The organism is Iodobacter sp. (assembly GCF_025352645.1).
Lineage (GTDB): Bacteria > Pseudomonadota > Gammaproteobacteria > Burkholderiales > Chitinibacteraceae > Iodobacter.
Genome location: NZ_JANXSO010000049.1, coordinates 1 through 49904, shown reverse-complemented (window position 1 = coordinate 49904; position 49904 = coordinate 1). Strand labels below are relative to the sequence as shown.

Genomic DNA, 49904 nt, shown 5'->3' with positions numbered 1-49904 from the left:
CGCTTGCAACTGGATTTTGCCTTTGGCAGCGATCAGTTTTAACGCAACTTTATCTTTTACCCCAGCTACAAACAGGCTGATATGTTGGCCTACGTTGTGTATCCAGCGGCGGCCAGAGGTTTGATTGGTATCGCGCTGCGCGACCAGATCAAGGTTGGTACCGGCGGAGATGGTCTGGCTTTGTGGGCTGGTGATAGCCACGCCATCTTCGCCGTGCAGCAATATAATTTTTTGCTGGCCAGCCTGATCTTTGGATTTGCTCTTGCCGTCTTTATCGGTATTGCTGCCCGCTTCAAGGCTTTTGCTGGCGTGTACGTGGTGATACAGATGGCCGGTGCTGGCTTTGCTGCCGGCGCTATTATCGGCCTCAACGGTTTTGCCCTCGTCGCCGGTTTCTACGGTATCGGCAAGCTGGTTGGTAGCGGTTTCGCCTAGGCTTTGGGCGAGTGAAAATGCAGATTCAAGCTGGCTTTGGGCTGGACTGCGGTCTAGCTGTTTGCCGCTTGCACCGCTTTTGGCTTCGGTGCTAATGAGTAAACCATTGGCGCGAATTGCACCTTGCATATCGGTGCGCAGCTCAAAGCCTTCGCCGCGGGGATCGCCTTTGCCATCAGTCCTTGGCTGGATTAAGTAGCCAAGATTAAGCTGGGTTTTGCCATGCTCACTAGATAGTTTGGTGCGAACTTCACCCTTGGTATCATCAAACAGCAGCTCGCCGTATTGGCCACCTTCATGCTCTTTTGTTTTGATACCCGATAGCGTTTTATTGGCGGGCAATGCACCAGCGCCGCTGAAGGTTGGGACTGAATGGCTGCCGTTATACACAGTGCCAGTTACAATCGGGCGATCGATATCACCCTCTATAAAACTCACCGTTACTTCTTGGCCGATACGTGGGATAAATTGATGTCCCCAGCCCGCACCGGCAGATGGCGCGGCGACACGAATCCAGCAGGATGATTTATCGTCCAGATTTGCGCCAAAATCGGGATGCTCAGCGGCGCGTTGCCAGTGAAATTGCACCTTAATCCGGCCTTGCTCATCGGTATGCACTTCTGAACCGGCAGGGCCAACTACGGTGGCGGTTTGCAAGCCACGGCTTTGAGGTTTGCTCAGCGCTTCATGAGCAAAAGCAGCAGTGAGCGGCTGGCCGCGCCTTTGGGCGGTAAAATCGACTTGATAAGGAGGGGGTGCATCTGCGTCCTTTACGTCTGAAACTGCTAGTAAACTGGGGGCAACCATCAGTAGCTGCTGGCTTAAATCTGCTGGCAGGTTGTTGTTTGCGGTGAACGTAAGCCCCGTAATCGCAAATTCCCTTTGCTCTGCACTGTCCCATTCATGCGCGGGGTGATCTTCTAGCTGGAACCACTGTCCGGCTTGTAAAGAGCGCAGCGTGCCAGACCCTGTAAAGGATTTCTTTTTAGCGTCTGAGGCTTGTTGGCGCAGCTGAGCATAGCGGCTTAAGCCTTCTGAATCTGAGGCGTAATACAAGCCCTGTGGGTCGTAATCTTCAAGGCTAGCCTGAATCTGCTGCCCACCATGCCCCTGATCTACGGCGCTATCCTCGGCACTATTTATGGTACTGCTTGCTTTGTAATCGAAACTGGCTAAAGAAACAGAGCTGCTGCCAATCTGGCGCTGAGTTCGCCATGTTGTAAGCGAATCTGATTCTTCCGTGGCGGAGGCTCTATGGAAGCGCACCTGTCGCTCTGTCGCTTCTGGTAAGGCGTAAGCGTCGTCAAATACAGTTAGCTGCACCTGTGGCGAATCGCCTGGCAAATGCTCAAAGCGGAATGAAAGTCCTTCCTCAAACATTAATCGCACTAAGAAATCAAAGTCCGATTCTCGGTACTGCAGGCAGTAGGAGCGTGGTAAATGATCGCCCGATAGCTTGAACTCTAGAGCTTGCACAGAGGCAAACACGGGGTTTTGATCTTGGTGCTCGGCTAAAACTTGTTTGACGATATCAGGCACGCTGATGTCTTGAAACACGCGAGAAGTACGGCGATATCTAAGCAGAGCAAATGGCGATTCTATTGTGAGCGCATATTTAGCGAAGCCCCCATCAGAGCCCAATAATTGCACTTTGCTAATCACCCCGCAGCGCTCAATCTTGTCGCCAAGAGCATTTGCAATCGCCAATACTACCGGCAAGCCCAATAGCGATTTGAGTTCTAAAGCGCCATCAGGCGATAGGCAATCTATCTGGTAGTGATAAGCTTGGTTGATCCCCTCGTTGCCCATTACTCGCTGCGGCAGAAGCTGCTCGACCCACGCGGCACCATCACCCAGTTGAAGAGAAATAAGGCGCTGATCTTGATTGAAAGCGGCGGCGAAAGAGGCAAGTAGATCAAAGGCCATAATAAACCAAGGGCTTACAGTAATTTTTGCATATTACATGAAGCTTTGCTTTTTCTGGTCAAATATTTCATAAATTATACGGTGTAATTATGAACAAAATTAGATGTTGTAAGGTGTAGCGCGTATGCGAACTCGGGGGCTAGCGATAACTTAATTGGAAAACACCAACCAGCTTCACCGCCACCTACCAGAATCATTTGGAATATTAAATTTTTATATATAAATGTTATTTGATTTTTACTGGCTGGGCTTTGCAAGAGGGTGTGCATATACTGAAGCAGGAGAGAGCCTATGTCTTATTTACATATTCGCCGTTATCGGCCCGAAGATGCGGCTGAGCTTCATGATTTGTATTACACCAGTATTCATCAGGCTTGCCAGAATGATTACACAGCCAGCCAGCTTGATGGCTGGGCTCCCCAAAGGTTTGATCGGGGGCGTTGGCTCAAGCTACTGGAACTATTAAACCCCCGCATTGTGGAATGCAAAGGCCAACTGGTGGCTTATGCAGATTTACAACAAAGTGGCCTAATGAACCATTTCTTTGTGCATGGTGAGTGGCAAGGCAAAGGGGTGGGTAAGGTCTTGCTAAGGCATTTGGAAGATCTAGCGTTTGAGCTAAAGTTGCCTGAAATATCTTGTTTTATTAGTATCAGCGGCCAACCGTTTTTTAAATCTCACGGCTTTAAGGTGGATTACAGCTTATCCAGCGAAGTGCACGGGCAGTGGATAGAAAACGCAAGGATGTATAAGCAAATTGCTCTGTCTTAGCCACCTAGGGTGAATCCTATCAACTTAAGCCAAGCTTGTAGGGCGGGAGCAACCTTTGATCGATGCTAAAAAACGCGGGTTGCACCCCAGGAGAAGATCCGTGCATTTTGTTATCTACAACGCGTTAATTGGGTGCGTACTCATTGCACCACTTTAATGGGCATATCCAGCCGATAAAATAGCCCCATTTCCTGTGCGATTTTGAACTGCCCCTTAATGTGCATACGCTCGGTGCTGACTTTAATCGGCTGCGGGCTATTCACCAATACCATGGCTTCGCTGCCGCCCGGCATGCAGGTGGAGCAGGTGGGCGGCTTGGCCGATAAAATAAAGCGCCGCACGCTGCTACCTGCCTGCAGCGGGAACATATACCCCGCCATGCTCATTTCTTTTTGATCCAGCGCTTTAATGCCAGGGTCAAATGTCGTTTCAGCATCTCCAAATAAGCCTGGGCTGACTTTAACCTTAGCCAGCAATTGCCAGCTGGTAAGTGGCTCATCAGCGTTATAGGCTAAAGAGCCAATCAGCCCAGCAATAGCGAGTAAGGCGGCAAGGGGGGGGATAGCTTTGCGGATTTGCATAGAGTGGCCAGCCGCTTACTTTAAAGCATCCAAAATAGCCTGCGTATTATGGCTAAACATGGCCAGCCAGCTGGGCGCTTTTTTTGATAAAGCATCGGTATAGAGAGGCGGGCCAACTTTGGCTTGGGTTTCGCTGGCAATTTGCATAATTAGCTTTGGGTTACTGATGTTTTCTGCAAACACTGCACGGATATTGTTTTTGCGAATCTCGCGGATCAGTGCGGCCATCTGGCGGGCGCTTGGCTCGGCTTCAGTAGAAATACTTTGTAGTGGCAGTAATTGCAGCTGATAACGTGCACCTAGATAACCCAGCGCATCGTGCGAAGTCACCAGTTTTCTGTTGGCGGCTGGAATAGCAGCAAAAGCGGCGCTGGTTTTTTGATCTAACTCTGCAATCTGTCCTTTAAAGCGGGTAGCGTTTTGTGCGTACTGATCTGCACCTGCTGGGTCGGCTTTTGTTAACGCTAGCTTGATTTCTTCTACCATCAGCAGCACGGCCTGTGGGTCATGCCAGGCATGTGGGTCGGTGTGGCCGTGGTTATGGCTTTCGTGGCCTGCTTCTGCCATTTGCCTTGGCTTGATGTTTTTGCTGACGGTAATTACTTGGCCTTTATAGGCAGAGGCTTGCTCTACACGTTTTAACCAACCTTCAAAACCCAGCCCATTTACAAAAAATAAGGAGGTAGCGGATAATTTTTTTAGGTCTGCAGGCCTTGCTTGCCAGATGTGGGCGTCTTCATCCATGCCAACTAAGCTGCTGACTTCAACTCGGCTACCGCCGATTTCCTGTACTAAATTAGCCAGCACACTAAAGCTAGCGGCCACTTTAAGTGGCGCGGCTTGGGCGACGCTGCTGACGACCAGCAGCAGGGCGAGTAAATGTTTGCGCATAATTAAATCCTGAAAAGTAAGTGGGGGTTTAAGGTTTAAATCGCGTGGTGGCGCGATTTGCGCCGCACAAATAAGCCAAAAGGCGCAAGCAGCAGCGATAAGCAGTACAGCCCGCCTGCCATCAGCACAATGGCAGGGCCGGATGGCAGATCCCACTGGTAAGAGGCAATCAACCCTGCCACACAGGCAAACAAGGCAATCGCCCAAGACAGCACAAACAGCATGGAAAGCCTTTCTACCCATAGCCGAGCGGTGGCGGCAGGTAACATCATGAGCCCCACGGCCATCAGCGTTCCCATGGCCTGAAAAGCCGCCACAAAATTAAGCACGGCAATCACCATAAAGCCAATATGAAAACGCATGCCATTACCGCTGGTGGCGGCAATAAAGCCTGAATCGGCGCATTCCAGCACAATGCCGCGGTATTCAATCGCCAGCCATAGCAGGGTGATGGTGGCTACGCTACTTACAATCAGTAAGGATGGATCATCAATGGCCAGTACCGAGCCAAATAAAAGATGAATCAAATCAACGCTACTGCCCCATTTAGAAACAATCAGCACGCCAATGGCTAGCGCCAGTAAATAAAACCCAGCAAAGCTAGCGTCTTCATTTAAACGGGTTTTTCTGGCGGCCACGCTGGCGGCTAAAGCCACTAGCAAACCTGCCACTAATCCGCCACCCGCCAGCCAAGGCAGGGTTAAGCCGCCAAGCAAAAAGCCGATGGCTGCCCCTGGCAATACGGCGTGCGATAGGGCATCGCCAAATAAAGACATCCGTCGCAAGAGCAGCAAAATGCCAACCGGTGCGCAGCCTATCGCTAGCGCCATGCTGCCGACCAGTGCGCGGCGCATAAAAGCAAACTCTGTCAGCGCGCTAACAATTTCATATTGAGCCATTATTCGCATACCTCACACCATGCAGCATCATTGCGCCAGTGTTGGGCACGGCGGTTTGCCTCGGCAAGTAATTCATTCGTGAGTACGTCTGTGGTATTACCCCAGGCAATCGCCGATTGCGCCAACAGCAGGGTTTGCGGATAGTGAGCGCGCACTTGCGAGATATCATGCAAGACGGTGATTTGGGTTTTTCCTTGCCGATGCCAATCGTCTTGTACTTCTAAAAGCTTATCCACCGTGGTGCTATCCACATTGGCAAAAGGCTCGTCCAGCAATAGCACATCAGCATCTTCAACAATCAGCCGTGCAAAGCGGGCGCGTTGTAGCTGGCCACCGGATAAATTACTAATCGGGGCATTAGCAAAATCGCTTAAGCCCACGCGATCTAGAGCGGCATCGGCCTGCAAGCGGTCTTGCTTCGAGAGGCCACGCCACGCGCCACGCCTAGACCAAGCGCCCGCTAAAGCCAGCTCTCTCACCATTAATGGAAATTGCTTGTCTAGGGTGGAAAGCTGGGCTAAAAAAGCCAGCTTACCATGGGTATGTACATGGCCTTGATCGGCCGATTTAATCCCTGCCAAAGCGGCTAATAAGGTGGATTTTCCAGCACCATTTGGGCCAACCACGGCAGTGTGGCTGCCGGTTTCAAACCGGCCAGATAATGCATGCACCGCGGTTCTATCGCGGTAGCAGAGGGTGAGGTGATGTACTTCAATCATGCTTGCATGGCCCAATCGGTCAGTGCCCATAGCAGCAGTAATAAAGGCAGCACACACAGTACGCGCTGCCATGCGGCCATTTCAAATAAACCTTTCACGCCCATCTCCGATTTTTATTGTGCATCATTGCAGCATCAAGGCGAACAATAGCAATTTATTGCCCTCTTGTGCAAGTCAGTTGCATTTGGTGTGAATATTGGCATGACATGGGAAAGAGGAGCAACTGCTGCTGATACATACTGATCTAGGTGTTCATCATCATGGCTTGCGTTTTTTAAGGCGGAGTGCAGCCGCTCTAAAAAGTCTCCTGAGTATGCCTCTTGCTCATTGCCCTACATGTAATATATGGCTTTATTTGAGTAAGAGACATAATCAGGGAAAGTCTTACTTAGCTGAGCTGGTAACGATTTACTTCGCTCTGCATTGCATCGGCTAGCTGACGTAATTGCTTGGCCGAATCTGCTTCATGCCTTGCGGCGGCGTGGGCTTCTTCGGCCATGCTAGCGGTGCGCTCAACCTGCATGGCCATGGCGTGGCTGGCAGTGCTTTGCTCACGAATAGCTAAAGAAATATCACTGACTTGCGCCGCTACATTTTGCGATGCCTTGCGGATTTCGCGCATAGATTTGCCCGCTTCCCCAACCATAGAAACACCTTGATCCACACGGCCAACCACATCCAACATACGCTCCGCTGCACGGTTTGCTCCCTGATGAATACGGTCCACCGAGGCTACAATTTGCTGGGTAGAGCGGGTGGTTCGCTCGGCAAGCTTACGCACCTCATCGGCCACCACGGCAAAGCCACGGCCTTCTTCGCCTGCGCGGGCGGCTTCAATGGCGGCGTTCAGCGCCAGTAAGCTGGTTTGATCGGCAATTTCCTTAATGATTTGCACCATACTTTGGATTTCTTTATTGCGCTCTTGTAGCTCACCCAGCTCACGGGAGGCTTCATCAACCTGAGCAGCAATGCCGTAAATTTGCTCTACGGTGTTGTCAATTACGGCGATGCCTTGTTCGGCTTGGCTAAATGCGGCTTGGCTAAGTTGATGCGTTTCTTGGCTGCGCTCGGCGATTAAGTGAATGCTGCTGCTGACTTCTTCAACGGTTGCTGCCATAGAAGAAGCGGTTTCGCTGGCGGCCTCTGCATTGCCTGCCTGCTGCTCCGCCATTTGCGCCAAGCCTCCTGCCGCTTGGTTTACATCTAAGCTACTTTGCTTAATTTGCTGAAACGAGCTTTGTATCTGGGCCAAGACTTGATTAATGGTTTGCACCATTTGGCCAATTTCATCGCGGCTGGTTTGCGGAATACGCAGCGATAAATTCATATGGTCGGCAATGCTTTGCATCGTGCTTACTGTGCTTTGTAAAGGCTTACGGATTTGGGTGTAAATATACGTGCCTAAGCTCAGCAGCATTAAGCAGCTCATGAGCACAATGCTAAGAAACACCCACTTAGCCTGCTGCTGCTCAGCATTAAACTGCTCACGCTCTTGATTAATGGCGCGAGTATTGGCGTCAGCAAGGTTTTTTAAGGCGGCATTTACCCGCATTCCTACGGTTGTGCCAAAGGCTTGAACATAGGCTTGAGCCTCATCTTCATTATTTTCTTGCGAGAGCTTGAGTACTTCCGTAAATACAGGTGTGTAAGCTGCAAGCGCTGCACTCAGCTCGCCGGTGCTGCTGCTGAGCTGGCTAGTATTAAGCAGACGAGCTGCGTCTTCAATATCTTGGTTTAAAGCCATAATCTTTGGCTCATGTGTTTTTTTGCTTGCAAGATCCTTTGCCATAATGTGCTGGTACAGCTGCACACGGCGCTCTTTAAATGCCAGACTAATTTTATTTAAGGTATGGATGGCAGGGATATTTTGCTCAGCCATTCTTTGTAGCGATTCATTCGCATAATTTAATTGCTGCCAAGCAATGGTGGCAATTAGTAAAGAAGATGTAAGCGCTAGCGTGATCAGTAAAATCAGTCGTTTGGAAATCGTCATGGGGGTTTTAAAACGCGAGGAGCAAAACGGGGGGCGATGATAGCGGCTTATCTATAAAATTGTCATAAATATAGTAATGATAATTGTTATCGTGTTGATTTTTATCGGCATTTAAAATACGGAGTAAGTAAAACAATGTAGGTTAAGTGACTTACATAAAGCTAACGCTACGATTTGCCAATCACGAAAACAAAGGCGTGGTAGGAGTGCTGCTTGCTGCATCCGATATTGAGCAGCGCCCCTAAGGCTTTTATCATTAGGTGTTTTAAGTTGTTTTCGCCGCGTAATAGCATTTGGCGCACATGGCTAGGTAGCGAGAATTGCCGCCGATCACAATTTGCTCACCGGATACTTCACGCAAGCCTGCAGCATTGAATCTGGCATTCATAGTGGCTTTTTTGCCGCACAAGCAAATTGTTTTCATCTCTTCTAAATCATCAGCCAGTGCTAGCAAATAGGCGGAGCCGGGGAAGGGCATACCTAAGAAATCAGCGCGTAGGCCATAGCAAATCACGGGTAAATTCTTTTGGTGAGCCAAGATATGTAGCTGCTTAACCTGCTCTGGGCTTAAAAACTGCGCCTCATCAATCAAAATGCAGGCCACTGATCTATCGGCAAACAGCTGGCTAAAGTCTGTATCCACGCTAAAAATCTCAGCAGAGCGCGTCACCCCCAGCCGCGATGCCACGGTGCCCACGCTGTGTCTATCATCAATGGCTGCGGTAAAGAGGGCAATTTGCATATTGCGCTCTTCATAATTATGCGCAACTTGCAGCATGGCGGTAGATTTTCCCGCATTCATGGCGGAGTAGCGAAAGTAAAGTTTGGCCATAGGAATCTCAAAAATGCGCAAAAAACAGCACATTCTACGCCGCAATGGCGAGGCTTGCGATCTACGAGTAGGTGATCGCTTGAGAATAGCAGCTTACTTTAGGGGAGATTTCCACAACTTAAGCGGCACTACTGTTATCACTAGGCAAGATGGCTTCCAATAACAATGTAGCCCTCACCTCAGCAAACGGGTAATCCGCTAATTTGCCAAAATAAGTCATTTTGCTGGCGCGATATTTGGTGAGGTGGGGTAGGGTAATGCCGCATAAAAAACAGCTGAGTAGATGTGCGCTCAGTGGCTTGCCTGCTTTATTTACCAGGTCTTGGCACATGGCGTTTAAATCTAAGCGCTCAAGCTCAACCAACTCAGGAGCAAGGGGTAGGGTGGCGGGCTTGCCGTGGCATACGCTGCAATGGCCGCATTGAGCTGGGGCGGCGTTATCGCCAAAGTATTTGGCCAGCGTATGGCTTAGGCATTCGGGGCTTTCAAATAAGTCCAGCATTTGGCTGAGCCGATTAAGCTCGTTATGCTCTTTTTGGCTAAATTGCTGATATAGGCTTAAGGATAATTGTGCCGGATCAATGGGATTTAATACCTGAAAAACATCGGTCATTTGTTTGGTTTCTAAGCGCAAAAAACCCGCTTCGTCTAGATATTCTAGCGCGGCTACGGCGCGTTGGCGCTGCTCGGGAAACTCATTTAAAAAAGATATAAAATCAAAGCTATACCATGTTCTAGCTAATTTAGAATGCTTGAGCAAGGTGGCAATAAACTCGCGCCGATCGCTATTAAAATGACCCAGTAAATCGGCTTCGCTCATTTGCAAGACAAAGCGGTATTCGCTGTAATAGCTATAGAGCGGCTTAATCTTGCCTTGCATATTTAAATACACCAGCAAGGTTTTTAAAGGCAATTGGCGGATATTGCTTTGGGATGACAAATTAAACAATGTCATTTCCCATTGGCCATTGGCCGTTTCATCCACAATATTTTGTAATACTTTGGCAATGGATGCTTGCTCTGGCGTATCACCATAAACAAAGTTTTGCAGCAGATTAAGCCCATCTTGGCTGCCTAATAATGTGCAGAGCGATTTTTCGCCATCACGCCCAGCGCGGCCAATTTCTTGGCTATAGTTTTCTACTGATTTGGGTAAATCGTAATGGATCACTTGGCGAATATCGCTTTTATCAATCCCCATTCCAAAGGCAATCGTTGCCACAATCACTTGTGATTTGCCTTGCATAAAATCATCTTGAATCTGCTGGCGCACTAGGTTATCTAAGCCCGCGTGATAAGCCGTAGCGTGAATGCCGGCTACCTGCAATTTATTCGCCACGGTTTCAGCGGTTTGCTGCTGCGTTACATACACCACACAGGGGGCGTTAGGCGTTTTGCCGAGTAGATGGATCAGGGTTGAATCTTTTTGGGTGCTGTCTACGGGGCGGATATGTAAGTGCAAATTGCTGCGGTAAAAGCCCGTTACCGTAATGTGCTCGGCGCTAATAGCAAATTTGCTGGCCATGTCTTGGATAACCGCTGGGGTGGCGGTGGCGGTGAGCAGCAGGGCTTGCGGGATATTGAGTTCTTTTTTGTAATCAGGCAGCTTTAGGTAATCAGGGCGGAAATTATGCCCCCATTCCGAAATGCAGTGGGCTTCGTCAATCACCAGTAATGAAACAGATACTTGGCTGATAAAGCGGCGAAAACGCTCATTTTTTAAACGCTCGACCGAAACCATTAAAATTTTTAGCTCGCCCTGCTGTACATCTTGCATCACTTGCTGGGTTTCTTCGCGGCTTTGGCTGGAATCAATGGCAGCGGCACGAATACCCTTACTGTGTAAAAACGCCAGTTGATCGCGCATTAAGGCCAAAAGAGGAGAAATCACCAAAGTAAGATGCGGCATTTGTAAAGCCGCCAGTTGATAACACAGTGATTTTCCTGATCCTGTCGGAAAAATGGCCATCGCCGAATGCCCATTAACCAATGCTTCAACAACTTCACGCTGTCCATGACGAAATTGGCTAAAACCGAAGTATTGCTGCAGTTGTTCAGAAAGCGGTACGGCGTTAAACATAAGACGTTGATTCCAGAGTGCAGGGTAATAAGGTAAAACAAGTGACGTAATATGGGGGCAAATATTAACAGAGCTGTAAGATTTTTGCCGGAGTATTGCTGCGTAGTCCTGCGTTTGTTTAGCTTAAGCAAATATGCTGCTTAAATTGGGTAGAACGCCTGTTTTAAAGCGTGAACCATCTAGATGTATTTAAGATTAAATCTTACTCGAACGGTAGATCCAGCGAAAGCGAAATTAAGTTACTTTCGATGAGTTCATCAAGCAAAAAAGTAAAGTCAGCTGCAGCACCAGAGCTTGGGGCAAAATCAAAAATATTTGATCCGCTACCCACGGCCGCCGATAGCGCTTCTTGCTCCCGAATCCGCGTTTTAAGCACTTCACCAGGAAAATGCTTAGTCAGCTGACCCGCTACGGTTTCGGCGGTAATTTGCCCTGGGGTGTAGCGGTTAATTAAATAGCGCCGGGGTTTACGGGCTTGGAATTTTTCTAATCCCTTTAAGGTCTGTGCCAGTTGCATTGCTCCGTTCAGGGCTAGGTATTCCGCCGCTACGGGAGCCAGAATAATATCTGCAGCAAACATTGCCGAAAACGACAACACGCCAAGGGTAGGGGTGCAATCAATAATAATGGGCAGGCCAAAGCCTGAGAGCATCTCGGCGGTCAGCGCTAGCTTTAGCCGCCAAACGTGATCTTTGTGCCGTGTAAGCTGCGCATCTACTTTACCTAGCTCTAGGTGCGATGGCACAAAGTTAATGCCATCGTCTCTGGGGATGATTAAATCTGAAAGGGTGCTTGCGCCCTGAAAAAACCGGTAAATACTCTGGCTACTCTTAGGCTTAATGCCATAGAGCGAGGTGAGGTGAGCTTGTGGGTCTAAATCAATAACGAGTGGTTCCACACCATTTTTTGCGATAGCTGCCGCTAAATTGGCCGTCACCGTGGTTTTGCCTACGCCACCTTTTTGATTAAAAACGACAATAACCGTCATAAAACTCACCTAAGGTGATGGATGGAAAACGTTTGACTGCTGCGGCTGCATGGCAGCAAGGTGATTCTAAACGATTCTTTGATATAAAGCAGGGCGACAGCCCTACTTAAGCAATCGTCAGGGGCTATTGCTTTGTTTCGTTTCAAAACCGCAGCCAGTGCCGCCGCGAACTAATTGTCAACGGCTCCTAAAACAGGTAGGGAATTGATCTCAGTTATTTTGGCCTTGGGTTGGGTCGTTTTGGGCTATGTTTTTATAAGTTTTGCACGCGCTCTCCTTTATCTCTTGCATTTGCCCCTGCGCTGAAAAGTCCATACTGTGCTTTGTAAACTACGCTATAGAATTGGTATTTAGTGAGTATTTACGTCTAGAGCGGCTAATGATCGTGTTTTTTTATGACTTGGAACAAAGTTGCTGCGCGAGGTGTGAAAGTTGCCGACCTAAAAGCGGCACTTTGTTCTACATTGACGGCCTTTACAGGCGCTTTGCCTGTTTGTCATACAAACTACTGTTTTTTAGCCGTAACCCAGCTTGCGGCGAGCTTAGGATTAAATTATGCAAACCTTTTTTGTGGCACCTACAAGGCAAAATGTTGGCCTTACTTCGGTCTCTTTAGGCGTAGTTCGCGCCTTACAACATCAAGGCTTAAAAGTAGGCTTTGTTAAACCGGTGTCACAAGAACACCACGGCATTGAGCGCTCCACTCATTTTGCCGCGCAAATTTGTCAAATTGAATGCCCGCACTCGCTCTCCATTGCTCAAGTGATTGCGCGTGTTTCGGCGGGGCAAAATGATGAATTACTCGAAGATATTGTTAGCCTTTGCATGGGGGCGGCCCACGATGTGGATGTACTGGTGGTTGAAGGCATGCACTTAGATCCAAGCAATGCATTTACTGCCCGCCTAAATAATGAAGTTGCCCGTAGCTTACAAGCCGAAGTCATCTTAGTCGCCAATGCCCGTGCCGTTGGCGCGGTGGCAGAATCTCGCCTTGCGGCTAGCCAGCTCAAAAACGAAGGTTGCAAAGTGGCGGGGGTAATCTTTAATAAAGCCGCTGAAAACTTTGATGCGGCCTCTGTTCAATATGAGCTAGATGGGATTGCGCTATGGGGCGTCATTAAGTACGACGCAGTATTAATGGCTCCGCGCACCTTAGATATTGCTCGGCATTTAAATGCGGAAATCTTGATTGAAGGCGATATTGCAAACCGCCGTGTATTAGAAACGGTGATTGCTGCACGTTCAGTCCCCGAAGTGATCGAGCGCCTAAAAGCGGGTGCGCTAGTGATTAGCGCAGGGGATAGGGACGACGTGATGCTGGCAACCGCACTGGCCGCCAGTAAAGGTGTGCAGTTGGCGGGCTTACTGCTAACGCATTCCAGTAAGCCAGACGAGCGCATCTTGGAATTAGCCCGTCAGGCTTTAAATAGCGGGATTCCTGTCTTGCGTACCGATAGCGACAGCTTTAATACCGCGATTCGCATCACGCAATTGCCTCCTGCCGTAGCAGAAGATGATAGCGAGCGCATGAATTTGGTGCTGGATGCCGTAGCCGAGCAAATTGATATGGCCATGTTAATGAATGCGGTGAAAGTGCCGCCATCAACACGTATGTCGCCACCGGCTTTCCGCTATCAGCTGATTCAAAAAGCGCGTTCTTCACGTAAAACCGTAGTCTTACCCGAGGGCGAAGAGCCACGCACCATTCGCGCCGCGATTATTTGTGAAGAAAAAGGCATTGCCCACTGCGTATTGCTAGGCAAGCGTGCCACGATCGAAGCCATTGCTGCGGCACAAGGTGTTTCATTGCCTGCTAGCTTAGAAATTCTTGATCCAGATGTTGTTCGGGCTGAGTATGTAGCACCGATGGTAGAGCTGCGTAAGAGTAAGGGCTTAACCGAAGGACAAGCCTTGCAACAACTTGAAGACACCGTGGTATTGGGAACCATGATGTTGGCGGTAAATAAGGTAGATGGTTTGGTGTCTGGGGCGATCCACACCACAGCCAGCACCGTGCGCCCAGCCTTGCAGCTGATTAAAACGGCACCAGGCTCGTCTATTGTGTCGTCAGTGTTCTTTATGCTGATGCCAGAGCAGGTTTTGGTTTATGGCGATTGCGCGATTAACCCAAATCCAAATGCAACTCAGCTGGCAGAAATCGCTAAGCAAAGCGCCGATAGCGCCCGTGCTTTTGGCGTAGATCCTAAGGTGGCAATGATTAGCTACAGCACGGGGATCTCCGGTGCCGGTGCTGATGTGGATAAAGTACGCGAAGCCACCGCGCTTGCGCATAGTCTGTACCCAGATCTAGTTCTGGATGGCCCTTTGCAATACGACGCCGCTTCGGTTGCTGAAGTTGCCGCACAAAAAGCACCTAGCAGTGCAGTCGCGGGTAAGGCTACCGTGTTTGTCTTCCCTGATCTAAACACCGGCAATACCACGTATAAAGCCGTGCAGCGCAGCGCCCATGTAGTGAGCGTTGGCCCAATGCTGCAAGGCTTGCGTAAACCGGTGAATGATCTATCACGCGGCGCATTGGTGGATGATATTGTGTTTACCATTGCATTAACTGCCATCCAAGCGCAGGACTTGGCCGCTTAATTGCCTTCTTTTGCCAAAAAAACCGGGCCATTGTCCGGTTTTTTTATGGGCGAAAGCTTTACTTTGCATCACGGATGTTACGCAGCAAGATTAAAAAATACGCCGCCCACTAAAAATACAAAAAGCACGAATAGATGGCGCATAACAGCTAGGGTGCAGCAAGCAGCTGCCCCTACGATTGTTTACAGTTTAGTAAAATAAGATAACCGTAATCTATTTAAAAGTAGAATAGACCTGCTAGAAAGTTTTCCTTCTATTTGTATTCCAATGAAAAAAAGCTGGAGACGCCCCAATGAGCCGTCGACGTATGCCTTATCTGCCTGAATTTATTGCCCCAACTCGCCACACTGATCCCGCGCAAGCCTTAGCCCAAGTTCGCTTGATTTATGATCGCAGCGTGGCGCATTTGCGCGATGCCATGCAGCGTTTTGTTGCTGGGGAAACTTTACCTGGCCATGTGCGCGCTTATTACCCTTTTGTCCGAATTCAAACCGATACAGCTACACGCTTAAATGGCAGCGAAGCGCACCTGAGCTATGGCTTTGTGGCGGGGCCAGGTAGCTTTGAAACCACGCTGACTCGCCCAGATTTATACGAAAAATATTATTTAGAGCAGTTTACTTTGTTGCTGCAAAGCCATCGTGATGAGCTAGAAGTGGGTATCAGTACCCAGCCCATCCCCGTGCATTTTTCTTTTGCCGAACATGACCATATTGAAGGTACGCTCAGTATTGAACGCCGCCAATTAATGCGCGATATGTTTGATCTTCCTGACTTATCCGCGATGGATGACGGTATTGCCAATGGCACCTATGAGCCCAAGCCCGGAGAGCCAGAGCCGCTTTCGCTATTTACCGCAGCAAGGGTGGATTACTCCTTGCACCGTTTGCGTCATTACACTGGCACCGTGCCAGAGCATTTTCAAAACTTCGTGCTGTTTACCAATTACCAGTTTTATATCGACGAATTTGTGCGGCTTGGGCGTGAAAGCATGCAAGACCCAGCGAGTGAATACCTCGCTTTTGTAGAGCCGGGTAATGTGGTGACTCGCCGTGTGGGGGAGTTAGCCCAAGCCGCTGATGCCCTAGGGGCAGAGCCACCACGCCTACCGCAAATGCCTGGTTACCATTTGATCCGTGCAGATAACGCGGGGATCAGCATGGTGAATATCGGCGTAGGGCCAGCGAATGCCAAAACCATTACCGACCATATCGCCGTCTTGCGCCCTCATGCGTGGATTATGCTGGGCCATTGCGCGGGCCTGCGTAATTCGCAGCAAATGGGCGATTACGTTTTGGCGCACGGCTATGTTCGTGAAGATCATGTGCTCGACGAAGATTTACCACTTTGGGTGCCGGTGCCTGCCTTGGCAGAAATCCAGCTCGCACTGGAGGCCGCCGTATCGCAAATCACCGAAATGAAAGGAGCCGAACTCAAACGCATTATGCGCACCGGTACCGTGGCAAGTACCGATAACCGCAACTGGGAGCTACTTCCTGACAATCGCCCGCAAAGACGCTTTAGCCAAAGCCGTGCCATTGCGCTAGATATGGAAAGCGCCACCATCGCCGCCAACGGCTTCAGATTCCGCGTGCCTTATGGCACTTTGCTGTGCGTGAGCGATAAACCGCTGCATGGCGAAATCAAACTTCCCGGTATGGCCAATCACTTCTACCGCGAACGAGTCGATCAGCATTTACGAATTGGTATTCGGGCGATGGAGTTGCTGCGCGATCAGGGCGAAGGGCAGCTGCATAGCCGTAAACTGCGCAGCTTTGCAGAAGTAGCATTTCAGTAAGATTATGCAGCTTACTTAGCTGTTTTAATGCGGCCCAATCCTTCCAAAAAAGGATATTGGGCTGCATAAGCGCAGCAGCAAGCTAAGCATGTATATCTATATTTAATAATCTGATTATGCCCTCTACTCAATAGCGCTTATGTAAATAAATTTTTTACAGCCGCACTCTGTTTTTGTAGGGCGAGTAAAACCCAATCCTATTAACTTAAGATTTAAGCAATATGTAGGGTGGGCAAGGTGGTTTATCTTGCCCACGCGGATACGCGGCGTGGGCAAAGAACGCGCCCACCCTACGATGTTTTAACATGCTTGCAATAGTGCAATCCAAGTTGAAGCCCGTGTAACAATTAAAACATTGCCCTTAAGTTGATAGGATTGGGCTGCACTCGCCCTGCGATATTTATAATCAATGTGAGCAAGAGACATAATCAGGTTTAATGATTTAATTCTAGGTTTTTTTATTTCTGTTGCATTGCATGCAAAGCAGGCATTAATTCAGTTAATACTTTTTTGACACTATCTCTTTGCATTAATCGCGCGAAATACGCAGTGATATCGGCGTGCTCTGTGAATGGGTGTAATTGCTGTGCGTAAAATAGAGCCCCAAAGAGCGCACAATCTACAATAGAGAAATCATTGCTGGCTGCGTAAGTGAAACTGGCAAAGTCTTTGTCCATAGAGGTAAATAAAATGGACAAAGTATCGTGCGCTTTGGCGACTGCCTGTGGGTTTTGCTGATTTTGTGGCTTGATGGAATCAAAATAAAGAATCAATATTTGATCGGTAACATAAAGATCAATCATCCGCTCCCTAAGATGGGTACGACGCGCTGCAGTTTTTTCTCTAGGAATAAGCTGAGTGCCTTGCCCTGAGAATTCGTTTTCTAGGTATTCAATAATAATGCCGGATTCCGGCACAAATAACTCGTTGTCACCAGTAAGGAGGGGTATTTTTCCAAGCGGATATAGCTTTTTATAGGCTAAATGTTCCTCTTTATTAGATAAGTCTATAATAGTGGGAGTAAATTCGATGCCTTTCTCATAAAAAGCGATTAATACCTTTTGAGAATAAGGTGATGCAATATTGTAATGCAATTTCATGAAAGTCTCCTTGTGGCGATAGCGGGTTTAATGACGATATAAATATAGTAAAAAGGCCAGCAAATGCTGGCCTTTGAGGTTTATAAAGCTTCCGCTGCGTAATCTGCCAATCTGGATCTCTCGCCCCGTGTCAGGGTGATGTGCCCTGAGTGCTCCCACATCTTAAAGCGATCCACCACATAGGTCAGGCCAGAGCTGCCTTCTGTAAGGTAGGGCGTGTCGATCTGGCTGATATTACCCAAGCACACCACCTTGGTGCCGGGGCCGGCGCGGGTGATGAGGGTTTTCATTTGCTTGGGGGTTAAGTTTTGCGCCTCGTCGATAATTAAGAATTTTTTGAGGAAAGTGCGGCCACGCATAAAGTTGAGTGATTTCACCTTAATGCGTGAGCGAATCAAATCCCGCGTAGCGGCGCGGCCCCAATCGCCTGCTTCGGCATCAGATTGGTTGAGCACATCAAGGTTGTCTTCTAGTGCGCCCATCCACGGCATCATTTTTTCTTCTTCCGTGCCGGGCAGAAAGCCGATGTCCTCCCCAACCGGAACCGTGACGCGGGTCATGATGATTTCGCTGTAGATTTTAGATTCCAGCGTTTGCGCAAGGCTGGCTGCCAAAGTCAGTAGTGTTTTGCCCGTGCCCGCTTGCCCAAGTAAGGAGACAAAATCGACGTCGGGATTCATCAGCAGATTAAGCGCAAAATTTTGCTCGCGGTTTCTAGCCACAATGCCCCAAATGGCGTTTTTGTGGTGGCTATAATCTTTTAAGCTTTCGATCAGCGCCGATTTGCCTTCCACGCTCACCACGCGGGCCGATAGCGGGGTGTCGTCGGCTTGAAAGAGCAGTTGATTAACGTGCAGATCCACACAGTCTGGGCCTTTGATGCGCCAGTAGCTACGTCCACCTTCTTGCCAGCTTTGCAAGTCTTTACCATTACGCTCCCAAAACTTTTGGTTGATTTCGCGCATGCCGGTGTAGAGCAGGTCGGTGTCTTCTAATACTTTATCGTTAAAGTAATCTTCAGCGGCCAATCCCATCGCGCGCGCCTTGATGCGCATATTGATGTCTTTGGAAACCAAAATCACTTGGCGTTGGGTGTGCATTTGTTGCAGGTGATGAACAACACCTAGAATTTGATTGTCGGCTTTGCCCATAGGGAGTTGGGCGGGCAGCACGCTAGTGATGGCTTCGGTTTGCATAAATAGCCGACCGACGGCTTGGCCCTTGCTGGCGGTGTCAAGGGATACGCCGCTGTGTAGATCTAGCTCTTTGCCGGAAATCAGCTCTTCTAAAAAGCGACTGGCTTGGCGAGCGTTGCGGGCAACTTCAGAAGTGCCCTTTTTATTGTTGTCGAGCTCTTCTAGCGTCATCATCGGCAAGAAAAGATCGTGTTCCTCAAAGCGATATAAAGAGGTGGGATCGTGCATTAAAACATTGGTATCCAGAACGAAGAGCTTGGTAATGCTCGGTGCTTTGCGCTTGCGGGTTGCCATGGTGAACTCCATAGATCAAAGGGCTGCGTTTCTGGAAAGGGAATGTTGATTTTTAAGTGGCTGCGTAGGTGCTCCTTGTTGAGGTTTGTAGGGCAGCTTAGGTAAGACATTGCAGATGCTGGTTTAAGCTTTTGTCATAATTGGGTGCCGCTTAGTATGCGTGCTATTTTGGGCTTAACTTGATGTCTGTAGGCTTAGACGAGATGTTGTCTAAGCCGCCATGCGTTGTTTACAGCGTTTTTACAAATGTCAGTACTTCTACAACATGACCTAGCACTTTGACGCCGCGCCATTCTTTTACGATGGCACCTTCTGCGTTAATCACAAAGGTGCTGCGCTCAATTCCCCTTACATCTTTACCATACATCTTCTTTTGCTTCATGACATCAAAAGCAAGGCAAGCTGTCTCTTCTGGGTCAGAAACCAGCTCAAATGGGTAGCTTTGTTTGGCTTTGAAGTTTTCGTGGCTTTTAATGCTGTCGCGCGAGATGCCAAATACTTGGCAGTTTGCGGCTAGGAATTGCTCAAAGTGATCGCGAAAATCTCCGCCTTCGGTGGTGCAGCCAGGGGTGCTGTCCTTGGGGTAGAAATACAGCACAAAGGCTTGGCCTTTGAGTGCTGCGGTATCAAATTTGCTTTCACTGGTGGCGAGTAAGTTTAATTCTGGGCATTGCGATATTTGAGTCTGCATCAAAGAATCTCCATGTTGCAATGATTATAGATGCGTTAATAGGTGCTTGGCAGCTACAATAAGGGCAAATATTGTGATAAGGATGTGACAGCAATGAGTATCAAATCTGACAAGTGGATTCGCCGTATGGCAAGCGAGCACGGCATGATCGAGCCATTTGTGCCTGGGCAAGTAAAAGAAGTGAACGGCGAACGTATTGTTTCTTATGGTACTTCTAGCTATGGCTACGATATTCGCTGCGCCGATGAATTCAAAGTTTTTACCAATATTAACTCGACGATTGTTGATCCAAAAAACTTTGATGAAGGCAGCTTTGTGAATGTTTCTGGTAAGGGATATTGTATTATTCCGCCAAATTCTTTCGCCTTAGCGCGTACCGTGGAATATTTCCGCATTCCGCGTAACGCTTTAACAGTGTGTCTGGGTAAATCCACTTACGCACGTTGCGGCATTATTGTGAATGTCACGCCGTTTGAGCCAGAGTGGGAAGGCTATGTGACGCTGGAGTTTTCTAACACCACGCCGCTCCCTGCCAAAATTTACGCCAACGAAGGCGTAGCGCAGGTCTTGTTCTTTGAGGCCGATGCGGATGATGTCTGCGAAACATCCTACCGTGATCGCGGTGGTAAGTATCAAGGCCAAAGTGGCGTCACACTGCCTAAGACCTAAGTTTTACGTTTCTTCCTTGCAGGCCCGTATCCGTACGGGCCTGTTTTTTGATTAATACCCCAAGGATTGCTGATGTCCCCGCTTATTTCTGCTTCGCAATTACAAGAACAATTGGCCGATGTGCTGCTGATTGATTGTCGCCATGATTTGAGCAATCCGCAGGCGGGGCGCTCGGCCTATGCAGAGGGGCATTTGCCTGGCGCGTATTTCCTGCATATGGATGATGATCTTTCTGGGCATAAAACCGGCAAGAATGGCCGCCACCCTTTGCCTGATCCGCAAGTTCTGGCAGATAAACTGGCAAGCCTTGGTGCGAGTCGTTTCCGTAACATTGTGGCTTACGATGCGCAGGGTGGAATGTATGCCGCTAGATTATGGTGGCTGCTGCGTTGGCTGGGGCACGACCAGGTGCAGGTCTTAGATGGCGGAATGGCGGCATGGCAGGGTGAATGGGACAAATACTTGCCAAAACCAGAGGCTGCCAAATTTGTTGCTGAGCTACGCCCCGAGCTGATGGTGGGTGTGGAAGAGGTGCTGGCAAATATCAAACTGCCGCTATTCACCGTGGTGGACGCTCGTTCTCCTTCTCGTTTTAAAGGGGAGGGCGAAACGCTCGATCCTGTGGGAGGGCATATCCCCGGCGCGATTAATCGTTTTTTTCAAGATAACTTGCAGGAAGACGGCCGCTTTAAATCTGCTGCAGTGCTTAAGACCGAATGGCAGTTGCTACTCGCGGGAGTGGATGCAAGCCATACCGTGCAACAATGCGGCTCAGGCGTAACGGCCTGCCATAATTTACTGGCGCTGGAAGTGGCGGGATTAAGTGGGGCGAGGCTCTATGCCGGTTCTTGGAGCGAGTGGTGTACAGATGCGGCTAGGCCGGTGGCTTATTATAGAGTGACCTAGCTTAGTAGCTTAATGTCAACGCATGCCATTGCGGCGTGTACTTACAGCTTTTGAAGGAACTCTGTAATTTCCTTCTGCCCCATTGTTACTGGGTTGATATAAGGTCTGTTTGATGAACTGTTTGATGAACTGTTTGATGAAACGAGAAATGGGCGATCTAAGCCATAAGACTGTGTATCGCTTATATGTGTATTTTTAATTTGTTCCTTTGTGATTTCAAAATAATTACTTTTTTTAAGCGAATTATACTCGCTGAGTATCTTGTCAGCGTTTTTTGTAAATGTCACGTCATCATCTTCATGTATCGTAAAGTGCAGGCCGAGTTCGTTTTTTGTTTGAGGCGATGTAAGCCAGTTAATAATATCTGAGCCTTCTCCTTGGATGAATCTTGCCTTGATAGCGTTTGCGTCAAGTCTTAAATATTTAATTTTAGTTGTCATGGTATGTAATCCTTCTATGGTTGGGCGGGGCTAGTAGCAATTAGTGTAAGTGGTACCAAATTGCGTGTTACTGGTGCCGAAGGGTTAAGGCAAGGAAAGCTGCTAGTTTTAACATTGTGACTGTCGCCTGCTTGATCGTTATGCTTTGTCAGGGTAGCCACCGATATTTCTTACGAAAATCCGTATTTTACGTAAGCTGATGTGTGGTATTGGGGTGAGTTAATTGATGAGTGAAAAGAATAAAAAACGGCTTTGAACTATCCAAGTTCAAAGCCGTTTTTTATTAAAGCGGTAACTAATAACCAAACTTATTTCGGCGGCTTCAACCAGCGCTCAATCGTGGTGGTGGCGCGCAACCAGCCACGCAAGATATCAACTTCTTCGCGTTCTAGGTTGGCGCGGGTAAACATGCGGCGCATTCTGGGCATCAGGCGCTTAGGTGCGTCTGGCTTTAAAAAGCCGATGGTGGTCAGTGTTTCTTCTAGATGGGTAAAGAAATGCTCAAGCGCATCATGCGTAGCACTGTCTCGCTCTTCAGCGAGGTGGGATACATCGTCGAGCAAGGTGGCGTGTATCTCATAAGCGAACACTTGCACGGCTTGGGCCAAATTCAGGCTGGAGTAATCTGGATTGGTGGGAATCGTTGCCATGCGGTTACACAGCAAGACTTCATCAATGGTTAAGCCCGACATCTCGGTACCAAACACCAGTGCAATATCGTGGCCCGCTTGAATACTCTGGATAATTTCTGGCGCAAGCTGCCTAGGGGTTTGTAATGGATGCGCAAGCTCTCTGCGGCGGGCGGTGAGGGCAATTTGCAAAGTGGTGCCAACCAAGGCTTCTTCCATGCTGCTGACTACAATGGCGGTATTAAGTACATCATCGGCATTGCTGGCTAAGGCGGTGGCGGTTTCTGATGGGAATTCCTTAGGGTTGATCAGGTATAGCTGGCTGATTCCCATGGTTTTCATGGCGCGGGCTGTGGAGCCAATATTGCCTGGGTGTGAGGTATGCGAAAGCACCACTCGGATGCGCGAAAGGCAGCTAAGGGCAGAATTACTTGCAGGAATTGTATTCATTATGTTTATTCATTTTAATAGCACAGGTAGAATAGCGGCCAATCTTATATCGGGTAGCTGCGGGGACTGCAGTGTTGCTTTGGCCGAATTATACCGCGCTTGGGCCTTACGCTTCTTTTTTTGCTGCCACCCTCATTGATCTTTTACTTTTATTCAGGAATAGCCATGCATCCAATGCTCAATACCGCTGTGCGCGCCGCGCGCCGCGCCGCTTCAATTATCCAACGTGCATCTAGTAATTTGGATCACCTTACGGTAGAAAAAAAAGGCCAAAATGATTTTGTGTCTGAAGTAGACCGTGCGGCAGAGCAAGCCATTATCGATACCATTCTCGAAGCGTACCCAACGCACGCCATCTTGGCCGAAGAATCAGGTCGCCGCGGCGAATCAGAATACACATGGATTATTGATCCATTGGATGGTACTACAAACTTCTTGCATGGCGTTCCTCAGTACGCAGTATCCATTGCGCTAGAGCATAAGGGCGTGATCACCCAGGCCGTGGTTTACGATCCTTGCCGCAATGATTTATTCACGGCAACCCGCGGTGTTGGTGCTTATCTGAATGATCGCCGTATCCGCGTATCAAAAGTACGTGAATTATCTGAAGGCTTGATCGCAACGGGTTTTCCATACACCCGCTTTGATAATCTAGAAAACTACATCAATATTTTCCGCGATATGACACAAAAATCCGCTGGCCTACGTCGCCCAGGTGCTGCAGCCTTGGATCTGGCTTATGTAGCATGCGGCCGTTACGATGGCTTCTTTGAATTTGATCTTAAAACCGTTGATATCGCTGCTGGCTCGCTCTTGGTACAAGAAGCGGGTGGTTTAGTGACTGACTTGAATGGCGAAGAAGGCTTCTTGCAATCTGGCGATATCCTTTGCGGTACCCCCCGCGTATTTGGCCAAATGTTGTCGGTGATTCGTCAGCATAACGCTTAAGTTTTGCTTTGAAAGGCATTCAAAAGCCTGTGGGTACAGAGGCAAGCTAAGGACACAAGCGCATAATATTTCTGTGTGGCTCGCCTCTTGAAAAAGCGTCATCTTCGATGGCGCTTTTTTTATATGTTGTAGGGTGGCTTAGGCCAAGCTTGAAGCTGATCTAAAATGTGATCGTTTTCGGCCGTCAGCCACCATGGCGTTATGATGGCTGACGGCCAAGATATAGTCGCACTAATATTGAGTGCCTTGATTGGCCTAACCCCCTCTACAGATTCGCTTTGGTTTTAATAAAAATAAATTAATGGTTAAGGAGTAAAAAATGGCGGAAATTTCTAATAAAAAGAGTGAGGCTAAAAGCGCCAAGCCAACTCACACGCCATTTATGCAGCAATACCTGCGTTTAAAGAGCGATCACCCCGATAAACTGCTGTTTTATCGTATGGGTGATTTCTATGAGTTGTTTTTTGACGATGCAATACGCGCGGCAAAGCTGCTGGATATTACGCTGACCACTCGCGGCTCAACGGGCGGTGAGCCGATTCGGATGGCGGGTGTGCCTTATCATGCTGCCGAGCAATATCTGGCCCGTCTTGTCAAAATGGGCGAATCGGTAGCGATTTGTGAGCAGATTGGTGAGGTAACAGGGAAAGGGCCGGTTGATCGTAAGGTTATGCGCATCGTCACCCCTGGCACGCTGACCGATACGGCCTTAATGGATGTAAAGGTAGAGAATCGCTTGCTGGCGCTGAATTTTGTGCGCGGCAAGATGGGTATGGCTTGGCTGTCGCTGGCGTCCGGTGATTTTGCTCTGATGGATAGCACACCAGAAAAGTTAGCATCAGAGATAGAGCGCTTACGCCCCGCAGAGATTCTGGTTAGTGATGATGCAGGGTTGGCGATGTTTGAGCACTTTCAAAATGGCTCTGCCGTCATCAGAAAACTGCCGCCTTGGCAGTTTGAGGCCGCCAGTGCGCTACGCAATTTAACTCGCCATTTTGAAACCCATGATTTATCTGGCTTTGGTGTGGTAGACGGTATGTTGGCGCTAGGCCCCGCCGGTGCCTTGCTTGAGTACGTGCGTAGTACGCAAGGTGGCGCATTGCCGGTATTGGCTGGGCTGCGTTGTGAATCGCAAAGCCAATATATTGAGCTGGACGCGGCAACGCGGCGTAATTTAGAAATCACCGAAACGATTCGAGGTGAAACCTCTCCAACTCTATTTTCTTTGCTAGATCACTGCGCAACGGGCATGGGATCACGTTTGCTGCGCCACTGGCTGCATCATCCACTGCGCTCACAGGGCAAAATTTTACAGCGCCAAAACGCCATTGCTGCCTTGTTAGCGACGGGGCTGTTTACATCTATCCACGCTGCGCTTGATTGCATCAGCGATGTAGAGCGCATTACCGCGCGCATCGCCTTAGCCAGTGCAAGGCCGCGTGATTTATCTAGCTTGCGAGATAGCTTGGCGGGCTTGCCAGCCTTACTGCAGGTATTACCAGAAGATGATTTTTTTGCGGCACTGGCTAAGGCGCTCACCCCAGACGCTCAGATCCTTGAATTGCTCAGCGCCAGCATCAAGACCGAGCCATCTGTGGTGCTGCGAGAAGGGGGGGTGATTGCCGATGGCTATAGCGCCGAACTCGATGAATTACGCGCCATTCAAACGCATGGCGGGGAATTCTTATTGGCACTAGAGGCGCGTGAGCGTGAGCGCACGGGCATCCCAACGCTAAAGGTAGAGTACAACCGCGTGGCGGGTTACTTTATTGAAATCACTAATTCTTACGCAGGCGCGGTGCCGGATGATTACCGCCGTCGCCAAACCATGAAAAATGCCGAGCGCTATATCACGCCAGAGCTCAAGCTATTTGAAGATAAAGCCCTGAGTGCGCAAGAGCGTTCTTTGGCCTTAGAAAAATCCCTGTACGAAGATCTACTGCAACGCCTGCAGCCTTATCTGGGCGCTTTGCGCTTAGCCGCGCAAGGCTTGGCGACAGTGGATGTGTTGGCCAGCCTGAGCGATACGGCCGAGCGCGGCAATTATATTGCACCGCAATTTGTAGATGGGCAGGTCTTGCATATTGAGGCGGGCCGCCATCCGGTGGTTGAGGCGCAGATTGATGATTTCATCCCTAATGATGTTGATTTTTCCGTGGTGCGCAAATTACTGCTGATTACGGGGCCAAATATGGGCGGTAAATCCACTTATATGCGCCAAGTGGCCCTGATTGTGCTGCTAGCCCACGTAGGGAGTTTTGTTCCGGCCCAAAGCGCGGTGATCGGAAAGCTGGATCGTATCTTTACCCGTATCGGTGCTTCAGATGATTTGGCGGGTGGACGCTCAACCTTTATGGTGGAAATGACCGAAACCGCCAATATTTTAAACAATGCTTCGGAGCACTCCTTAGTATTGATGGATGAAGTGGGCAGGGGTACGTCCACCTTTGATGGCTTGGCCTTGGCTTGGTCAATTGCGAAGGCTTTAATCGAGAAAAACCGTGCTTACACGCTATTTGCCACGCATTACTTTGAGCTAACGCGCTTAGCGCAAGATTATCCAGTAGTGGCTAATGTGCATTTAGATGCGGTTGAGCACAAAGATAAGATTGTGTTTTTGCACGCCGTACAGGAGGGCCCCGCTTCGCAAAGTTATGGTGTGGCCGTGGCACAGTTGGCGGGGGTGCCCAAGGACGTGGTTAGAGCAGCAAGAAAAAAACTCCTCGAGCTAGAATCCAACAGCGTACAGGGCGGCATGCAGGGTGATTTGTTTGCAACTGCAGCGGTGGCACAGATCGAGCCTGATCCGCATCCTTTGCTGGATGTATTGGCGAGCGTTGATCCGGATGCATTAAACCCGCGTGAGGCGCATGATTTGTTATACCGCCTTTGTGCCATGCTTTAGGGTGAATTCACTGCTGCGTTGTTTGCGGCAACTTAAAACGCAATAGTAGTGTTTGATGTTGTAGTGAGAATCATGCGCAAAATAATTTGGCTTTTGCATATAGCTTCCTATAATTGAATTACCTTACTTTATATCTGTGTTTATGCTGCTCCAAACCGTATTTATCGGTAGCGAGTGGCATTAAATGCTTTGTTTTTTAAGTTTGTCGCAAAAAATTCGTAAGAATGTAAATTTTACCAGTTAGAATGTAAGGCTGTTTGCTAGTATGAATCCATAAGCAAATGTGCTTTTCCTAAGAGGGAGTGGCTGTGAATACGGTGTCTGATCTTACAGTGGCGGGGCGGGATAATCAGGGCAGTACTTTGCTGGAGATTGCGTCTTTTTTATCGGATGGAGCACCTAACGAGGGTTTTTCTTTAACAGAGTTAAACGCTAAAGCATCGGCTGAATTAAAAAGATTCGGTTTGGATTTACAAAGCCAATTAGCCTTGATAGGCGTCACCATTCCTCCTGCTTTGCAGCTAAGAGGGGATGATGTAGGGGCCTTGCATGTCATTGGTGAACATGCGCTAAAATCTGAAATTGAAGTTTTTTTAAACGATAACACCCGCATCTTGAAATGGTATAAAGAAGTTGAAGTGATGCATGAAATTTTGCGCAGCACTCAATTAAGTGAAGGGCAAAGCTTGGAAAATCAGGTTTTCAACTTGGGTCTAACTAGTTTGGGCTGCGTTGCTTTTTTTTCGATGCTGTAGGACTGCAGTGCCGTTAATATTTGCTTCATTCACAATGATGAAATAAACGTCAATAGCCTGCTGTTAAGAAGCTTGCCGCCGCCGAGTATTTATCGGCGGCGTTTTTATTCTGAGGGATGAATATCGTCTAAAGCGCATATTCAGGTTATAATCCTCTGTTTTTTTGGAAAGAAACGCACATGAAAACCACCCGATCACGTCGCCCCCAGCCGGCTATTGCAGAGCGTAAGGCCAGCGAGCGCACCGCGCAGGCCGCAGGTGTGGGTAAGCGTACGGGTGGCAAACCCGCCGGTGACGAATACTCAACCCGAAATCCCGCCTTTGGCAAAGCCGCTGTGACTAGTGCAAAGCCTGCCGCTGGCCGTGGCCGTAATGAGCCAGTCACGAGTACGCCCGTTGCTGGTCGTGGCCGTAACGCCTCAGCCACCAGCACGCCAGCGCCTAGCCGAGGCCGTAATGTAACGGTTGGCGCTCCTGCTACATCGCCAGCGCAAGGCCGTGGCCGCCCTGCAGCTGCTCCAGCATCAGCGCAACAAACACGTGGCGGCCGAAGTGGCCGTGGTGCTGAGTTGCCTGCATCGGCTTATGAGTCCAGAGGGCTACGCACACCACGCTCTAAGCCTAACCCACAAGGCGGTAAGGCTGAACGCCCAACTTTTGAGGCGTATAAGGCCGTTGCTGCGGCTAATGCGGCTATTGGTGTTGGGGACGAAACACGCAAAATCAAATACAAAACGGTGAGCCGTGCTCGTCGTATGCAATTGCGCCAAGGCTCGGTTAAAGAGCTGCAAATGCAAAAAGAATTACGTGAACGCCGCGTGGCTACTACAGAAATCCCTGCCGAGCGTCTGCAAAAAGCACTGGCCTTTACAGGCTATGGCTCACGTCGCGCCATGGAAGACGCCATTGCGGCAGGTAAGGTATCGGTAAATGGTAAAATTGCCGCCTTGGGTAGTAAGGTTAGCCTAGGTGACGATGTTCGCTTTGATGGTAAGAAAGTTGTATTGAAATGGCCGGATCGCTTGCCGCGTATCGTGATGTATCACAAGCAAGAAGGCGAGTTGGTGAGCCGTGATGACCCAGAAGGCCGTGTTACAGTGTTTGATCGTCTGCCACGTTTAAAATCCAGCAAATGGGTTGCTGTTGGCCGTTTGGATTACAACACCAGCGGTCTGCTGCTGTTTACCACATCGGGTGAGCTGGCTAACCGCATGATGCACCCTAGCTTTGAAGTAGAGCGTGAGTACGCAGTACGTGTATTTGGTGAGCTGACACAAGAGCAAATCAATGAAATGCTTAAGGGTATCGAGTTAGAAGACGGCACCGCCCACTTTGCTAGCCTACAGCGCCGTGGTGGTGAGGGCTTTAATCACTGGTATCACGTGGTGCTTAAAGAGGGCCGTAATCGTGAAGTGCGCCGGATGTTCGAGCATTTTGGTTTGATTGTAAGCCGTTTGATTCGCGTACGCTTTGGTGCAATGACTCTGCCAGGTCGCTTACGCCGTGGTCATTTCCACGAACTAACCGAGTTAGAAATCTTAGGCGTAATGCGTTGGGCTGGCCTGAAAATCAACGGCCGCCAAGCTGACGAGTAAGCCTCGATGAGTAAAGCGTTTATTCGGGAAACCGAAACCGATGATGATGAGCTGCCTAGCGAGCTACGCGTGCCCGCTGGCAGCAAAAATTATATGACCCCCGGTGGCTGGCGTAAAATGAAGGCAGAATTTGCCCAGCTGGTGCAAAAAGAGCGCCCCGAATTAACGCTACTGATCAACTGGGCCGCCTCTAATGGTGATCGCTCAGAAAACGGTGACTATATCTATGGTAAAAGACGATTGCGTGAAATTGACCGACGCATTCGTTTTTTAACCAAACGTCTCGAATTAGCCGAAGTCATTGACCCAGAGCTGCGCGAAGCCACAGATCAGATCTTTTTTAGCGCTACGGTGAGCTATTTAAGAGAAGATGGCCGAAGCGAAACGGTGGCGATTGTGGGTGTAGATGAAACTGATATGAAGCGCCACTATATTAGCTGGACGTCCCCCGTTGCTAGGGCGTTGATTAAGGCCCGTGAAGGCGATGTCGTGCTCTTGCGTACTCCAGCCGGAATCGAAGAACTAGAGATTACTGACGTGATCTATCAGGCACTAGACACCGAGATGCCTAGCTTCTAGGTGTTTTTCCTGATTTTTTCTTAAATGGTACTTTGCACATTCCATTTGCTTGCGGTATCTTCTCCCCATGGATACCTTACAGCCTCCCCGTAATAGTCTTTTTCGCCGCGTTTTGCGCAATATGGCAATGCGTATTGTGCTCGCTGGCGCACTGCTTTCGGCATTAAGCTATTACTGCAGTTATGTTAACTTCCAAGAAGAAGCGCTCGCCAATTTAGCGCAATATATATCTGCTCGTAGCCAATTAGAAAGTGAGTTATTTGTACAGGCAGAAGCAAATACTAAGATTGTGCGCGATGAATTTTTGCGCCGCTATGTGTTACTTGACGAAACTGATCCCGCCCCTGCATTTTATTCCCTAATTGCACAAGACAAAGATCGAATGTGGCGCGTTCGGGTGCAAAAAGATGATTTTGAGCGCAAAGCAACCATTGCAATCTTGCCCAATACTCCACAAACGCCCACGTTTATGCGCCAAGTTTTATTGGGCTACGATATATTGTCACAATATGGTCCTGCTTTTCGTAACCGTTATTACGATACCTTTATTGATTTTAATGTGTCAGATTGCAGTTTGATGTATTTGCCGGATTTAAACTATGCACGCAATGGATCCGTTGCAGATTTTGCTGCGGATCTTGAAGTTGAATTAGGCGCAACGCCGATTAAAAACGTTGAGCGAAAAACGTTTTGGACCAGTATATATTTTGATCGCCAAGCATTACGCTGGATGGTTTCGGTGGTTACGCCGCTTGATTATTTGGGGAAATATATTGGTGGAATAGGGCAAGATGTTTTATTAGATCAATTAATAGAGCGTAATAATAAAACAAGCATCCCTGGTACTTATAACATTACGATGACCCGCAGTGGCGAATTGATTGCTCATCCAGATAAGATGGATAAAATAAAAGCCAGCCAAGGGCATTATAAAGTTCAGCAAGACCCTGTGTTAAAAGGGATATATGAAGCGACTCTAAGTGCTGGTCGAGATCGCCGTTTTGTAGAAACACCTGATGGTTTAAATTGGCTGGGTGTTGCACCTATTGAAGGGGCTAATTGGCTATTTGTTACGGTATACCCTAAAAAGCTTTTGCAAGAAAAAGCCGCTAAAACCACCAGTATCGTTCTATTGTTAGGCATGTTGGCTTTAGTGGTTGAGTTGTTTTTAATGACTTGGGTGTTAAAGAAAGAGGTGGCCAAGCCTTTGAGTCGGCTTAATAAAGCCATTAATGCACTGGCTACTGGTGCATCTAGTGATCAACTTGATATTGAGCGCACTGATGAATTGGGTGATTTAGCGCGCAATTTTGATGATATGTCTAGAACAGTGCAATTACATCGCCAACACTTAGAAAAATTAGTTGATGTGCGCACTGGTGAATTAGCCAGCCGCAATGAGCAATTAGAAGTCTTGAATGATTCGCTGGTCCATTTAAATAAAGAAAAAAATGAATTACTCGCTATTGCAGCTCATGATCTAAAAAATCCTATAGCAAGCATTCAAGGAATGGCTCATTTAATTGCTATTCGTTTGGATGAATGGCCTAGGGAGCGGGTATTAGATAGGTTGGCGGGAATTGGCTTACTTGCCGATAGAACTCAGGGTATTTTAAGTAATTTATTAGATCACGAAGCATTAGAAAGTGGTTCTGTACAAATTTATATGGAATCGCTTTGTTTAAATGCTTTGTTGCTAGAGTTGTTATCAAGCTGGGAAGAGCGCCTTGCGATTAAGCAACAGGTTTGCTTATTGGTGACGTGCAATCATCCTATATGGGCTGATCGGCAAGCGCTGTGGCAAGTGTTAGATAATTTGCTGTCTAATGCGTCTAAATATTCGCCGCAGGGGAGTGTGATTCATTTAAATAGCGCGCTAGATGGGGAGGTATTGCGGATTTGCGTTGTGGATCAAGGCCCAGGCGTTGCTCCGCATGAAATATCTAAGCTGTTTTTAAAGTTTAGCCGTCTTTCTGCATTGCCAACTGGGGGCGAGCACACCACGGGGCTGGGCTTATCTATTGTGAAGCGCTTGGTAGAAGCCATGCAGGGCCGTGTTTATTGCCAGAGTCAGTTTGGCAGCGGTGCGACTTTCGTAGTCGAACTTCAGTCTAGGCTCTGATAAACTTCGGCCCTAACGAATTCACTATGGACCCTTTTTATGCGTCAATATCTTGACCTGCTACAGCATGTTTTAGACCACGGAGTCAGGAAAGAAGACCGTACGGGTACCGGTACGGTGAGTGTATTTGGCTATCAAATGCGCTTTAATTTAGCCGATGGTTTCCCTCTCGTTACCACTAAAAAAACACATTTAAAATCGATTACTTACGAATTGCTGTGGTTTTTACGTGGTGAAACCAATGTGAATTGGTTGCAAGAGCGCGGCGTAAAAATCTGGAACGAATGGGCGGCTGCCGATGGCGAATTGGGCCCCATTTATGGTTCGCAGTGGCGTAGTTGGCCAACCGCTGATGGTCGTCATATCGATCAAATAAGCGAAGTTGTGCAGCAGTTAAAAACCAATCCAGATTCCCGCCGAATTATTGTGTCGGCATGGAATGTGGGTGAGCTGGATAAAATGGCTCTGCCACCTTGCCATGCTTTCTTTCAATTTTACGTAGCGCCTGCGCAAGCTGGGGACGCGGATCAGCGCGGCAAGCTATCGTGCCAGCTCTATCAGCGTAGCGCCGATATTTTCTTGGGTGTGCCATTTAATATTGCTTCTTACGCCATGCTGGTGATGATGTTGGCGCAAACGTGTGATCTGCAAGTGGGGGATTTTGTTTGGACAGGTGGCGATTGCCACATCTATAGCAATCACTTTGATCAAGTCAAAGAGCAGCTTTCCCGCTCGCCCCGTGCTTTGCCCCTTATGAAGCTCAACCCAGCGAAAAAAGATATTTTTGATTTTGAACTTGAAGATTTTACCTTGGAAGCTTACGACCCTTATCCGGCTATTAAAGCCCCAATCGCGGTTTGATTTCAAAAGTATTCTGGCTAGCACGGATCGGCAAGCAAGGCCGCTTTCTTGCCTGCTTTTGAAATGAAGATGGAATAAGGAAGAAAGATGGATATTGCAATTATTGCTGCAGTTGCGCAAAACGGTGTTATTGGGATAGAAAACCGGCTGCCTTGGTCTTTGCCTGAAGATCTAAAAAACTTTAAAGCGCTGACGATGGGCTCGCCCATGCTGATGGGGCGTAAGACATTTGAGTCTTTACCTGGGCTTTTGCCAGGACGCCCACATTGGGTGCTGACACGAAGCCCAGAGTGGCAAGCGGCTGGGGCAACGGCTTATGTCAGCATTGAAGACGCTTTGGTCGCCGCAGAGGGGCATGAAAAACTGTTTGTTATTGGTGGGGGCGAAATCTATACCCGCGCTTTAGCTTTGGCCAATGTGCTTTATTTAACAGAGGTGGCATTAAGCCCTGTTGGAGATGCTTATTTTCCTGAGTTTAATAAAGCAGAATGGAAAGAAGTATCGAGGCAGCCTCAGTTAAGCGCTAAAGGCATTGAATTTGCCTACGTTGAATATCGGCGAATTTAACTTGCACTGAAAAACCCGCCATTGGCGGGTTTTTTCTTGGGTGTTGCATACGATATTAAAAAAAAATTAATCTTGTGCTTCTAACCAAGTCATTAACTCATCAAAACGGCCGATTGTGACGTCTGCTTCAGGCATATTGGCGCTCACACCGTAGCCATAGCTGACAAACGCCACCTTACATCCGGCTGCGCGTGCCGCCAGAATATCGTTTTTAGAATCGCCCACCATTAATAGCTCAGCAGCGCTTACGCCCATTTTTTGCATGACGTGCAGTAAAGGCTCGGCATTTGGCTTGCGGCTTGCTAATGAATCACCACTGACGATGACTTCAAATACCTGATCAATGCCCAGCTCTTTTAATAAAGGTAGCGTAAAGCGCTCAGGCTTGTTGGTGATAATAGCCAGACGATAGCCGCAATCGTGCAATTCGTTCAAGGTATTGGCAACGCCAGGATAGAGCTTGGTTTTAAGCGTTAGCCCTGCTTGATAATGCAGATCAAAACGAGCAAGCGCTTCTTTTTGGGCTTGGCTGCCCGTGAAATTGGCGGCCATATCTGCAGTCATGGCGCGGGCGACAAGGCTTTCCGTGCCGTCACCCACAAAACTCTCAATTAACGCTACATCCAGCGTTGCAAGGCCAGCATCGCTACGGGCGGCGTTGGCAGCGTGGGCAAGATCGGGGATCGAATCGGCTAAGGTGCCATCTAAATCAAAAGCAAAGGCTCTGATACTCATACGGGTGTGTCCAATAGGGTAAAAATATTTTCTAATGGCCGGCCAATTGCAGCACGGCCTTGATAGATAAGAATAGGGCGCTCAATCAGCTTGGGATGCTTGGCCAATACCGCAATGATTGCGGCTTCGTCTAGCGCCTGTTCGGCGTACTGCTCTTGCCACAGGGTTTCTTTGCTGCGAACCAAAGCCAATGCGCTGATACCTAGCTGATTTAATAACTGGCGAATCTGCGCTTCATCAAGCGGCTGCTTAAGGTAGTCAATGATTTCTGGCTGTAAGTCTTTGGCCGTCAGTGCAGCAAGGACTTCTCGGCTTTTAGAGCAGCGTGGGTTATGGAGTAATTGCATTACTTAGCCAGCTCGGCACGCATTTGATCGATAACCGCTTTGTAATCGGGCTTGCCAAAAATGGCGGAGCCTGCCACAAATGTATCTACACCTGCAGCCGCAATTTCAGCAATATTGGCCGTGTTTACACCGCCATCGATTTCTAGCCAAATCTCACGCCCTGTTTGTGCCGTGTAGGCATCAATCCGTGCACGTGCTGCTTTAGCCTTGGCTAAAACGCCTGGGATAAAACTTTGCCCGCCATAGCCTGGATTGACGGACATTAATAAAATCATGTCGATTTTATCCATAACATAATCTAAATAATGAAGGGGCGTTGCAGGATTAAACACTAAGCCTGCCTTACAGCCGTGTTCTTTAATCAGGCCAAGTGAGCGATCAACATGCTCGGAGGCTTCGGGGTGAAAGGTGATGATATTTGCGCCCGCCTTGGCAAAATCAGGAATGATGCGATCAACGGGTTTAACCATAAGATGCACATCAATGGGGGCGGTAGTGTAGGGGCGAATGGCCTCACAAAACATCGGGCCCATTGAAAGATTGGGGACGTAATGATTATCCATTACATCAAAATGAATCATATCTGCGCCAGCGGCGATCACATTTTTAACTTCTTCGCCTAAACGTGCAAAGTCAGCGGCAAGAATGCTTGGTGCAATACGAAAATCTGTCATAACCAGCTCCATTTCAGGGTATATCACTCATTTTAACGGATACCTTACCTCTGTAGCCTTGAGCTTGGTAATATTCTCTTCATCAATGACCACAAGAACTGTAAAGAATGAGTGATTCTCCTGTTTATAGCGTGTTGGTTCACGCCGAAGCGTTTTACCTTCCAGAGCAATCGGATGAGGTGGCAGATCGTTATGCCTTTGCCTACCGCATCACGATTACTAACACCGGCACCGCTGCGGCTCAGTTATTGAGCCGTCACTGGGTGATTACCGATATGGAGGATCGCATACAAGAAGTGCAAGGTGATGGCGTAGTAGGCGAGCAGCCCGTGTTAGAGCCAGGTCAGCATTTTGAATATATGAGTAGCGCCAGTATTGCAACGCCCGTAGGCTCAATGCAGGGTAATTATCGCATGCAGGCAGCAGACGGCAATCAGTTTGATGCAGAAATCCCCTCGTTTGTGCTGGCTATGCCACGCACATTGCATTAACGGCCATGCTGTAGCCGTGCTAGGGTCACTCTGCCATGCGCGGTAAAATAGGGAGTAAAGGCTGGCTTGCCACTTTGCTTGTTTATCTTGGGCGTTGAGTCATATCAACGCCCACATTTATTTGGAAACACATGACGCAATCTCGTCGAAATGATTGGCAGACGCTATCTACTCTTTTGCCCTATCTTTGGCAGTATAAAACGCGGGTTATTCTGGCTTTATCTCTATTAATTTTGGCTAAATTTGCCAACGTCTCTATTCCCTTGGTTTTAAAAGGGATTGTGGATGGCCTAGATCCAAAACATGCGCCACTGGTATTGCCGCTTAGCCTTGTGCTTAGTTATGGCGCATTACGGCTCTGTGCCTCGGTATTTGGCGAAATGCGCGATGCAGTGTTTGCTAAAGTCACGCAAGGGGCTATTCGCAAAGTGGCGATGCAAGTCTTTGAGCATTTGCACCGTCTGAGTTTGCGCTTTCATTTAGAGCGGCAAACTGGGGGCATGAGCCGAGATATTGATCGTGGCACAAAAGGGATTTCCTTTTTGCTTAACTTTACCTTATTTAATATTTTGCCAACGCTGGTTGAAATTTTGCTAGTGGCTGGTATTTTATTAAAAAAATATGATGTTTGGTTTTCAGTTATCACCTTTGGAACTATTGTTTTATATATTGTATTTACCCTTGGCATTACTGAATGGCGCATGCATTTTCGCCGCACCATGAATGATATGGATTCAAAAGCCAATACTCGTGCAGTAGATAGCCTATTAAATTATGAAACGGTTAAATATTTTAATAATGAGCGCTGGGAGGCAGATCGCTATGATGCCAGCCTTAAAGTATGGGAAACTGCCGCCGTTAAAAACCAAGTTTCATTGTCATTTTTAAATGCTGGGCAGGCAATTATTATTGCGCTAGGCGTCACATTATTAGTGGGCTTGGCCGCGGATGGTGTAGTAAAAGGCACCATGACCCTAGGTGATTTAGTCTTGGTCAATGCTTTTTTATTGCAGCTTTATGCGCCGCTTAATTTTTTAGGCTTTGTCTATCGTGAAATCAAACATTCTTTGGCCGATATGGAAAAGATGTTTAATTTAATGGGCCAAAATGCCGAAGTTAAAGACATTGAAACCGCACAAATATTAAATACGCAATCAGCATCCATTTGTTTTGATCATGTTGATTTCTCTTATGAGCCTAATCGGCAGATTTTGCACAATGTGAGCTTTGTTATCCCGACAGGGAAAACAGTTGCCGTGGTAGGTAGCTCAGGCGCGGGGAAATCAACGTTATCCCGATTGCTCTATCGTTTTTATGATGTGAGCCAAGGAGGGATAAGCATTAATGGCGTTGATTTGCGTGAGCTTAATCAAGTGAGCTTGCGTGCGCATATTGGGATTGTGCCGCAGGATACGGTGCTATTTAACGACAGTATTTATTATAATATTGCCTATGGTCAGCCAACGGCAAGCCGTGATGAAGTGATTCAAGCGGCTAAATCTGCACATATATACGAGTTTATTCAATCCTTACCAGATGGGTTTGATACTTTGGTTGGTGAGCGCGGATTAAAATTATCGGGCGGAGAAAAGCAGCGCGTTGCAATTGCGCGCACCATTCTTAAAAACCCACCTATTTTAATTTTTGATGAAGCCACTTCTGCACTTGATTCTCGTACCGAAAAGGCAATTCAGGCCGAGCTTAAAGAAATCTCTGCCAATCGCACTACTTTAATTGTTGCCCATCGCTTATCTACAGTCGCCGAAGCTGATGAAATCCTTGTTATGGAGCAAGGACAAATCGTTGAGCGAGGCCGCCATCGAGATTTATTGGAGCTAGGTGCTAATTACGCAAGGATGTGGCAGCTACAACAAGGCGACGAAGACAATAGTACTGATTAAGATCACTTATTAGAATGCAGACCATGGTGATCGTGTGGTTTGCGCTTTAAGGGCCACTTCTTCTACTACCCATTCATATAAAGCATCAGGGTCAATTGCAAGTTGCCGCGCTTTGACGCTGATTTTTTCCCAAGCGGCACGCCTTAATTGTTGACGTGCTAGCTTCTTTGCTAAGGCGGATTCATCAGTTTGGCGCATGGTGTGCCAAGCCTCTGGCTCTGGTCGCTCCTCATCTGGGCTGTAAAATAAAACCGAAGGATGAGGGAGTGGTTTTTTTTGATTTAAGTCTTTCAAACTGCTTGATACCTTTTGAAGGGCCATTTCTAAGAATGGTTACTTATCGATGATTCGATTAAAAGAGAAACAAGGCTACTCTCTTCAAATATCGTAAAAATGGCAAATTGAAAATAACGCTGCAAAAATTGCATGCGATCAGCTTGCTAGTGCATTTATTAAAATGAGTTACTTAGGTGTATATCTAAAAATGCATATTAATTCTGTTTATTACAATGAAGCGACACAATGGCCAAATGCTATTTAGACTTGGCAAATTAAAGACCTTGGGTCGGTGTGCCGATCAGGATTGCATGAATTGCATCCCTTACGAGATTCGCTTTCATTGATTGGCTCAGATTGTATAAGGCTCTTACATTTATTGCACCAATTCTATAGCTAAGTGGGTAAAAAAACCGAAAAAACATCAGATTTAGTCAGAGCTTAATTTGGGATGCCTTGTTGCTTTCGCAAGCAGAAGGTTCACGTAAATTTATGCTAGCAAAACACCTAAGGTAGAGACAAGGTGTCTGTGATATTTATAGCATAGCTTGATGCTGTTGTTTGTTTTTTTGTTTTAATTTTATTGCATAAAACACGGCTTAAGCTTGAATCTACATGCCGCTACTTAAGTCCCTCGATAGCGATTTGAGCGTCTCCTTGAACGCCACATTATTTATATAAAGCATGACGGCTAGTGAGGAAAGGTATTTTTTAGCGATGACTGTAGATACAACGAAAGCATCTGCTTATTTTTTTGTTTTAAGAAAGAAATTAGAAAGTATTTGTGTTTAATTTGTAATTTTTGCTAATATATACCCTCGGTATAAAATCTAAATCCATCTAAGGGCTAGCATGCGTTTACTCTGTGCATTAACTTTATGTCTGATAACAAGTTACTCGAATGCGGATATCAAATCTGGCGTATATATTAATGTTGATTCAGGTTGGTCGCATTATTCTGCAGCAAAAGAAACTAACGATGTCAATGATATTAGCTTTGCCACACGAATTGGTTATCAGTTTAATCGAAACTTTGCCATTGAAGGGCAACTGGTTGGTTTGGGGTTTTCTCGCAACCTGATGCGGTTTACAACAGATCAAGAATTTACACCTAGCTATAATTATGGAGTAAATGCAGTCGGTATTTTACCGATCAATGAGCGCTTTGATTTGCTGGGTAAATTAGGTATTGGCCGCACTAGAATGGAGAGTTCTTTGCGTGCACAGTCAGATTATGACGAAACAGATGCTAATCTAGGCTTAGCACTACGTTTGGCTCTGGGCACAAGCTGGGGCATAAAGCTGGAAAGCAATTATTTTAATAAAGCAAAAGTAACGATTGCAATGCTGGGTTTTGATTACCACTTTTAATTATTTAGCGCATTAAATGCCGGTCAATGACTGCAAAATATATTGCATAAAAACCGGCATTTAATTTTACAGAGGCAGGGGGTGATCTTTCGGCCATAAGAGCCAAAGCTGCCCATTTTGCTTCATCTTTCCCGCTAATTCCCCCGCAGCATCTCCCGTGCCCCAAAAGAAATCAGCCCGCACCGTGCCACGAATCGCCCCACCCGTATCTTGAGCGGCCACAAGGCGATGGATTCCCCCGCCATTATCTGGCCTATCGGTAGCGATAAAAGTCATGCTGCCTAACGGGATGGTGTTTTTATCCACGGCAATGCTAAAACCAGCCGTAAGCGGTATATTTTGCGCGCCAATCGGCCCGTCATTCGAAGCAGGTAGAGTGCGGAAAAACACATAACTTGGATTGCTATCCAGTAAATTTTCTACGCGATTGGGGTGACTATCTGCCCAGCTTCTGATGGTTTGCATTGATACATCTGCAGCTTTTAATTCGCCTTGCTCAACTAACCAGCGGCCAACGGGTTTGTAAGGGTGGCCATTTTGATCGGCATAACCAAGCCTTAGCTCTTTGCCCCCGCCAAGGCGTACTCTGCCGGAGCCTTGGATTTGCAAAAACTGTACATCCATTGGGCTTTCTAACCACGCTAATACTGGCGCATTAATCTCTTTTTTAACGATGTCAGCGCGGCTGTAGTAGGGCAGTAATTTATTGCCAACAATGCGGCCACGTAAGCGTTTGCCTTTAAGCTCTGGATACAGCTCAGCCAGCTCTACCGTAATCATGTCTTTGGGTGGTGCGTAAACGGGGTAGCGTGCTTGAGCGCTCTGTTGCAAGCTGCCCGGATAAATCGGTTCGTAATAGCCCGTAATGAGGCCGGTTTGACTGCCATCTGGATTACTTAATTGATAAGGCATAAAGCGCGACTCAATAAAAGCACGCGCGGCAGAGGCGGGGAGCTCTTTGGCCTCTTTGCATAAGCCCAGCCAAGGCTCGTTTTTAAGTTTGGCACAAGATTTTTGCCAAGTTGCAAAGCTGGTGGCTAAATCGTCACCAGGCCAATTGGGTAGGGCCTGCCAATCACTACGCTGATAAGGAGAGCTCGCCGCAGGCGTGGTTTGCTCAGGCGGCGTGGAGGGTGTTGGAACGGGCGTTGCGCAGGCAGTAAAAAGCCCCGCAGCAAATGCAGCGAGGCTGAGGCTACGGACAGAGCGAAAATAAATCATGGTTCCTTAGGATCGAGTCCTTGTTTAAAAGCGGTAATTCCCGTTTTTTGCATTTCTAAGGTTTTGACGGTCATTTGCAACATGCCTACTTGCATAGAGAGCCACTGCTCTACGGTACGACATTCTGCAATTTTTTTATCTATCTCTTCGATAGACATAGGGGGCGAAAAAGGGTTCCCTGCGTTAGGCTTAAAAAACTGGGAAAACAAAGCAAAAGGATCGTTTGGGTTATATTCGCTCATGGTGTTTCCTTTATGCGGGGCGGTGTAGGGTGGATTAGGCCGCATTGAGTGAAATCGGCCATAACCCACCGTGGCTGCAGTGGCTAAGGCAAAAAATGCCTCACCCACCCTACATCATCTTGCTTTGTTTAGTCTTTTGCCGCCGCTTCAACCGCAGCTAAAGCCGCCATATTAACGATACGGCGCACCGATGCCGTTGGTGTAAGGATATGCACCGGAGCAGCTAAGCCCATTAACATCGGCCCAATCGTCACGCCATCGCCGCATGTCATTTTCAATAAATTGAAAGAGATATTTGCGGAATCCAGATTAGGCATAATCAATAGATTAGCTTCACCTTTTAGCGTTGAATTTGGGAATACCTGTTGGCGCACGGTGCTAGAAAGCGCGGCATCGCCGTGCATTTCGCCATCTACTTCTAGATCGGGTGCACGTTCACGTAAAATGGCTAAAGTTGCACGCATCTTACGCGCCGAAGGCGTATCCATGCTGCCAAAGTTTGAGTGGCTTAATAACGCCACCTTAGGCTGTATGCCAAATTTACGTACCGTATCCGCCGCCATTAGCGTGATTTCAGCAAGCTCTTCTGGATTTGGATCATGATTAACGTAAGTATCGGTAATGAATACATTGCCGGTAGGCAGTAATAGGGCATTCATTGCCGCAGTGACTTTTGCGCCGCTTTGTAAGCCAAGCACATTACTAACATACCAGTGATGGCGTTGGTATTGGCCATAAGTACCACAAATCATTGCATCTGCTTCGCCACGTTTTAGCATTAAAGCGCCAATGAGCGTGGTTTTACGGCGAACTTCCGCTTTTGCTAATTCTTCAGCAACACCGCGACGCTCCATAATGGAGTGATATTGCATCCAGTATTCGCGGAAACGTGGATCGTCTTCTTGGTTGCACAACTCAAAATCGACGCCCGCCTTGATGCGTAAACCGAGTTTTTCGATACGGTTTTCGATAATCGCAGGGCGGCCAATGATAATTGGGCGGCAAACACCCATATCGACTACTTCTTGCACCGCATGCAAGACGCGCTCATCTTCGCCTTCGCAGAAAATAACCCGTTTATTGGCTTTTTTCGCTGCGGTAAATACAGGACGCATAAATAAGTTGGACTTATAAACAAACTGCGTCAGCTCTTCGATATACACGCCCCAATCTTCAATCGGGCGAGTTGCCACGCCAGACTCCATAGCCGCGCGCGCAACAGCAGGAGCGATTTTGATAATTAGACGTGGATCGAATGGTTTTGGAATCAAATAATCAGGGCCAAAGCTCAGATTTTGGCCGCCGTAAGCATCAGCTACTACGTCCGATTGCTCCGCATGGGCGAGTTCCGCAATCGCGTTGACGGCTGCGTGCTTCATTTCTTCGTTAATAGTGGTGGCACCAACATCAAGCGCGCCACGGAAGATAAACGGGAAACAAAGTACATTGTTTACTTGGTTTGGATAATCCGAGCGGCCAGTACACACAATGGCATCGCTGCGTGCAGCGCGTGCATCGGGCGGGGTGATTTCTGGGTCAGGATTGGCCAAGGCCAAGATCAGCGGTGTGGCGGACATTTGTAAAATCATGTCGCCAGTGACGAGGCCAGCGCCGGATAAACCCAAGAAAATATCTGCGCCAACGAGCGCTTCTTTTAAGGTGCGGGCTTCGGTGGTTTGGGCATAGCGCTGCTTGGTTTCATCTAAGGGGCCGCGACCAACATAAATCACGCCTTTAGAATCACAAACCGTCACATTGCTACGTGTTACACCCAATGAAACCAATAAATCGAGACAAGCAATGGCTGCTGCACCGGCACCTGAGGCGACCAGTTTTACGTCTGCAATTTTCTTGCCAATTAAGCGTAGGCCGTTTTTAACCGCCGCGCCAACAATAATGGCGGTGCCGTGCTGGTCATCGTGAAAAACAGGGATTTTCATCCGTTCACGCAGCATTTTTTCCACATAAAAGCACTCAGGTGCTTTAATGTCTTCTAAGTTAATCCCGCCGAAAGTTGGCTCTAATGAGGCAATGATTTCAACGAGTTTTACGGGGTCTTTTTCTTCAATTTCAATGTCAAAAACATCAATACCGGCGAATTTTTTAAATAAAACGCCTTTGCCTTCCATAACCGGCTTGCTCGCTAACGGGCCAATATCACCCAAGCCAAGTACTGCAGTGCCATTGGTGATGACCGCAACTAAATTGCCACGCGCAGTGAGATTGCGTGCTTCGCTAGGGTCTTCAACGATGGCATCGCATGCAGCCGCAACACCAGGGGAGTAGGCCAGTGCTAAATCACGTTGGCTAGATAATGCCTTGGTTGGCATAACCTGAATTTTACCTGGTTTAGGAAAGCGGTGATATTCGAGGGCTTTCTTGCGAATTTCTTCGTCCATATTTGTATCCCTTGTCAAAAGTGTTGTTCTATTGAAAGTGTGTATGCTCTCGCATCAATGCTTATTAGCTGTTGTTCTATGCACGCTTCTAAGTAGATGCTTTCTTTAAGCATGTTGTAATCAGGTGTTTCAGTAGTTGTTAGAATTACATTTAAAACTTAATAGAAACCCCTTCATTGCCTAGCCAGCTTTTCAACTCTGCCAGCAACTCATCGCGCAATGTTATTCGCCAGCTTTCACCCAGTGACAAGATACATGCCGCATCGGTATTTTGGTAATCCACTTCAACGGGGCATTCGCCGCCGCGATGTAATGTTAGCAAGCTTTTAAGACGCTGAGCATCCATGCCTTGTTTCATTGCTAGTGTCATGCTGCGTGCAAAGCGGCTGCGTGCTTCGGCGATATCATAAATAGTATCGGCAATAATGCGTAAGCCTCCTGAAAAGCGATCTTCAGAAATCTTACCCTCGATGACTAAGAGGGTGTCTTCTTTGATTTTGTTCCGGTTGGCTTCAAATACTTCAGAATAAACCGTGACATCGCGGCGCGATTTGCCATCATCTAAAGTCACAAAAGCCATGCGGCCTCGGTCGCCGTTTTTAATCCGCAAGGCGCTAACAATGCCGGCAATCATTTGCGGAGTGCGGCTTGGCTCTAACCGCTCTAAAGATGATTTAATGAACTGACGAATTCCTTTGGCGTGCGCATCAAAAGGGTGGCCAGAAATATAAAAACCAACGGCATTTTTTTCTTCGGCAAGCTTTACTCGCTCATCCCATTCCGGTACTTCAAGCACAGCCACTTGCGGTACATCAACGGCTTCTAGCATATCAAATAGACTAGATTGATTTTTATTGGCCGCGTCACTTTCGGCCAGTGCCATTGCTTGTTCCACATTGGCCATGAGGCGAGCACGATGTGGATCAATTTTATCAAATGCACCGGCACGAATCAGCGCTTCTACTGTACGTTTATTGACTTCGCGCTTTTCAGTACGATGGCAAAAATCATATAAATCTGTGAAAGGGCCGTTGGTTTCACGTTCACGGACAATCATCTGTACTGCAGATTCCCCTACGCCCTTGATTGCACCGAGGGCATAGCGAATTTCCTTACGTGAAACAGGTACAAATTTATGAAAGCTATGGTTAACATCCGGCGGCAATAAAATCAGCTTGTTGGTTTCAACGCTATCGTCGTAAAACACTTTAAGCTGATCGGTGTTGTCGAGCTCCGAGCTCATAGTGGCGGCCATAAACGCCGCGCAGTGATGCGCTTTTAGCCATGCCGTATGGTAGGAAACTACCGCATAGGCGGCCGTGTGGGATTTATTAAACCCGTATTCGGCAAACTTAGCCATCAAGTCAAATAGCTGCTCAGCAAGCTTGGGATCGTAGCCTTTGAGCGCGGCCCCTTGGGCGATTTTCTCGCGGTGCTCGGCCATCTCTTCGGCTTTTTTCTTACCCATGGCGCGGCGCAACATATCCGCCCCGCCAAGGGTGTAGCCGCCGATAATCTGCGAGATTTGCATCACCTGCTCTTGATACACGATCACGCCGTAAGTGGGGTCGAGACACGCCGTTAAATCAGGGTGAAAATAATCGACTTCTTCCAGTTTATTCTTACGGTTGATAAAGGTATCAACCATGCCTGAGCCCAAAGGGCCTGGGCGATAGAGCGCCAATACCGCAATAATATCTTCAAAACGATCGGGTTTTAGCTTGGCTAAAAGGCGTTTCATTCCATCCGATTCCACCTGAAATACGGCGGTGGTATTGGCATCCCTAAATATTTTATAAGCGGCGGGGTCTTCAAAGCCCAAGAGCATTAAGTCGGGGGCGCTGCCTTCCATGGTGCGAATGTAATTCAGCGCTAACTCGATAATGGTTAAGTTGCGCAAACCCAAAAAGTCGAACTTAACTAAGCCCACTTTTTCAACGTCGTCTTTATCTAGCATCGAAACCGGTGCGGAATCCGCGCCAGACGCCAGATAAATGGGGCAAAAATCGGTGATCTTGCCCGGCGCAATCAAAACGCCCCCAGCGTGCATGCCGATATTACGCGTAAGGCCTTCTAGCTTTTTAGCCAGCACCCACAGCTCTTTAACCTCGTCTTCGTTTTCTACGCGCTGTTTTAAGATGGGCTCCATTTCTAGTGCGTCATCAAGGCTATATTGCTTACCAGGTGCGGCAGGGATCAGCTTGGATAAGCCATCACAAAACATATACGGCAGATCTAACACGCGGCCAACGTCGCGCACGACGGCTTTGGCTGCCATCGTGCCGAAGGTGGCAATTTGGCTTACCGCCTCAACGCCGTATTTTTCGCGCACGTATTCGATCACTCGCCAGCGGTTTTCTTGGCAAAAATCGATATCGAAATCGGGCATGGAAACGCGTTCAGGGTTCAAAAACCGCTCAAACAGCAGGGCGTAGGCGGTGGGGTCGATATCCGTAATACCAAGGCTGTACGCCACTAAGGAGCCCGCACCTGAGCCGCGGCCAGGGCCGACCGGACAGCCGTTGCGTTTCCCCCAGTAAATAAAATCGGCCACGATCAAGAAATAGCCGGGAAACCCCATTTGCACGATGGTATCGGTTTCAAACTTAAGCCGATCCAGATAGCGCGGGCGCTCTGCATCACGCTTTTCCTGATCTGGATAGAGCAGCAGCAGCCGCTCTTCTAAGCCACGCTTGGCCTCAAAAATCAGGAAATCATCGAGCGTCATTCCGTCTGGCGTTGGAAAATCCGGCAGATAGTTTTTACCTAGGACGATGGTTAAATTACACCGCTCGGCAATAGCCACTGTATTAAGTAGCGCCTCTGGAATATCCGCAAATAGCTCGGCCATTTCAGCTGCAGATTTAAAATATTGTTCCTCTGTAAATAAACGCGGGCGGCGCTTATCCGCCACCATATTGCCCTCGGCAATACAAACGCGGGCCTCGTGCGCCTTGTAATCATCCCGATCCATAAACTGCACGGGATGGGTGGCCACCACCGGCAAATCAAGATCGGAGGCTAAATCCAAATGGCCTTGCAGGCTTGGCTCGGCGCTAGGGAAGCCCGTGCGCTGTAGCTCAAGGTAAAAGCTATCAGGAAAAGTAGCTGCCCACCAGCGTGCAGCGGCCAGTGCGGCATCGTATTGACCGCCAATCAATAACTGGCCAATTTCGCCTAAAGCTGCACCAGATAGGCAAATCAGCTGGCTATTGTCGCCTTCCGTTAACCATTCTTTTTTAAGCTCGGCACGGCCACGATATTGATTATTACGAAAGGCATTAGATAAAAGATCGCAAAGGCGGCCATAACCTGCACGGCTTTTACAAATCAATAAGACGCGAAAGGGCGCATCTCTTTCGTCAGGATTTTCTATCCAAGCATCCACCCCCACAATGGGCTTGATCCCCGCTTCGCGGCAAGCCTTATAGTGTTTGACGATGCCAAAGAGGTTCATTAAATCCGAAACCCCAAGCGCAGGCATGCCTCCAGACTTAGCGGCTTTAACCGCATCATCTAGACGTACGATGCCGTCGGTAACTGAAAACTCGGAATGGAGGCGTAAGTGGATATAGCGTACGACGGAGTCGCTCAGCATGGAGGGCAAATTCATCCGTGTATTTTATCACTCAAAAGCCATATCGCCACTCAAAGATGAAGGAGATAATTTCACGCTCTAAACGGCATGGCTTGAGCTAAAACGCTGTTGACATTTTTTTAAATCTTGAGGCAAAAATACGAGTGTTGGTAAAACATGCAGCGGCATTTACAAAACAAACTTTAACAGAGCCTACGCAATGGCTATAATGACCAAACTCCAAATCCTTTCTCAAACAGGTGATCTATGGATGTTTCAACCGTAAGCGCTGGCGCTAGCGCCGCCACCCAAAATGCAGCGGCCTTGCTCATGGCCAAAAAATCTAACGATATCCAAGCGCAATCCGCGCTAAGTTTGCTGGCTGCAGTGCCTGATGCACCTAAATACAACAATCCAGCAGCCCTAGGAAATAGCGTAGATACAAGGGCTTAGGCGAGTTAGTTGTTAATAATCCGAATATTTTGTTGCACTGCACAAAATAGTTTGACTCTCCGTATTCATTGCACTCATAATGAATTGCATTGTTGCACTGCACAACCGGAGAGATCACCATGTTCAAAGACCTATTTAAAGCCCCACAATTCAATCCTGCTCAATTTACTGATATTGGCCAAGCTAATCTGGACAAATCCCTGCGCTTTACCAATATCGCTTTAAGCAGCGTAGAGCGTTTGGTTAATCTGCAAATCAGCATCACTCGTGATTTGATTGCTGAACACGCAGAAACCACTAAAGCACTGTCTGGCGTAAAAGATGTACAAGGCTTGGTAGCGCTTCAACGTCAACTGGCTCAGCCATCCGTTGAAAAAAGCATGTCTGTGGCGCGCAATGTATTTGATGCTGCAAGCGCAACACAGAAAGAGCTGAATGGCCTGATCGAAGAACAAGTTTTAGAATTCAACAAAAACCTACTTGCCACACTAGATAAAGCCACTGCAAATGCACCTGCTGGCTCTGGCGTAGCTGTAAATGCACTACGCAATGTCGTTGAAACTGCAAGCAACACTTACGATGCAGTGACTAAAACTAGCCAAAAAATTACCTCAGAATTAGTAAGCGCAACTGTAAATGCTGCTGAAGCTGGCGCAAAAGTAGTGAATACCAAAGCAACTGCTTAAATCATTAAATAAAAATGCCGCTCTCTTTTAATAGGGAGCGGCATTTTTTGTGGGCGCTCATATAATAACGGGGCTTTGTTTTTTTTTGCACTAACTTGCATCAATTCGAGCCTAGTTATGTGAGGCTGCTTGGTGTTTTTCGTGGGCTAACCATTTTGCGCAACCGCATGGCCAAATCAGAATCTACGTCCTGTCAAAGATAGTGGTGATTGCGGCGAGAGTTGCGGATAAAAGCGCCCAAAAGAATCAGTCAGCAATCAGGGGTTAGCTTGTCATATTGATGTTGAGGCTCGATCATTAGGATGATTTACCCCATCATTAAGCGGTATATTTTCTAGATCATAGGGATTAATCCCTTCTAAGCAGCCAACATTAAAACCATATTGTTCGGGGTTTGATCTACGTTGATGATGAGTATAGATGCCGCATTGCCCACAGAAATAATGCTTTGCCATATGGGTATTAAATTGATAAAGCTTGATTGAATCCGCACCTTGAATGACTTTAATATCCACCAAAGCAATCGACGCCATCACCGCGCCTTTTCTACGGCAAATAGAGCAATCACAGCGCCGTGGATCAACAATGCCATTGGGTAAATCAAGCTCTAATACCACGGCACCGCAGTGGCAAGATGCGCGATGTTTAGGTGGAACGATTGTGGGGCCAACTTTTTTAATCATAGAGCACCTATTAATGATTTATTGCCAAAGACATAGAGCGAACCCAGCCTATCCGTCCAGCTACGTGCTCACCATGATCGATCCAACCCGCTTTAGGGTAGGGGCGAATAGCGCTGGTATTCTCTGTATCCACCGAAAGTACAATATGCTGGGTTTCAGACTAAGCCTAGTAATGGTGGAATCAGCGGCACCCCAATCAGGAGCAAGCGGCCCGCATTTTACATAAAAGAAATCCAATGACTTCTTTCGATTGCAGAATAGCCAGTTCTAAAAAATGAGATGATGGAGACGTTTCACATAAAGCAATGGCGGCTTTAATTGTGCCAGCATATTCAATTTGCTGTTGTGAAATGGCCAAATTGCGGACAGCGGCTTATTGAGGGGAGGTAAATCAGACCACAGCCTAAAATCAATAGCGTAAGAGTGATGCATATAAACCTTATAGGTCATTCTAATGAAATGCTAAGAAATAATAGCGGCTATATAAACAGGCTCGCAGCGTATTTCTGTTTTGACTGAATTAGCAATAAAGCAATTGGCATGCGCCTGATGGTGCATTTTATCAATTTGCTCTGGGTTTGGCGTGTATTTGCCGGAAAAGATAATTTCTGGCCTAAGCGTCACCACTGTAATGGCTATTTTTCCTTCGGCATTTTTCTCCATTAACCCTATAGCGGCATCAAAATAGCGATCAATACAGAATTTGTTTTTAGCGGCAATGGAAAGAAACCAAAGCATATGGCAACTGGCGATTGACGCAATAAATGCCTCTTCAGGATCAAGCGCACTTGCATCCGACATTGGTATTGGCACAACGTGGGGTGATGAAGAACCGGGAATTTCTAAGCCGCCATCAAAGCGCAATAGATGTTTTCTGCTATATTGATTGCCAATAAAGTCTTGTTCACCACGCAGCCATAAAATATCGGCACAATATTGGGTCATCTTGATTTATGCCTTGTTGTGTTTGAGCATGATTGCCTTTGGCTTCAATAACATCCCAAATAATTTGGTGCCAAATATCTAGATTGGCAAGGCGTAAATATACAGCAAACTTGAATTTAATGCTCATTGCCAAGTGAGTGAAGGGTATTACAAGAGATATGTAACAATGGAGCAATAAAAAATTAATACTCCTTGTTTAATAAGGAGTATTAATTCAATGCCATACCAAAGGTAGGGGTGAATCAGCTAGTTATTATTTTATATCTCATTAGGGCAACAAGCCAAACCAAGGTGCTTTAATCTGGAAATTGACCTGCAATTCAATGCCTACTTGGTGGTGGCTACGATTTCCTAGGGTAATATGTTTTTTAAAATGATGTATGGCGCTTCATCGATTCAAGGATAAAAACAACTTTTTCAGAAATTACTTTATATTCACTTTCAAATGCAGAGCTAGCCTGTTCTTTTTTTCCAAGCCTGCTTAATATAACAATGTTGCCCGCGGAGTAATGAAATTTTTTATGTGCGGCTAATAATATTTTACCTGATTATGTCTCTTGCTCCGGAACCCTTGATTTAGCAATTCGTGCGGCGTAAAGTGAACGAACGTTCTGCTTTACGGAGGTGAATCATGTCCGTCAATGGCATCCAAATGCAAAAGGGCTTGTCTTTGCCTGAGTTC

Annotated in this window: 42 protein-coding genes; 18 read left to right on the top strand and 24 right to left on the bottom strand. The window is 47.6% G+C overall.

Annotated features, from left to right (window positions below; genetic code table 11):
• Nucleotides 1-2361 (bottom strand): type VI secretion system Vgr family protein (locus Q0R17_RS06855; RefSeq protein ID WP_293933306.1); only part of this gene is annotated, 2361 nt, incomplete at its 3' end.
• A 291-nt stretch (nucleotides 2362-2652) separates the two neighbouring features.
• Here Q0R17_RS06855 and Q0R17_RS06850 point away from each other — a divergent pair.
• On the top strand, nucleotides 2653-3132 hold the full coding sequence (locus tag Q0R17_RS06850) for a GNAT family N-acetyltransferase (protein ID WP_293933305.1): 480 nt from the start codon (nucleotides 2653-2655) through the stop codon (nucleotides 3130-3132).
• A 140-nt stretch (nucleotides 3133-3272) separates the two neighbouring features.
• On the opposite strand, the gene Q0R17_RS06845 is transcribed toward Q0R17_RS06850, so the two are convergent.
• The 8 genes from Q0R17_RS06845 to Q0R17_RS06810 all read right to left on the bottom strand — a co-directional run bounded on the left by Q0R17_RS06845 (nucleotide 3273) and on the right by Q0R17_RS06810 (nucleotide 12115).
• The gene (locus Q0R17_RS06845) at nucleotides 3273-3713 is read right to left on the bottom strand and encodes a hypothetical protein (RefSeq protein ID WP_293933303.1); all 441 of its coding nucleotides are present in this window, start codon (nucleotides 3711-3713) and stop codon (nucleotides 3273-3275) included.
• 15 nt (nucleotides 3714-3728) lie between these two features.
• Entirely contained in the window at nucleotides 3729-4604 is an 876-nt protein-coding gene (locus Q0R17_RS06840; RefSeq protein ID WP_293933301.1) for a metal ABC transporter solute-binding protein, Zn/Mn family, read from the bottom strand.
• A 35-nt stretch (nucleotides 4605-4639) separates the two neighbouring features.
• Nucleotides 4640-5503: a metal ABC transporter permease gene (locus Q0R17_RS06835; RefSeq protein WP_293933299.1), complete on the bottom strand. Its 864-nt coding sequence runs from the start codon at nucleotides 5501-5503 to the stop codon at nucleotides 4640-4642.
• Nucleotides 5503-6222, bottom strand: a complete 720-nt coding sequence (locus tag Q0R17_RS06830) for a metal ABC transporter ATP-binding protein (RefSeq protein ID WP_293933298.1) — start codon at nucleotides 6220-6222, stop codon at nucleotides 5503-5505. The genes Q0R17_RS06835 and Q0R17_RS06830 overlap by 1 nt, the downstream gene beginning before the upstream one ends.
• Nucleotides 6223-6610: 388 nt before the next feature.
• Nucleotides 6611-8215, bottom strand: coding sequence for a methyl-accepting chemotaxis protein (locus tag Q0R17_RS06825; RefSeq protein ID WP_293933296.1), 1605 nt, complete (start codon nucleotides 8213-8215; stop codon nucleotides 6611-6613).
• A gap of 265 nt (nucleotides 8216-8480) precedes the next feature.
• A complete protein-coding gene (locus Q0R17_RS06820) occupies nucleotides 8481-9047 on the bottom strand; it encodes a thymidine kinase (RefSeq protein ID WP_293933294.1) in 567 nt (188 codons plus the stop codon).
• Nucleotides 9048-9165: 118 nt separating this feature from the next.
• On the bottom strand, nucleotides 9166-11127 hold the full coding sequence (locus Q0R17_RS06815; protein ID WP_293933292.1) for an ATP-dependent DNA helicase RecQ: 1962 nt from the start codon (nucleotides 11125-11127) through the stop codon (nucleotides 9166-9168).
• Nucleotides 11128-11329: 202 nt separating this feature from the next.
• Entirely contained in the window at nucleotides 11330-12115 is a 786-nt protein-coding gene (locus Q0R17_RS06810; RefSeq protein ID WP_293933290.1) for a ParA family protein, read from the bottom strand.
• Nucleotides 12116-12670: 555 nt separating this feature from the next.
• On the opposite strand from Q0R17_RS06810, the gene pta reads away from it, so the two are divergent.
• Entirely contained in the window at nucleotides 12671-14716 is a 2046-nt protein-coding gene (gene pta / locus Q0R17_RS06805) for a phosphate acetyltransferase (protein ID WP_293933288.1), read from the top strand.
• A 292-nt stretch (nucleotides 14717-15008) separates the two neighbouring features.
• Nucleotides 15009-16514, top strand: coding sequence for an AMP nucleosidase (locus Q0R17_RS06800; RefSeq protein WP_293933286.1), 1506 nt, complete (start codon nucleotides 15009-15011; stop codon nucleotides 16512-16514).
• A 458-nt stretch (nucleotides 16515-16972) separates the two neighbouring features.
• On the opposite strand, the gene Q0R17_RS06795 is transcribed toward Q0R17_RS06800, so the two are convergent.
• The 3 genes from Q0R17_RS06795 to Q0R17_RS06785 form a co-directional block, all read right to left on the bottom strand.
• A complete protein-coding gene (locus Q0R17_RS06795) occupies nucleotides 16973-17614 on the bottom strand; it encodes a glutathione S-transferase family protein (RefSeq protein ID WP_293933284.1) in 642 nt (213 codons plus the stop codon).
• Nucleotides 17615-17694: 80 nt separating this feature from the next.
• Complete coding sequence (locus Q0R17_RS06790; RefSeq protein ID WP_293933282.1) at nucleotides 17695-19104, bottom strand: PhoH family protein; 1410 nt, start codon at nucleotides 19102-19104, stop codon at nucleotides 17695-17697.
• Between the two features lie 229 nt (nucleotides 19105-19333).
• On the bottom strand, nucleotides 19334-19795 hold the full coding sequence (locus tag Q0R17_RS06785; protein WP_293933280.1) for a peroxiredoxin: 462 nt from the start codon (nucleotides 19793-19795) through the stop codon (nucleotides 19334-19336).
• A gap of 93 nt (nucleotides 19796-19888) precedes the next feature.
• Here Q0R17_RS06785 and dcd point away from each other — a divergent pair, with 93 nt between their 5' ends.
• Both dcd and Q0R17_RS06775 read left to right on the top strand, forming a co-directional pair.
• On the top strand, nucleotides 19889-20464 hold the full coding sequence (gene dcd, locus Q0R17_RS06780) for a dCTP deaminase (RefSeq protein WP_046350061.1): 576 nt from the start codon (nucleotides 19889-19891) through the stop codon (nucleotides 20462-20464).
• Between the two features lie 72 nt (nucleotides 20465-20536).
• Nucleotides 20537-21370: a sulfurtransferase gene (locus Q0R17_RS06775; RefSeq protein WP_293933277.1), complete on the top strand. Its 834-nt coding sequence runs from the start codon at nucleotides 20537-20539 to the stop codon at nucleotides 21368-21370.
• 41 nt (nucleotides 21371-21411) lie between these two features.
• On the opposite strand, the gene Q0R17_RS06770 is transcribed toward Q0R17_RS06775, so the two are convergent.
• A complete protein-coding gene (locus Q0R17_RS06770) occupies nucleotides 21412-21810 on the bottom strand; it encodes a hypothetical protein (RefSeq protein WP_293933276.1) in 399 nt (132 codons plus the stop codon).
• 308 nt (nucleotides 21811-22118) lie between these two features.
• Entirely contained in the window at nucleotides 22119-22889 is a 771-nt protein-coding gene (locus tag Q0R17_RS06765) for an RNA methyltransferase (RefSeq protein WP_293933275.1), read from the bottom strand.
• Nucleotides 22890-23054: 165 nt separating this feature from the next.
• Here Q0R17_RS06765 and Q0R17_RS06760 point away from each other — a divergent pair, with 165 nt between their 5' ends.
• The 8 genes from Q0R17_RS06760 to Q0R17_RS06725 all read left to right on the top strand — a co-directional run bounded on the left by Q0R17_RS06760 (nucleotide 23055) and on the right by Q0R17_RS06725 (nucleotide 33221).
• Complete coding sequence (locus Q0R17_RS06760; RefSeq protein ID WP_293933274.1) at nucleotides 23055-23837, top strand: inositol monophosphatase family protein; 783 nt, start codon at nucleotides 23055-23057, stop codon at nucleotides 23835-23837.
• A gap of 319 nt (nucleotides 23838-24156) precedes the next feature.
• On the top strand, nucleotides 24157-26742 hold the full coding sequence (gene mutS, locus Q0R17_RS06755; RefSeq protein WP_293933273.1) for a DNA mismatch repair protein MutS: 2586 nt from the start codon (nucleotides 24157-24159) through the stop codon (nucleotides 26740-26742).
• Between the two features lie 308 nt (nucleotides 26743-27050).
• Nucleotides 27051-27497, top strand: coding sequence for a hypothetical protein (locus Q0R17_RS06750; protein ID WP_293933272.1), 447 nt, complete (start codon nucleotides 27051-27053; stop codon nucleotides 27495-27497).
• A 179-nt stretch (nucleotides 27498-27676) separates the two neighbouring features.
• Nucleotides 27677-29092, top strand: a complete 1416-nt coding sequence (gene rluB, locus Q0R17_RS06745) for a 23S rRNA pseudouridine(2605) synthase RluB (protein ID WP_293933271.1) — start codon at nucleotides 27677-27679, stop codon at nucleotides 29090-29092.
• A 69-nt stretch (nucleotides 29093-29161) separates the two neighbouring features.
• Complete coding sequence (gene greB, locus Q0R17_RS06740; RefSeq protein WP_293933307.1) at nucleotides 29162-29671, top strand: transcription elongation factor GreB; 510 nt, start codon at nucleotides 29162-29164, stop codon at nucleotides 29669-29671.
• Between the two features lie 67 nt (nucleotides 29672-29738).
• Nucleotides 29739-31793, top strand: a complete 2055-nt coding sequence (locus Q0R17_RS06735; RefSeq protein WP_293933270.1) for an ATP-binding protein — start codon at nucleotides 29739-29741, stop codon at nucleotides 31791-31793.
• Between the two features lie 39 nt (nucleotides 31794-31832).
• Nucleotides 31833-32654: a thymidylate synthase gene (locus tag Q0R17_RS06730; RefSeq protein ID WP_293933269.1), complete on the top strand. Its 822-nt coding sequence runs from the start codon at nucleotides 31833-31835 to the stop codon at nucleotides 32652-32654.
• An 87-nt stretch (nucleotides 32655-32741) separates the two neighbouring features.
• The gene (locus tag Q0R17_RS06725) at nucleotides 32742-33221 is read left to right on the top strand and encodes a dihydrofolate reductase (RefSeq protein WP_293933268.1); all 480 of its coding nucleotides are present in this window, start codon (nucleotides 32742-32744) and stop codon (nucleotides 33219-33221) included.
• A 66-nt stretch (nucleotides 33222-33287) separates the two neighbouring features.
• Here the strand turns inward: Q0R17_RS06725 and Q0R17_RS06720 are convergent, their stop codons facing one another.
• From Q0R17_RS06720 to rpe, 3 genes are read right to left on the bottom strand one after another with little or no spacing between them, the layout of a single operon-like run.
• Complete coding sequence (locus tag Q0R17_RS06720) at nucleotides 33288-33956, bottom strand: phosphoglycolate phosphatase (protein WP_293933267.1); 669 nt, start codon at nucleotides 33954-33956, stop codon at nucleotides 33288-33290.
• Nucleotides 33953-34303 (bottom strand): arsenate reductase (glutaredoxin), encoded by a 351-nt coding sequence (arsC, locus tag Q0R17_RS06715; protein WP_293933265.1) that lies wholly within the window; start codon nucleotides 34301-34303, stop codon nucleotides 33953-33955. The genes Q0R17_RS06720 and arsC overlap by 4 nt, the downstream gene beginning before the upstream one ends.
• Entirely contained in the window at nucleotides 34303-34977 is a 675-nt protein-coding gene (gene rpe, locus Q0R17_RS06710; RefSeq protein WP_293933264.1) for a ribulose-phosphate 3-epimerase, read from the bottom strand. Before rpe ends, arsC begins: the two co-directional genes overlap by 1 nt.
• Before the next feature lie 107 nt (nucleotides 34978-35084).
• Between rpe and apaG the strand changes: the two genes are divergently transcribed.
• Both apaG and Q0R17_RS06700 read left to right on the top strand, forming a co-directional pair.
• Entirely contained in the window at nucleotides 35085-35468 is a 384-nt protein-coding gene (gene apaG / locus Q0R17_RS06705; RefSeq protein WP_293933262.1) for a Co2+/Mg2+ efflux protein ApaG, read from the top strand.
• A 131-nt stretch (nucleotides 35469-35599) separates the two neighbouring features.
• Nucleotides 35600-37369, top strand: coding sequence for an ABC transporter ATP-binding protein/permease (locus Q0R17_RS06700; RefSeq protein WP_293933261.1), 1770 nt, complete (start codon nucleotides 35600-35602; stop codon nucleotides 37367-37369).
• A 9-nt stretch (nucleotides 37370-37378) separates the two neighbouring features.
• Here the strand turns inward: Q0R17_RS06700 and Q0R17_RS06695 are convergent, their stop codons facing one another.
• Nucleotides 37379-37663 carry a hypothetical protein gene (locus Q0R17_RS06695; protein WP_130107821.1) on the bottom strand — a complete coding sequence of 95 codons (285 nt, stop codon included), beginning with the start codon at nucleotides 37661-37663 and terminating at the stop codon, nucleotides 37379-37381.
• A gap of 834 nt (nucleotides 37664-38497) precedes the next feature.
• Here Q0R17_RS06695 and Q0R17_RS06690 point away from each other — a divergent pair.
• Nucleotides 38498-39016: an outer membrane beta-barrel protein gene (locus Q0R17_RS06690; RefSeq protein WP_293933258.1), complete on the top strand. Its 519-nt coding sequence runs from the start codon at nucleotides 38498-38500 to the stop codon at nucleotides 39014-39016.
• Nucleotides 39017-39082: 66 nt separating this feature from the next.
• Here the strand turns inward: Q0R17_RS06690 and Q0R17_RS06685 are convergent, their stop codons facing one another.
• From Q0R17_RS06685 to dnaE, 4 genes are all read right to left on the bottom strand, one after another.
• Nucleotides 39083-40237 (bottom strand): murein transglycosylase A, encoded by a 1155-nt coding sequence (locus Q0R17_RS06685; protein ID WP_293933256.1) that lies wholly within the window; start codon nucleotides 40235-40237, stop codon nucleotides 39083-39085.
• The gene (locus Q0R17_RS06680; protein ID WP_293933254.1) at nucleotides 40234-40479 is read right to left on the bottom strand and encodes a PhaM family polyhydroxyalkanoate granule multifunctional regulatory protein; all 246 of its coding nucleotides are present in this window, start codon (nucleotides 40477-40479) and stop codon (nucleotides 40234-40236) included. Before Q0R17_RS06680 ends, Q0R17_RS06685 begins: the two co-directional genes overlap by 4 nt.
• Before the next feature lie 128 nt (nucleotides 40480-40607).
• Entirely contained in the window at nucleotides 40608-42878 is a 2271-nt protein-coding gene (locus Q0R17_RS06675; protein WP_293933252.1) for an NADP-dependent malic enzyme, read from the bottom strand.
• Between the two features lie 151 nt (nucleotides 42879-43029).
• The gene (dnaE, locus tag Q0R17_RS06670) at nucleotides 43030-46491 is read right to left on the bottom strand and encodes a DNA polymerase III subunit alpha (RefSeq protein ID WP_293933250.1); all 3462 of its coding nucleotides are present in this window, start codon (nucleotides 46489-46491) and stop codon (nucleotides 43030-43032) included.
• 231 nt (nucleotides 46492-46722) lie between these two features.
• Here dnaE and Q0R17_RS06665 point away from each other — a divergent pair, with 231 nt between their 5' ends.
• Nucleotides 46723-46908, top strand: a complete 186-nt coding sequence (locus tag Q0R17_RS06665) for a putative motility protein (RefSeq protein ID WP_293933249.1) — start codon at nucleotides 46723-46725, stop codon at nucleotides 46906-46908.
• 119 nt (nucleotides 46909-47027) lie between these two features.
• Nucleotides 47028-47594: a phasin family protein gene (locus Q0R17_RS06660; protein WP_293933248.1), complete on the top strand. Its 567-nt coding sequence runs from the start codon at nucleotides 47028-47030 to the stop codon at nucleotides 47592-47594.
• 272 nt (nucleotides 47595-47866) lie between these two features.
• On the opposite strand, the gene Q0R17_RS06655 is transcribed toward Q0R17_RS06660, so the two are convergent.
• A complete protein-coding gene (locus Q0R17_RS06655; protein ID WP_293933247.1) occupies nucleotides 47867-48277 on the bottom strand; it encodes a GFA family protein in 411 nt (136 codons plus the stop codon).
• A 462-nt stretch (nucleotides 48278-48739) separates the two neighbouring features.
• On the bottom strand, nucleotides 48740-49222 hold the full coding sequence (locus Q0R17_RS06650; RefSeq protein ID WP_293933246.1) for an OsmC family protein: 483 nt from the start codon (nucleotides 49220-49222) through the stop codon (nucleotides 48740-48742).
• Nucleotides 49223-49904 lie beyond the last annotated feature (682 nt).

Coding starts and splice junctions, on each gene's coding strand:
- dcd (WP_046350061.1), top strand. CDS start 19,889: ATGAGTATCAAATCTGACAAGTGGATTCGCCGTATGGCAAGCGAGCAC.
- Q0R17_RS06720 (WP_293933267.1), bottom strand. CDS start 33,956: ATGAGTATCAGAGCCTTTGCTTTTGATTTAGATGGCACCTTAGCCGAT.
- Q0R17_RS06790 (WP_293933282.1), bottom strand. CDS start 19,104: ATGGCAACCCGCAAGCGCAAAGCACCGAGCATTACCAAGCTCTTCGTT.
- rpe (WP_293933264.1), bottom strand. CDS start 34,977: ATGACAGATTTTCGTATTGCACCAAGCATTCTTGCCGCTGACTTTGCA.
- Q0R17_RS06770 (WP_293933276.1), bottom strand. CDS start 21,810: ATGACAACTAAAATTAAATATTTAAGACTTGACGCAAACGCTATCAAG.
- mutS (WP_293933273.1), top strand. CDS start 24,157: ATGGCGGAAATTTCTAATAAAAAGAGTGAGGCTAAAAGCGCCAAGCCA.
- Q0R17_RS06820 (WP_293933294.1), bottom strand. CDS start 9,047: ATGGCCAAACTTTACTTTCGCTACTCCGCCATGAATGCGGGAAAATCT.
- Q0R17_RS06725 (WP_293933268.1), top strand. CDS start 32,742: ATGGATATTGCAATTATTGCTGCAGTTGCGCAAAACGGTGTTATTGGG.
- apaG (WP_293933262.1), top strand. CDS start 35,085: ATGAGTGATTCTCCTGTTTATAGCGTGTTGGTTCACGCCGAAGCGTTT.
- Q0R17_RS06835 (WP_293933299.1), bottom strand. CDS start 5,503: ATGGCTCAATATGAAATTGTTAGCGCGCTGACAGAGTTTGCTTTTATG.
- Q0R17_RS06690 (WP_293933258.1), top strand. CDS start 38,498: ATGCGTTTACTCTGTGCATTAACTTTATGTCTGATAACAAGTTACTCG.
- Q0R17_RS06700 (WP_293933261.1), top strand. CDS start 35,600: ATGACGCAATCTCGTCGAAATGATTGGCAGACGCTATCTACTCTTTTG.
- Q0R17_RS06660 (WP_293933248.1), top strand. CDS start 47,028: ATGTTCAAAGACCTATTTAAAGCCCCACAATTCAATCCTGCTCAATTT.
- Q0R17_RS06685 (WP_293933256.1), bottom strand. CDS start 40,237: ATGATTTATTTTCGCTCTGTCCGTAGCCTCAGCCTCGCTGCATTTGCT.
- Q0R17_RS06840 (WP_293933301.1), bottom strand. CDS start 4,604: ATGCGCAAACATTTACTCGCCCTGCTGCTGGTCGTCAGCAGCGTCGCC.
- Q0R17_RS06735 (WP_293933270.1), top strand. CDS start 29,739: ATGGATACCTTACAGCCTCCCCGTAATAGTCTTTTTCGCCGCGTTTTG.
- Q0R17_RS06815 (WP_293933292.1), bottom strand. CDS start 11,127: ATGTTTAACGCCGTACCGCTTTCTGAACAACTGCAGCAATACTTCGGT.
- Q0R17_RS06775 (WP_293933277.1), top strand. CDS start 20,537: ATGTCCCCGCTTATTTCTGCTTCGCAATTACAAGAACAATTGGCCGAT.
- Q0R17_RS06800 (WP_293933286.1), top strand. CDS start 15,009: ATGAGCCGTCGACGTATGCCTTATCTGCCTGAATTTATTGCCCCAACT.
- Q0R17_RS06655 (WP_293933247.1), bottom strand. CDS start 48,277: ATGATTAAAAAAGTTGGCCCCACAATCGTTCCACCTAAACATCGCGCA.
- Q0R17_RS06845 (WP_293933303.1), bottom strand. CDS start 3,713: ATGCAAATCCGCAAAGCTATCCCCCCCCTTGCCGCCTTACTCGCTATT.
- rluB (WP_293933271.1), top strand. CDS start 27,677: ATGAAAACCACCCGATCACGTCGCCCCCAGCCGGCTATTGCAGAGCGT.
- Q0R17_RS06665 (WP_293933249.1), top strand. CDS start 46,723: ATGGATGTTTCAACCGTAAGCGCTGGCGCTAGCGCCGCCACCCAAAAT.
- Q0R17_RS06810 (WP_293933290.1), bottom strand. CDS start 12,115: ATGACGGTTATTGTCGTTTTTAATCAAAAAGGTGGCGTAGGCAAAACC.
- pta (WP_293933288.1), top strand. CDS start 12,671: ATGCAAACCTTTTTTGTGGCACCTACAAGGCAAAATGTTGGCCTTACT.
- dnaE (WP_293933250.1), bottom strand. CDS start 46,491: ATGAATTTGCCCTCCATGCTGAGCGACTCCGTCGTACGCTATATCCAC.
- Q0R17_RS06795 (WP_293933284.1), bottom strand. CDS start 17,614: ATGAAATTGCATTACAATATTGCATCACCTTATTCTCAAAAGGTATTA.
- arsC (WP_293933265.1), bottom strand. CDS start 34,303: ATGCAATTACTCCATAACCCACGCTGCTCTAAAAGCCGAGAAGTCCTT.
- Q0R17_RS06650 (WP_293933246.1), bottom strand. CDS start 49,222: ATGACCCAATATTGTGCCGATATTTTATGGCTGCGTGGTGAACAAGAC.
- Q0R17_RS06680 (WP_293933254.1), bottom strand. CDS start 40,479: ATGAGCGAATATAACCCAAACGATCCTTTTGCTTTGTTTTCCCAGTTT.
- Q0R17_RS06675 (WP_293933252.1), bottom strand. CDS start 42,878: ATGGACGAAGAAATTCGCAAGAAAGCCCTCGAATATCACCGCTTTCCT.
- Q0R17_RS06830 (WP_293933298.1), bottom strand. CDS start 6,222: ATGATTGAAGTACATCACCTCACCCTCTGCTACCGCGATAGAACCGCG.
- Q0R17_RS06760 (WP_293933274.1), top strand. CDS start 23,055: ATGCATCCAATGCTCAATACCGCTGTGCGCGCCGCGCGCCGCGCCGCT.
- Q0R17_RS06850 (WP_293933305.1), top strand. CDS start 2,653: ATGTCTTATTTACATATTCGCCGTTATCGGCCCGAAGATGCGGCTGAG.
- Q0R17_RS06825 (WP_293933296.1), bottom strand. CDS start 8,215: ATGACGATTTCCAAACGACTGATTTTACTGATCACGCTAGCGCTTACA.
- Q0R17_RS06765 (WP_293933275.1), bottom strand. CDS start 22,889: ATGAATACAATTCCTGCAAGTAATTCTGCCCTTAGCTGCCTTTCGCGC.
- Q0R17_RS06785 (WP_293933280.1), bottom strand. CDS start 19,795: ATGCAGACTCAAATATCGCAATGCCCAGAATTAAACTTACTCGCCACC.
- Q0R17_RS06730 (WP_293933269.1), top strand. CDS start 31,833: ATGCGTCAATATCTTGACCTGCTACAGCATGTTTTAGACCACGGAGTC.